Origin of the sequence: Pseudoselenomonas ruminantium, from assembly GCF_900113715.1 — a bacterium.
GTDB lineage: Bacteria > Bacillota > Negativicutes > Selenomonadales > Selenomonadaceae > Selenomonas_A > Selenomonas_A caprae.
This window is the reverse complement of sequence record NZ_FOQK01000010.1, coordinates 57,672-109,681: the sequence shown is the minus strand read 5'-3', so window position 1 is coordinate 109,681 and position 52,010 is coordinate 57,672. Positions and strand designations below refer to the sequence as shown.

The following is a 52,010-nucleotide window of genomic DNA, read 5'->3' as shown; positions in this document are numbered from 1 at the left end:
AGCGGAGAAAAAGTGCACCCGCCCCCACCCAAGCTGAGCTCTTTCAATTTTATTTTAAGCACGCACTCACAGGCAAACTGCAATTTTATAGCAGCTGCCGCATTTTTTGCAGGCTTTGCCGATGGAGTTTGCTGATGGCTTGGCGGGTGACGTGGAGGCGGGCGGCGATGGTGGTTTGGGGCAGGCCGTAGAGGTAGATAAGGCAAAGGACTGCTTTTTCTTTGGCGGTCAGGCAATGGATGGCTTGCCGCAGCTGCTGGCGGCGGCATAGCTGGGCCTCGGGAATGGGGGCACTGTCCGGGAGCAAGTCCCATAGGGAGCCGTCGGCGGTGCAATCTTGATCGGGGTGCGAGGTACGTCTAAGATAGCGGCGCAGGCGGCAGAAGGCGGTGTAGAGTGCCATCTTTACGCGGTGCTGCAGGAAGGCGGCGAAGTGGACGCCGCGGGTGGCGTCGTAGGCGGCGATGGCTTCGGCGAAGGCCAGGCCTGCGATGCCCTCGGCTTCGTCCCGGAGACCTGCTGCGGCGAGGTACCGCTGGTGCGCTTCCTTGGCGAGCAGGGCGTGGTAATAGTGGTAGAGCTGGTGGCTGGCCGCAGCATCGTGGCGGGCGGCGCGGGCGATCAGCGCATCTTCGGCTGCTTTATCCAGCTGGTTGTATGGACTCATGTTCCATCACTCCTTTCATGGCCTATTGTAGCGGGAGGCCAGCTGTCAATCGAATGATGATTTGCCGGTAAAAGGATGAAAAAATGTTGTTTTTTGACGGTTCGTGCTATAATATGGCATGAACAAGGGGGCGTTTTGTATGCGATTGGAAGAAATCATCAACCGTCATAGGAATGAGCTGAATGACACGGACATGGCCATCTGGAAGTATATCCTCCAGCACCGGGCTGAGGCGCGTCATATCTCGATCCACGAGCTGGCCCGCGCCTGTGCCGTATCGAGCACGACGATTGTCCGCTTTGCGCAGAAGCTCGGCTTTGATGGCTTTGGTGAGCTCAAGGCCGTCATGAAAATGGAGGAACCGGCCAAGGCGTTTTATCGTGAGGATGTCCTCAAGGATCTGCAGGGCTTCTACTCGCAGACGGCGGCCAAGGTATTCAAGCGCAACTTCGACAGTGCGAGCCGCCTGATGCACGAGGCGAACCGCGTCTTTGCCTTTGCCTCCGGCTATGTGCAGAACAATGTCGTGCAGGAGCTGAAGCGGCTGTTCTTCTACGACAATGTATTGATCTATGAGATCAACGGCCACGAGGAGTTCCGTTCCATCGCGCGGACGCTGACGAAGGACGATCTCTTCGTCTTCGTGTCGCTGTCGGGAGAGACGCCGCAGGTCGTGGAGTTTGCACGGCAGCTGCAGCTTTTGGATGTGCCGTTCATTTCCATCACGAAGCTGCATGACAATACGCTGGCGAGCCTGTCGACCGTCAATCTCTACGTGTCGCCAGCACGCTTCCAGCTCTATAACCAGGACGATGAGCATACGGCCTTCCAGTCGATGATGCCGTATTTCATGCTCGTGGAGGTTTGGTATGTCAAATACCGCATGTATATCAATCGTCAGACTGGCCAGTAAGTGTACCAAAGTACGCCGGATGTACCATGGTACGCCTTGACGACAAAGTGCCGAAAGCCCGCGGACCTATTGCGTTCGCGGGCTTTTTTGCGTATGCTTTAAGTACAAGATATCTTACAGAGAACAGCGGCAGGATGCCAACGGGATCTGAATGGGAACCGCATTTATTGGTGTATGTATTGATGTGACAAGACGTTCGTAGGAGAACTGGAGGGAATGAAAAATGACACTAAGCAAAGATCGTGTCATGCAGGGAATGCAGCGGTTTGGCGGTGCGATGTACACGCCAGTCGTATTGTTTGCATTCTTTGGTCTCACGGTAGCATTGGCCATCATTTGCAAGAATGAAGGCATTCTCGGTGCTCTGGCAGCGAAGGGTACGCTGTGGTATGATTTCTGGTTTGTCGTGGAACAGGGAGCCTGGACGGTATTTTCCCAGATGCCGATCCTGTTCGCCATCGCGGTGCCAATCGGCTTTGCCAAGAAGGAGCCGGCACGGTGCGCGATGGAAGCCTTCGTCATCTACATGGTATTCAACTATTTCATCTCGGGATTCCTGACGCTTGACGGTGCATTCTTCGGCGTCGACTACAGCCAGAACGCTGGGGCAGGCACAGGGCTGGCGATGATCGCCAACATCAAGACCCTCGACATGGGCATGCTCGGTGCTATCTTCATCGCCTGTGTGACGGCCTGGCTGCACAACCGCTTCTACGATACGGATATCCCTGAGTGGCTCGGCATCTTCAAGGGCCCGGCCTTCGTCGTAGCTGTCGGCTTTGCCGTTATGATCCCGCTGGCCTTCCTCTTCTGCCTGATCTGGCCGGCTATCCAGCATGGCATCATGAATTTCCAGGGCTTCCTCAAGACCAGCGGTCTGCTGGGGGTCTGGGCCTATACGTTCTCGGAGCGCATCCTGCTGCCGGCAGGCCTGCACCACTTCATCTATCTGCCGTTCATCTTCGGCCCGGCCGTCTGTGATGGCGGTATCCAGGCATACTGGCTGCAGCATATCAACGACTTTGCGACGAGCGCGCAGAGCCTCAAGGACATGTTCCCGGAGGGCGGCTTCGCCCTGCATGGCAGCTCGAAGGTCTTTGGCCTGCCGGGCGCAGCACTGGCTATCTACATGTGCGCGAAACCGGAGAAGAAAAAGAAGACGGCAGCTCTGCTGATTCCGGCTACGCTGACCGCTGTGATCTGCGGCATCACCGAGCCGCTGGAGTTCACGTTCCTGTTCGTAGCGCCGCTTCTGTATCTCGTTCATTCCATTTTGGCCGCAACGCTGTCGGCTACGCTCTATTTCTTCGGCCTGGCCGGTAACTTCGGCGGCGGCCTCATCGACTGCTTCGTGCAGAACTGGATTCCGCTGTTCTCGTACCATTCGGGCACGTACATCATGCAGATCGTCATCGGTCTCTGCTTTACGGCCATCTATTTCTTCACGTTCCGTTTCATGATCCTGAAGTTCGACTATGCAACGCCGGGCCGCACGGCTGACGACGTTGAGGATAAGCTGTTCTCGAAAGACGAGTACAAAGCCAAGAAAAGAAATGGAAGACATGGGCCTTGCAGGCAATGCTATGGCCATCAAGGCGAAAGTATTCCTGGACTGCCTGGGCGGCCCGGAGAACATCAAAGAGGTCACGAACTGTGCAACGCGCCTGCGTGTCACGGTTGGCGATCCCGATAAAGTAAAACCGGTATCGAAATTCACGAAGGCGGGTGCCTATGGCCTCGTCAAGAACGGTCATGCTGTGCAGGTAATCGTCGGCCTTTCCGTACCGCAGGTGCGCGGCTACTTCGATGCGCTGCTGAAGGGCGAATCCATCGCACCGGGTGAGGGGGAGGATACCTCTGCCAAGACGGCTGCTGCTGTGGATCTTTCCATGAAACTCGATGCCTGCATTTCAGGACAGCTCATCGATATGTCCGAAGTCAAGGACGATATGTTCTCGCAGAAGATGATGGGCGATGGCGTAGCTATCGAGCCGACGGGCGATACGGTCGTAGCACCGGCCGATGCTGAGGTCACGATGGTCATGGAAGAGAGCCTGCATGCTATCGGCTTGCGCTTTGCCAATGGTGCAGAGCTTTTGATCCATATCGGCATCGATACGGTCAAGCTCAATGGCCGTGGCTTCCAGTTGCTGACGACGCAGGGGGCGCATGTCAAGCAGGGCGAGCCGCTTATCCGCTTCGACCCGCAGGTCATCCGTGATGCCGGCTATCAGACGACGGTCATCATGGCAGTGACGAACTCGGCAGATTATCCGCAGATGAAGAAGAAGCCGGACCAGACGGTTGCGGCAAGTGAAACCCCGGTTCTGACATTCTGACCGGCAACGACCCATAAAGGAAAGATTTATCATGAAAGATTTGCAATGGTGGCAGAAGACCGTCGTCTACCAGGTCTATCCCAAAAGCTTTCTCGATACGACTGGCAGCGGCCAGGGCGATATCCCTGGCATCACGCGGAAACTCGACTACCTGAAGACACTCGGCGTCGGTGCCATCTGGCTCACGCCGGTCTATTCCTCGCCGATGGTGGACAACGGCTATGACATCGCCGACTATACGGCCATCGACCCGTCGTATGGCACGATGGCCGATATGGAGGAGCTTATCGCTGCGGCGAAGAAACGCGATATCCGCATTGTCATGGACTTGGTCTATAACCACACGTCGGACAAGCATGCGTGGTTTATCGAGTCGAAGTCCAGCCGTGACAACAGCAAGGCCGACTGGTATATCTGGCGCGATGCCAAGCCGGATGGCTCTGCACCGACCAACTGGCGCTCCATTTTTGGCGGCAGTGCCTGGACCTGGTGCGAGGAGCGGCAGCAGTACTATCTGCATACCTTCGCTGCAGCCCAGCCGGATCTCAACTGGGAAAATCCTGCGGTCCGGCAGGCCCTCTATGCGGCCGCCAACTTCTGGCTCGACAAGGGCGTAGGCGGCTTCCGCATCGATGCCATCGTCTACATCAAGAAGCCGGCGGTTTTCGCCGACGGCGAGCCGGACAGCAGTGACGGCATGGTCAATGTGCATTCGATGATTGCCAATACGCCGGGAATCCTCGATTTCCTGCAGGAATTCCGCCGTGAGGTGTTTGACGGGCACGATATCTTCACCGTCGCTGAGGCCAATGGCGTCGGCCCGGAGGAGCTCAAGGACTGGGTCGGAGAGCAAGGGGCATTTGATATGCTCTTCGAGTTCAGCCATGTGAACCTGGAATTCCCTGATGGCGAGATCTGGTGCCGCGGTACGGGCTGGAAGCCGGAGCTCATTCCTGAGCTCAAGCGGAGCCTCACGGCCAGCCAGCTGGCCACCGCGGAGAACGGCTGGTATCCGGTCTTCTTCGAGAATCACGACCAGCTCCGCTGCGTGCGCCATTTCTTCCCCGATGACGCTGATCCGCAGGTCACGGCCAAAGCCATCGCGACGCTGCTGTTCACCCTGCGGGGTACGCCGTTCATCTACGAGGGCCAGGAGCTGGGCATGGACAATGTGGCCTGGGGCTCGATTGCAGATTATGATGATATTTCTTCCCAGGGGCAGTATGAACTGGCATTGGCCGAGGGCCGCAGCGAAAGCGATGCGCTGCGCCTGGTCCACCGGTACAGCCGTGACAATGCACGCACGCCGATGCAGTGGACGCGCGGCCGTCAGGCCGGCTTCACGGAGGGGCAGCCCTGGCTGCCTGTCCATGAAGACTATGCGCGCTGCTGCGTCGAAAGCGAGGCCGAAGACGAAGACTCGGTGCTGTCCTTCTACCGCCGGATCAGCCGTCTGCGCCGTGAGGGCGCTGCGGCGCAGGTGTTGCAGCAGGGCAGCTATGAGGAAGTCCTGACGGAGCGGGAAGATGTCTATGCCTTCCGCCGCCGCTGGGGCGGGCAGGAAGTGCTTACCGTGGTGAACTTCACTGGCAAGGAGACAGTCTATGCGGCAGAACTGCCAGAGGAAGCACGGGTGATCATAGAAACACAGCCGGACAGCAAGAGAGGCAAGCTGCGTCCTTATGAGGCAGTCTGCTATCTGGGCCGTACGGCACGAAAGGAGGGGCAGGGCCAATGAAGATTGCTGCCAGTGATTACGACGGAACCTTATTCCGCAATGAAGAGATTTCGCGGGCGGATGCCGAGGGCGTTCGCCGCTGGCGGGCAGCCGGCAACAAGTTTGGTGTAGTCACGGGGCGTGACTACGGCATGCTGGCGCCGCAGCTTAAATACTACGGCATCGAGTCGGACTATGCAGTCTGCAACAATGGCGGTCTCATCTGCCGTGCCGATGGCACGCCGCTCTGGCAGGGGGATATCCCGCTGCCGGTGCTGGCGGAGATGGTAAAGGACCCCGGCGTCTGCCGTTCGTTCCATTTCGCCTTTTCGGCTGCGGATACGACCTATCTATATCATGAGCGTGAAGGCTCCTGGATTTCGCGGGAGGCGAAGCAGTGGGATTTTGCCATCGTGGAAATCACGGAGGACGATATCCTGAGCCTGCCGCAGATCCACCAGTTCTCGCTGGGCTACCCTGAGGCCGGCGAGGCGCTGGAGGTCAGCAAGAAGCTCAATGCGCGCTTTGGTGATGTGGTGCATGCCTATCCCAACCGCTGCAGCGTCGATGTCACACCGAAGGGCATCAGCAAGGAGCAGGGCATCCGCAAACTCATCGATCTGATGGGCTGGGCGGAGCCGGAGGTCTTCTCCATCGGCGATGAGATCAACGACCTGCCGATGATTGAAGCGTTCAATGGTTTTACTGTGGATACGGCGCGCGAGGCCATCCAGGCCAAGGCACGTAAGGTCTATCAAGGCGTCGGCATGATGCTTGAGGCCAACCTCTGAATTCGTTTCCCCTGAGGAGGGAGCTTCCCCGGCTCCCTATACCCTCATATTCCTACATATGAACATATGAAGAGGCTTTACCCCAAAGCCTCTTCCCCTTAATCGATAATTGTGTGAAAATTCAAGAACTGCAGAATATACTGCGGAATAATGCAATGTGATGCGAAAGGAAGTTTTTGGACAATGAAACTCAACAAGAATACTGCAGCAATCCTCGCCGGCATGATGATGAGCACAGCTTTTGGCGGCACGGCACTAGCCGCGACAGCTGACAGCTTCACGGATGTGCCGAAGGATCATTGGGCCTATGAAGCTTTGGACTATCTGGCAAAAGATGGCATCATCGAGGGCATGGGCGACAATACCTTCCAAGGCGGACGGACGATGACGCGCTATGAGATGGCGGCGATTGTGGCCAAGGCCATGCAGAAATCCGGTGGATCGGTTGCTGACAAGGCTGTTCTTGAAAAACTTGAGGCCGAGTACGGCGGCGAGCTGGCGACGCTCCGCAAGCAGGTCGAGAAAAACACGGCCCAGATCGAGAAAAACAAACAGGCTATTGAGCGCGTCAACCTGCACGGCTTTGTGCGGACGCAGTATGATTACGATAAGGATACGACGAATGAAAAAATAGATCATGCCAATAACCGGTTTTATTTGAATCTCTATGGCGACTTCAAGGTCAATGACAATTGGACGGCGAAGTTCCAGAGCGAGACAAATCGCCGCTACAACGATGGACATCGCCGGGGCGAGACTGGTTTTAGCAATTATAGCGAGAAAACATGGTCGGGGCATGATGGCAACATCCAGCGCATTTGGGCGGATGGCTGGTTCCCGAAATCGCAGCTGTGGGTCAGCGTCGGCAGGACGTGGCGCGGATTGGGCGGCCAGAATATCCTGTTCGGCAATGAGTCCGATGGCATCCAGTTCGGCCTGCCGATTCCGGGGACAAAGCTGACGGCCAGCGGTTTCTGGATGGCTTCGACCTGGAGCGGGAACAAAGAAAGCTTGTACGGCGTCGGGACTTGGGGCCCTGTTGGCCATTGTGCAGGCATCAATCTTGCTTTTGCTAAGAGCAACAAGAGCAAGGGCGATGTCTATAGCAGCGGGCAGATCAATGGGTATAAGATCCATACGGATGCAGGAACGGGCATATCGACCATTGATCCGGTATATGCAGAGAACGACCAGCATGTGGAACGCAGCTATGGGTATGTCCTCAGTGGCTATGTCGATGCCGCTAAGGATCTCCGCTTCCTGGCAGATTATGTAAAGACGAATGCAGATTTCCAGAACAACAGCCTGGGACTGCGGCTTAATTACCGCAATACCGATTTGAATAAACCGGGCAGCTATCAGGTTTATGGCCGTTACATCAAATACGGCGCGAATGGCCAGCTCGCTGGTGATGATGAATGGGGCTCGACGCCGTCGGCAACGAAGGGCTGGATTCTTGGCGTCAAATATATCCCTGCGAAAAATATTGAGTGGGAGACGCTGTATTCGCGGCAGAAACGTGGCTATGACCAGGCCTGGGCATATAACAGGACGTTATTCCGCACGCAGGTAGACTACCATTTCTAAGCCGCTGGATGGAAGAGCAGGCTCTTTCCGTTCCCTGCAGGGCGGGGAGAGCTTTTATGGAGGGATTCGATGAATCGCAAACATTTTTTGCGGCAGGCCATAGGCATGTCTTTGACGCTTAGCTTGTTGGCCTCGCCCTGTGTTATGCCGCCAGAGTTGCTGCCGGCCAGCGGCTTGGCGGTGGCACAGGCTGCTGAGATACAGCAGCCTGCCAGCCAGCGGGTCGTTGTGCTGGTCGGTGATTTGCAAACGGTGGGCGGTGCCGCTGCGAAGTGGGCACCGTCGGATATGGCGACGAAGATGACGCCGCTGGGCCACGATTTTTATGCGCTGACCATCAAGGACATGCCGGCGGGCACCTATAACTACAAGGTCGCAATCAACGGCAGCTGGGCCGAGAACTATGGCTTGAATGGCATCGCGGACGGTGCCAATGTCTCCTTGACCCTTGAGAAGCCCGGGACGGTCACCTTCTACTATAACGATAAGACGCATCGCATCGCTGACAGCCAGAACTACAAGATGCTGGCGGAAAACGAGCTGCCGGTGATTTCCGGGATTGCGGACGCAGGCGGCACGATGCATGACCTGATGCTGGCGGGCCTTTATCAGATGGAAGCCAAGGTCGCAGCTGGCGACTACACGGTCAAGGTCGCTCAGGCCGGCCAGTCACCGGTCACGCAGACCATCCGTATCGAAAAGCCTGCATGGGTCACGTTCTACTACGATGCGGCGAAAAAGCGCATCATCGCCGATGATGGCAGCATTCGCGCAGATAAAGTCTCCCATGACAGCTGGAACAAGGAGGAGCGCGGCCCCTGGGGCGCGGTGGAAGAAGGGACGCCCGTGACGCTTAAACTCCGCACGGGAGCCGGTGATGTGTCTGGGGTGAAGATCATGGTCACCAAGGCCGCGATGACGGCCAAGGGTGGCGATGAGTACAACCCGGACTACGAGGCGGGGCAAACGGCCTATTATCCCATGCAGAAAATCGGTACCAAGGATGGACAGGATATCTGGCAGGGCAGCTTTACGCCGCAGAGCTATGGCATCTATGGCTACAAATTCGTGCTCAACGATACGAAAGAGTATGGCGATGATACCAAGACGGGCGGTACGGGGGAGCTGAAGCTGGCTGGGACGAAATACTTCCAGGTAACGGCCTATAAGAAGGGCTTTGAGACGCCGGCCTGGGCCAAGGAAGCCGTCTGCTACCAGATCTTCCCCGACCGCTTCTTCGATGGGGATCCGTCCATCGACAACGCGCGCACGACGGCCCGTGGCAGCCAGCCCGTGCAGCATCGCGCCTGGACGGACCTGCCAGCCAATTCCGGGGCCGGGGCGGCCGATGGTGATGCGTGGGATTGCAACGATTTCTTTGGCGGCGACATTGCCGGCATCACCAAGAAGCTCGATTATCTCAAGGGGCTGGGCATCACGGCCATCTATCTGAATCCTGTCTATGCTGCTTCGTCGAATCATCGCTATGATGCGCGCGACTATAACGCCATCGATCCGTTGCTCGGCGATTTCAAGGCCCTGCAGACGCTGACGGCCGAGATGAAGAAGCGCGGCATGCATCTCATCATGGATGGTGTCTACAATCATGTGGGCGATGACTCGGTATACTTTGACCGCTATGGCAAGTATCCGACCGTCGGCGCTTATGAGTATTGGAGCCGCATCTATGACCTGCAGAATACGCAGGGGCTGACGCTGGCAGCGGCCAAGGCCGAAGCCAGGAAGCAGCTGGAGGCTGAGGGGCAGGTATTCTCGCCCTACCATTGGGAGGATTGGTTCGATATCCGCAACGTCAAGGGACGTGACGAGATGGGCGCGAAGTACGACTACCATTGCTGGCAGGGCTTCTCGAGTCTCGCACCGTTCCGCGACAAGGACTATCCGGGCTACGATGCGAAGACGCCTGCCCACACGGACCTGGGGGACTATCTGCTCTATGGCCGCGCAGGCGACAAGGGTGTCATGATCAAGTGGTTCGACTACGGCCTGTCGGGCTGGCGGCTCGATGTGGCCAAGGAAGTACCGCCGGGGTTCTGGGCCAAGACGCGTGATGCGGTCAAAGCGGTAAAGACGCAGACTGGCGATACACCGCTGCTCCTGGCCGAGATCTGGCAGGATGGCTCGCAGTTCTTCCTGGGGGATACGATGGATTCAGTCATGAACTATAAGCTGTCCGATGCCATCGGCCAGTTCGTGATGGGCGGCAAGGCGCAGGACGCCGATGACGTGCTCACGCAGCTGCGGCAGAACTATCCGCAGGAGGCCCTTTACAACCTGATGAATATCGTCGATTCGCACGATACGGCACGGGCCATCTATCTCTATGGAAATGGCAAGGACAATGTGCTCCAGCCGACGCGGCGCGATTTTGACTATGCGCTGGGCAAGGCGCGGCTCAAGATGGCGGCGGCTTTCGAGCTCGGCTATCCGGGCATGCCGACCATTTACTACGGCGATGAAGCCGGAAGTTTCGGCTCCAAAGACCCCGATTGCCGTCGTACGTTCCCGTGGGGCAAAGAGGATAAGGACTTGCAGGCCTTCTATAAGAAAGCCATTGCAGCCCGCAACAACAACAAGAACGTCTTTGCCCTCGGCGGCCTTGCAACCCTTGCCGCCAAGGACAACATCTATGCGTATCAGCGCACGGCCGTCGATGGCTCGGGCAAGATTGGTGTCGTAGCACTGAACAATGGCAAAGCCCAGCAAGTGACCTTCAAAGTGGCAGCCCCAGAGGGTACGGTGCTCAAAGACCAGCTTTCCGGTCTGCAGGCAACCGTCAAAAAGGGGGAACTGTCCTTCCGGCTCGGCGAGAATCAGGCGGTCATGCTGGTCAGTTGAATAAAACGAATATTTTCTTTGCGAAATTTGTATAATGGCGTTATAATGGACATAGTAAAAGGCTACCGGTGACGGTCAGCCCTACAGAGTTAACAACGAGTAAGAATCGCCGCCTTCTGATTGGACGTCTTCAGGCGGCTTTTCTTATGACTTTATGGTTAGTACAAGCGCCAGAACTAGAATCAGTATCAGATAAAAGTCATATCTACTCATGGTTCAGCGCCCCTTCCCAGGGCCATAGATTTACCGCCACCGTTCGGTAGCCATGACGAGAGTATACTATAAGTGTTATTGGAATAGCAATAACCTCATATGTTGCTGTATACATGATTTATAGATAGAAGTCTGCGAGAAAAATCGCAGACTTCTATTTTTTTCGGTGGGCTTATGATACAATAAAAGTTAGTATGTAAGAAAGGTGGAGGGTAAGCATGAAAATTACCATCGGCAGTGATCACGGCGCTGTCCAGCTCAAAGAAGAAGTCAAGATGGTCCTCAAGGAATACGGCGACATTGAGGTGACAGATGTCGGTACCTTCGGCACGGAGTCGGTCGACTATCCCGATATCGCCGAGAAGATTTGCGCGGATGTCGTCTCGGGAAAATCCGACCGTGGCATTGCGCTTTGCGGTACGGGCATCGGCATCAGCATTGCCTGCAACAAGGTCAAGGGAATCCGCTGCGCACTTTGCAGCGATGTCTACTCGGCTAAGATGTCGCGTCAGCACAACAATGCCAATGTGCTCGCGATGGGTGGCCGCGTCACGGGCTTTGGTCCGGCTGGCGAGATCGTCCGCGCCTGGGTTGAGACGGAGTTCGAGGGCGGCCGTCATGAGCGCCGCGTGAACAAGATCATGGCCCTGGAGCAGAACTGACTGCTGTCTATTCCCAATAAAATATAAGCAAGTGTCCGCATTCATCTGTCTTTTTTAGGAGGTTCTCCCTATGAGTCTTATGGAAACACTGAAGAAATCCGATCCGGAAATCGCCGCCCAGCTCGATAATGAGCTGAGACGCCAGCGCACGAAGCTCGAGCTTATCGCTTCGGAAAATATCGTGAGCAAGGCGGTGCTTGAGGCCCAGGGCAGCGTGCTGACCAACAAGTACGCCGAAGGCTACCCGGGCAAGCGCTACTATGGCGGCTGCGAATTCGTGGATGAGGTGGAGACACTGGCCATCGAGCGGGCCAAGAAGCTCTTTGGTGCGGAGTATGCCAACGTGCAGCCGCACTCGGGCGCACAGGCCAATATGGCGGTGTTCTTTGCCCTGCTGCAGCCGGGCGATACGGTCATGGGCATGAACCTCACGGATGGCGGACATCTGACCCATGGCAGCCCGGTCAACATGTCGGGCAAGTACTTCAACATCGTGCCGTACGGTGTTACGAAGGAGACGGAGACGATCGACTATGATGCGCTTGAGAAGCAGGCGGAGGAGTGCCAGCCGAAGCTCATCGTCGCCGGTGCATCGGCCTATGCGCGTGTCATCGACTTCCCGCGCCTGTCTGAGATCGCGAAGAAAGTCGGCGCCTATCTGATGGTCGACATCGCGCACATCGCCGGCCTGGTCGCTGCCGGGGAGCATCCGAGCCCGATCCCGTATGCCGATGTCGTCACGACGACGACCCATAAGACGCTGCGCGGCCCGCGTGGCGGCATGATCCTTTGCCGTGATGCGGAGTTCGGCAAGCAGTTCAACAAGGCCGTATTCCCTGGCATCCAGGGCGGCCCGCTTATGCACGTCATCGCTGCCAAGGCCGTCGCGCTGGGCGAGGCTCTGCGTCCGGAGTTTAAGGAGTACGCCAAGCAGCTCAAGAAGAATGCCAAGGCACTTGCTGATACGCTGTCTGCTGACGGTTTCCGCATCGTCTCGGGCGGCACGGACAACCATCTGATGCTGGTCGATCTGACGAGCAAGGGCATCACGGGTAAGGAAGCCCAGTTCGTCCTCGACGAGGTCAATATCACGGCCAATCGCAACACGATTCCGTTCGAGCCGTTGTCACCGTTTGTCACGAGCGGTATCCGCCTCGGCTCTCCGGCACTTACGACGCGCGGATTCAAGGAAGAGGATATGGTAGAAGTAGGGAATATCATAGCCATGGTCCTTAGCGATCCGCAGAACGAAGACGTCAAGGCAGCAGCCCGCAAGCGTGTAGCTGCTCTTTGCGAAAAATATCCGCTTTATGAATAAGAGAAACTGAAGGAGAAGAAAGAAAATGTCTGAAGATATGAAAGTAACCGTAATCGATCATCCGCTGATCCAGCACAAGCTCACGCTGATGCGCCAGAAGGATACGGGCACGAAGGACTTCCGTGAGCTCCTAGAGGAGATCGCGATGCTCATGGCCTATGAGATTACGCGTGATTTCCCGCTCAAGGAAATCGAGATCGAGACGCCGGTCACGAAATGCAAGGCCAAGGTGCTGGCTGGCAAGAAAGTCGGTGTCGTACCTATCCTGCGCGCTGGCCTCGGCATGCTCAACGGCGTTGTCAACATGATTCCGGCTGCCCGCGTCGGCCATGTCGGCATGTACCGTGACCCGAAGACGCTCAAGCCGGTCGAGTACTACTGCAAGCTGCCTAATGATGTCGCTGAGCGCACGCTGATCGTTGTCGATCCGATGCTTGCCACGGGCGGCAGTGCGGCTGCAGCGCTCTCGCTGCTCAAGGAGAAGGGTGCGAAATCCATGATCCTCATGTGCCTTGTCGCAGCGCCGGAAGGCATCAAGGTCATCAACGAAGAGCATCCGGATGTACCGCTTTACGTAGCGGCTATCGATGAGAAGCTCAACGAGAAGGGCTACATCGTCCCGGGCCTCGGCGACGCCGGCGACCGTATCTTCGGCACGCTGTAAGAGAGCGCTGCGCGCCACCTTTCCTAAGGGGGAAGGTTTTTATCAGGAGATTAAAGGAGTAAGTATTTTGAGTAATTTAGAAGTAGGTATTGTCGGCCTGCCAAATGTCGGCAAGAGCACTTTGTTCAATGCAATCACGAAGGCTGGTGCTGAGGCAGCTAACTTCCCGTTCTGCACGATTGAGCCGAATGTCGGCGTCGTCGCAGTGCCGGATGAGCGCCTCAAGGTGCTGCATGAGATGTACGATTCCAAGAAGACGACGCCGGCTTCGGTGCGCTTCGTCGATATCGCGGGGCTTGTCAAGGGGGCTTCGAAAGGCGAGGGCCTGGGCAACAAGTTCCTCGAGCATATCCGTCAGGTCGATGCAGTCGCGCATGTCGTACGCTGCTTCGATGACCAGAACATCACGCATGTCGAGGGCGGCATCGATCCGCTGCGCGATATCGACATCATCCAGACCGAGCTTTGCCTCGCGGATCTCGAGGTCGTCGAGAAGCGCATCATGAAGGTGGCCAAGCTCGCGAAATCCGGTGCCAAAGAAGCCCGCGTGGAGGATGAAATCCTGCGCCGTATCAAGGAGGCTCTGGATGAAGCCAAACCGGCCCGCCAGGTTGACTTGAGTGCAGACGACCTTGAGGTCATCAAGGATATGAACCTCATCACGCTGAAGCCGACGCTCTATGTCACGAACGTAGCCGAGGATGAAGTCGCTACGGCCTTTGACGAGAATGCCTATGTGCAGAAGGTCAAGGAATTCGCTGCGCAGGAAGGGGCAGAGGTCGTTGCCATCTCGGCCAAAGTCGAGTCGGAAATCGCTGAGCTCGACGAGGAAGAAGCCAAGGCGTTCCTCGAGGATCTCGGCGAGACCGAAAGCGGTCTTGACCGTCTGATCAAGGCAGCCTTTGACCTTCTGGGGCTCCAGACGTTCCTGACGGCTGGCCCGGACGAGTGCCGTGCCTGGACGATTGTCAAAGGGACGACAGCACCGAAGGCTGCGGGCAAGATCCATACGGATTTCGAGCGTGGCTTTATCCGTGCCGAAATCGTCAACTATGATGACCTTGTCGCCAATGGCAGTGTCGCAGCTGCACGCGAAAAAGGACAGGTCCGCGTCGAAGGCAAGGACTACGTTATGCAGGATGGCGATGTCGTAAACTTCCGCTTTAACGTATAAGTACATACTGATAGAAAAACGCCCGTATGATTGCGTATCATGCGGGCGTTTTGTGGTTTGTCTTGATGTTGCCTGAAAATAGAAAAGAGCTGTGGTTAGTCACGCCACAGCTCGATGTTCAGTGGAATTCTCTCCAATTCCTTAGCTTAAGTTAAGTATATCATGATCTCCAGTTTCTTGCTATCTGTACTGGCCAGTGTAATCGGCTGTTACTTGGTCAGATGGATCGACAGATGGTAATCCGCAACAGGATAGATCCAATTTGCGGTATGGAATAGTCAGCCTGCTGCATGGCCGTCGCGAAAGCGGCGGTCTTTTATTTTGCCCGGATATTTACGAAGACATCGTAGAGGGCGACGCCGGGGGCACCGGTGCTCAGCGTGCCGAGGTCGGTGGCGCGGCCGCCGTTGAGCGCGTTTAGCCTGCCTTGGCGGCTGCTGCCCTGATAGCTCAGCAGGACGTCAGGGGGCAGGTGCTCGTCATAGTGGATGGTAGCGGTAACCTTACCGTACTCGTTCCAGAGAATGACCGGCTGTCCTTCAGATAGGCGGCGTTTTTGGGCAGCGGCGGGATGGATATAGACGCGGGGGTATTCGGGCAATTCGTGCAGCTGCGTGTGGATTTGCCCGTTGATGTTCTGCTGGGCGTGCGGGGTGATGAAGTGGAAGGGATAGGCTGGTGTCGGCAGGAGCAGCTCGATGTTTTCGGGCAGATCGCAGCAGTGGAACTTGCCATCATCTGTCGCAAAGTGGCCGCCTTCCCAGGCAATGGATGATGCGCGCACCTTGATGGCACCTTCGCATAAGTCGCGCCAGCCGTTGATGCCAAGCTGCTCGCAGACAGCTGGCGTGAACTCGGCATCGAGGAACTCTTCATCGGTCTGTCCGGCGGGGAAATCGCTGGTGCCAGGCGCAAGCTCGTTTAGGCGGCGCGTCAGCAGACGTGCGATCTCGAGGTCGCTTTTCGTCTCGCCGCGCGGGGCGATGGCGGGTTCGTTGACGCCGAGCCAGTGCTGGAAATAGCCGGTATAGACGTCGAGACTCTCAAATTCCGTGGTGACGGGCAAAACGATATCCGCCATCTCGGCGGTCTGGGTCAGGAACTTATCAGCGACGACGACGAGCTCGAGATCCTGCCAGCAGGCCCGCAGCTTATGCGGGGCGACGTCCTGGCCGATTAGATTGCGGCAGGCCACCCATAAAAGGCGGACCGGCGGCTCTTGCAGGGAGCTTAGCCGCTGGGCGAACTGGTTGATGTTGATATAGCGGGTGTCTTTCCGTGCATGCTTGGTAGCGTAAGGGAAGTCGACGCCTTCGCGGTCGGCAAAGTTGACGCCGCCGCCGGCGATGCCGATATTGCCCGTCAGCATAGAGAGGGCGTCGATGAGCCGGATCGTAAGGCCGCCCTGGATGTGACGCTGCATGCCAAAACCGCACCAGATATGCATGGGATTGTGTGTGGCGATAAGGTCTGTCAGCATTTCGATGGTCGCTTCGTCCTGATCGATGGCTGCATAGAGAGCCTTGGCATCAAGGCGGCGAATCTTTCGTAGCAGCGAAGCAGCGCCTAGGATGCGCGGGTCGTCAGCCTTTAGTGCGCCGCGGGCGGCAAGCTTTTTCAGCAGCAGCAGCACCAGGGCGGCGTCGCTGCCCGGGCGCGTTTGGATATAGTAGTCAGCTTTACGGGCCGTCTCCGTATAGACGGGATCGATGACGACAATCTTGGCCCCGTGATCCCGGGCGGTGTAGAGGGCTGGCAGCGAGTGGATGGAGGTCCAGGCTGGATTCACGCCCCAAAGGATGATGAGCTGCGAGTGGATGAGCTCGTGCATGGCAGACGTGACATTGCCGCCGAAGTCGAGCTTTTGGGCATCGATGCCGGAGGAAAAGCAAGGCGTGCCAGTTGTCTGCGTCGTTGGCCCGAGGCTGTTGAACATGCCCTCACAGGCATAGTGGAGCAGGCCGAAATTGCCGGAATACTTATTGAGGCACAAAGGCAGCGTGGAGCCGTAGCGTTCCTTGAGTTCAAGGATCTTGTGAGCGATGATGTCGATGGCGGTATCCCAGCTGATGCGCTGCCAGCGTCCTGTGCCGCGCCCTGCCTGGTGCAGCGGGAACAGCAGCCGCTGCGGGTGGTCGACGGTGCCGAGTATCCGGCTGGCCTTGGAGCAGAGCTGGGAAAAGGCGGGATCGGTGCTGCCATCGCCGGTCAGCTTCTCGATGCGGCCGCCCCGCGTGTAGGCGAGCATCGGGCAGGAGTCGTAGCAGTTGCGGGGGCAGGTATGGTGCGTGACCTGATAGCCGTCCTCGTTATGCATGGGGGTCACATCCTTTCGCTTCGGTGGAGAGGGTCAGGGCTTCATGCGGGCAGTTGCCCGTGCAGACCGTGCAGGCCGTGCAGCGCAGCGGGGAAAACTGGACTTTCTTGCCGCTGGCACTAGAGGCGTCCTCCGTGATGGTGATGGCCTTTTCGGGGCATAGCATCGCGCAGAGCCCGCAGAAATTGCAGTTGCCGCTGACCGTCAAGGCGGGGAAAAGATTACAGCTCTCAGCCTGCTGTTTTTCAAGCCAGATGACCGGATCGAAGGCATAGAGGCGCTCGGTCTGTGCGGCGGTGAAGTCAGCGACGCCCTGGGCGGTAGCCGATAGCAGCGAGCGGAAGAAGGAGCGGCGGGCGACTTTAGGCTTTGACGGGGCCGCTTCGCGGACATGGACGAGGCGGATGGACGCTTTGCCCGCCTTTTCCAGCGCCTGATTGCAGGCGGCGATTTCCTGATCGAGCCATTGGCTGACGGCAGGGTTGCAGCCGGCGCAGCGCGACGTGTCGATGGCGAGGGGGCGGCGGCTGGCAAGAGCCCAGAGCAGCTGACGGGTAAGTGCGCCCAGGCATTGCATGCCGTGTGCACTCACTTGGGCACACATGAGTACCTGCGGCTCAAGCGCAGTCGTCTGGCTGAGACAGCTGTCGTAATCGACGCAGCTTTGCACGGCACCTGTGGGGCAGACCGCCGTGCAGAGGCCGCAGTCATCGCAGCGGTCCGCATCGACGGTGCGATTCTTGATGGCCTGCTGCGGGCAGGCAGTCTCGCAGCGGTGGCAGCTTACGTTGGTATAGTGGAACAGGCACCGGTTCAGATCGATTTCGCGTTTGGCCATATTTCGAAACACCTTTCTTTTCGTACGATTCGAATCTGTGGTATAATTGTATGATGTAATTATACCATAGTTTGAAATTTCGCCAAAACATAGAAGAACTTGGCGGGGAGTGTAAGGAGGGGCGTCATGCGGCCGCATCAACTAGGATTCCAGGTGGACTTATCGCGCTGTGTCGGCTGCCGTGCCTGTGAGCTTGCCTGTCAGTACGAGCATCCCGGTACACCAGGAGGGTTCCGTCATCTCGAGCCGCTGCGGGCTGAGGTGCGGGTTCAGGGATTGCTGTCAATGGCCTGCAATCACTGTGCGGCACCGGAGTGTATGCGGGTGTGTCCGGAGCATTGCTATGAAAAGCTGCGCAATGGCGTTGTGCAGCATCATAGTGAGAAATGCGTCGGCTGTGGCCGCTGCGTTGGGGCCTGCCCGTTTGGGGCGCCGCAAATCAGTCCGCGCACGCAGCGGGCGGAAAAGTGTGATTTCTGTATGGATAGGCAGGCGGCAGGCCAGCTGCCTGCCTGCGTCGAGGCTTGTCCTGTAAATGCGCTGCGACTGATTGAGATGGATGAGGATGAAGAAGCAGATGCGAATCTGCTTGGCTCTCCCTTGCTTCGGTATACCCAGCCATCCATCCGCTTTATCGCGGCACGGCAGCCGAGGTGTTTCTGGCGTAAGGAGGCCGGTGGTCATGAACCAAAAGATGAATAAGGAAGACCTTTGGCAGCAGACGACCTTGCAAGGGAAATTGCGGCTGGCCGCTGAAGTGACGGGGCTGGCCCTTGCGGTCATCAATCAGTCCGGCGAGCTGGTGCGGCGGACGGCTGATTTTGCCGAGGGCGAGCTGTCGCTGCTGCGCAATCGCCGTCAGGCCCTGCTGCAGCAGGATATGACGCCCTTTGTGGGGCTGCATCTGCGGCCGCTCGGTTACGGGACGCTGGCGCTGGGATGGCTCGTGGCGGCACTCGGTGATGAGGAGCTGACGCCGGAGCGGGAGGAGATGCTCAAGGAGCTGTCCTGCCAGCTTTCGTTCCTGCTCTGGCATGAGGAGGAGATGCGGCAGGAGACGCGGCGCCATCGGGAGCAGTTCCTCTACGATGTGTTCTATCATAACTTCGAATCATCGGAGGAAGTCATCTGTGTCGGCAAGCTCTGGAATATGGATCTTGACCGGCCGCATTATGTGGTGGTGGCCGAATTCGACCAGCCGCTTTTAGGCGGGCGGTCGCAGCAGTGGCAGGATGATCTTGAGCGCGGTTGGCAGCGCACCTTGCTCAGCCGTTTTACGCAGCCAATCACGATGCAGCTCAACAGCCAGGTCGTTCTGCTGCTGCCTGAGCAGGAGAACGCTGGCAGCCGGCAGGCTGGCATACGGGAGCAGATGCAGGCACTTTACGCCAGGTACGTAAGGCGCAGCCGCAGCTGCCAGCTTTCTCACTGGGTATCGGCCGGGTCTATCCGGCCGTAGCGGACATCTGCCGCAGTTTGCAGGAGGCTCGGCAGGCGGTGAGCCTCGGCAGATTCCATCATCCGGAAAATGGTATTACCTGCTATGAGGATTTGGGCGTCTTGAAGCTGCTTTCGCATATCCGCATCGAAGAACTGGATGATTTCGTGCAGGAAACGCTCGGACCGCTCGTGGCCTATGACGATGCCAACAAGACGGATTACCTGCGCACGCTCGAAATCTATTTTCAGGAAAACGAATCCCTGCCAAAGGCCGCTGAGCGCATGTTCATCCATGCGAATACCTTGCGCAACCGCTTGAAGAAGATACAGGATGTGCTCGGTGTCGATCTTAACCGGGCTGACCGGCGTGTGCGCTTTTATGTGGCCTGCCAGGCCCTGCGCATCATTCAGCATCCGTAGCAGGTGTGAAAAGCTCCTGTGTAAAATCCTATAAGTATTGCAGGAAAAGTTTGGATAAGTTCACAGCATATTGCTGCCTGTTTTTTATTATAATAGAAAAATGGAACTTAATGAGTATGATAAAATTTACTTATGAGAGCGTGGAATGGATATGTATGAGCATGAATCTAGGGATAGGCTACTGAAGAAAGCAGAAATCTATCGGGAATTATCGGAATACTATTCCGGCGTGCTGTATTCTGGCAAATCGGCAGTCCGGCATATCGGCAAGCTGCTGGCTATCCGGCTGGCAGTGCCGGGGATTGTCGCGGGTACAGCGGATGATTACAACCGGCTGTTTATCGCGCCACATACGCGGCTGGCACCGCCGCTGGCGGATGTCTATTGTGAGGAGCGGCCGCTGGCGATGCGGCTCGAGAGCCTGCGGGCACGGCAGATCTGTGAGGAAGCAGGTCTGGATATGCTGCAGCAGGAAGAGTCTGGTGACCACTTGCACTATGCTTTGGCGTATATGAGCTGCCTTCTTGAGGCCTTGGGCCGCCGGCATCTCGATATGCAGCTGGCAGACCGCCTTTGGGATGCGTACCAGCTGTTCCTGCGGGACCATCTGCTGAGCTGGGTGTTCGAGCATCTCGACGATGTCCGCCGCCGCAGTGAGTCGGTGTTCTGCCAGAGCGTGGCTGCAGCTGCCTGCTCTTTCCTGCAGACCGAGCAGGAAGCCATGTATTTTGAAGTACGCGAAGCTTGAATAGGAAAATAGAACAGCCCGCTGACCATGCAGTCAGCGGGCTGTTTGTGTATGCGATATGATTGAAATGTGATAATTTATATGTTATCGTATTTTTTAGCTTCTACTCCGTATTCGCGTGTTTTACGATGGCGCGCACCATTTTTTCGAATTTGGGGCGCGGCAGCATGACGAGATGGCCGCAGCCCTGGCATTTGAGCCGGAAATCCATGCCGACGCGCAGGATTTCCCATTCGCTGCTGCCGCAGGGATGCGGTTTTTTCATGCGGACGATATCGCCGAGTTTGTATTGTTGCTTTTCCATTGTTTGTCCCCCTTGTGAGGTAATAGTCTATGAAAGTTGCTGTACTGCAGATGGAGGTCGCGTTTGGCGCGCCTGAAAAGAATATCGCGAATTTCTACCGGCTGACTGAGCAGGCTATGACGCAGCGTCCCGATGTTCTGCTGCTGCCGGAGCTTTGGCGGCTCGGCTTCTATCCGCAGCCCATCCTCGACTATGCCGATGCGGATGGCGCGCAGACGCGGCGGGCGCTTGCCGAGCTTTCGGCGCGGTATCAGGTCAACATCGTTGGCGGGACGGTGGCCAATGCCATTGGCCGGCAGGTATTCAATACCTGCTACGTTTTTGACCGCACAGGCCGGCTGACGACGACCTATCATAAGACGCATCTCTTCACGCCCAGTGGCGAGAAAGAGGACTTCCAGCCTGGCGATAGTGTCGTGACCTTTACGCTCGATGGCGTCAAATGCGGGCTGGCGGTCTGCTACGATATCCGTTTTCCCGAGCTTGCCCGCCGTCTGGCGCTGGAGGGCGTGGCTGTTTTATTCGTACCAGCCGCTTGGCCGCTTTCGCGGCTCATCCATTGGCAGACTTTGATCAGGGCCCGCGCTATCGAAAATCAGATTTTCGTCGTCGCCTGCAACGAATCCGGCATAGGAGCCGATAATCTGCAGCTGGCAGGCCACTCCGCCATCATCGACCCCTGGGGCGAGATCCTCGCGCAGGCCGGTGAGCAGGAAACCATCCTGCATAGCACGCTGCGGCTGGCTGTGCGCCAGCAAATCAAGGAAAACATGGATGTCTTCGCCGATCGGCGCGAACGGCTCTACACGCCGAAGGTACCTATATCATAGCATAGTGGGGACATAGCGGAAAGCACGCTGTTTTATAAATGTGTAATTTCTTTTCTTGCTATATGGATATACCCGATTGGATAGGGCAGGCAGATTTTTGAAATCACACATATGAGCCGCAGTGCCTGAGCAGGTAAGCAGCGTCGGAATGTTGGAACCGGCGCTGCTTTTTCGTTGATGCAGTGGGGCGTCTTTTCTTATAGTTGACTTAGAAAACTATCTAATCAAATCATAACGAAAGAATAATGGTTCGTTAATTGTAATTGACTTGGTCAAGTATTATACTGAAAGTGTCCTAAGGGAAAGGGGCACGGATAGATGAGCACTGAGGAAACAAGGAAACTCATGAGCTCCGCCGTACTTCCCGCAGGACGGGAGATTACATTTCTTTTCGGTTACGAAATGGAGGAGATTATCATGAAAAAGACTATTGTTTCGGCTCTGACTACGGCACTGGTTGTCGGCGCTGCTTCGACTACTTTTGCTGCTACGAACCCGTTCTCGGATGTCCCGGCTGACCATTGGGCATATGATGCTGTATCCCAGCTGGCTGCGGACGGCGTCATCGAAGGCTACGGCGACGATACCTTCAAGGGCGACAAGAACATCACGCGTTATGAGATGGCACAGATGGTTGCCAAGGCCATGGCAAAGAACACGTCCGGTGCTGACAAAGCGCTGGTGGACAAGCTCGCCGCTGAGTTTGCCGATGAGCTCAATCAGCTCGGTGTCCGCGTCTCGAACCTTGAGCGCAACGCTGACAAAGTGAAATGGAACGGCGAGGCCCGCTACACCTACACGAACACGAAGGTGGATGACGATGGCGATGCAAAGAATGAATTGCTGTTCCGCCTTGAGCCGACGGCTGAGGTCAACAACAACTGGCACGTCAAAGCTCGTCTCGACGCGAAGCTCAATGCCAGCGAGGATGGCGAGAACGATATCAGCCTCAAGCGTGCTTGGGCCCAGGGTGACTACGATAACTTCAGCATCAAAGCTGGTAAGCTGCCGATGCAGGTGGATGGCGATTCCATCCTCGATAGCCAGATGACTGGTGCGGCGCTGACGGCTGGCAAGGATGTCAAGTTCACGGTACAGGGCGGCCGCTGGGATCTCAGCGATAACAATGGCGTCAACAGCAGCATCGTAGCTGGTGCAGCCGCAGCTGGCGAGCAGAAAGCTTCGGTCGGCGGTGTCGGCCTGCAGTACGACAAGGGCAACCTGTCGGCAGGTGCAGCTTACCACCGCATCGGCAGCGACGCGTTCCGCGGTGCGGATGGTTATGGCGACCATGATACGGCGAATATCTGGAGCGTCAACGGCAAGTACCACTTCAACGACAATGTCGCACTCGGCGGCATGTATGCCCAGAATACGCAGGCCGACAACTACAAGAAAGCTGGCTCGGTCGAGCTCGATTACAAGGGGGCCAAAGCCGAGAACCCGGGTTCCTGGGGTGCCTATGTCGCCTATCGCCATCTCGGCCAGAACGTAGCTCTGGCACCGACTTATGATGGTGCTTGGGCAGGCACGAAAGGCTGGGAGATCGGCACGAACTATGCCGTAGCGAAAAATACCGTCGCCAGCCTCAAGTATTTCAACGGCAAGACGATTGCCGGCGATAACGATGCTTCGAAGGTCTTTGGCCGCGTCCAGTTCCTTTTCTGACATGTTTCTAATAAAAAAATAATCTGAAAACAAAGCCTCGCGCAAAAAATGCCGCGAGGCTTTGTTTTATGCGGGTCGGTGGAATTTTCGCTATACGCAGAAAACTGAAAAGCGCATGGAATTGAGATTATTTTTCGCTTAGAATACTTGCGCTTAAAAACCATTTATGATAAGATAAGCACTGTTTGAGGGTACATCAAAGGAGCAGAGTGAGGAAACATGGACACTCATGAGATTCCTCTGATGGCGAATTGAACAAAAAATTCTATTTTACAGAAGGAGGAGTTTCTCATGAAGAAGACTCTCGTATCCGCTCTGACGACCGCTCTGGTTGTTGGCGCAGCTAGCACGACGTTTGCTGCTGCAAATCCGTTCTCCGATGTTCCGGCTGACCACTGGGCATATGATGCTGTTGCTCAGCTCGCTGCTGACGGTGTAATCGACGGTTATGGCGATGGCACGTACAAAGGCGACCGCAACATCACGCGTTATGAGATGGCTCAGATGGTAGCTAAAGCTATGGCTAAGAGCACGTCCGGCGCTGACAAAGCTCTCGTTGACAAACTCGCTGCTGAGTTCGCTGATGAGCTGAACAACCTCGGTGTTCGTGTTGCTAAACTCGAGCGCAATGCTGACATGGTAAAATGGAACGGCAAAGCTGAGTACACGATTTCCCGTTACAACGCTGGCAAAGCTGGCGATGAGCGCACGAACAACCTGACGTTCCGTCTCGAGCCGTCCGCTGAAGTTAACAATCACTGGCATGTAAATGCTCGTCTCGATGCTAATGTTAACCTCGCAAAGGATGAGGTTGAGGACGAAGGTTCGGTTAAACTCAAACGTGCATGGGCACAGGGCGACTACACGAACTTCACGGTAAAACTCGGTAAGTTCAGCTCCTACGATGATGACAGCATCTTTGATACGACGCATACTGGTGTTGAGGTTTCCTTCGGTAAGGAAGTTAAGGGCACGATTGGTTATGCTCGTTTAGATTCCGATAAGTTCACGAAATGGGCTACCGCTCCCGCCTACGGCGCACCGGCAAATTATGCCGACACCACGGCTGATCACCTGTATGCTGGCGTTGATTACGCAAAAGATAAGCTGAGCCTTGGTGCAAGCTATCACAACATTAAGGTTAAGGATATCGAGACTCCGGCTCGTTTCAGCGACAGCAATGGCATTTGGATGCTGAAAGCTGGCTACCAGTTCACGCCGAACGTCAATGTAAAAGGCTTCTATGCTCAGGGCAAAGAGGACTTCGTTGGCTCCCTTGAAAAGCAGAAAAAAGCTGGTGGCATTGAAGTCAACTACAAAGGCGCTCAGGCTGAGAACAAAGGCTCCTGGGGTGCTTGGGTTGCATACCGTCACCTCGGCAAAAATGCAGTTCCGTTCGGTACTTGGGATGTAACGCGCGTTGGCGAGAAAGACTTCGAGATCGGTGCTAACTACACGGTCTTCAAGAACGTCATCCTGACGGGTCGCTATGGCTTCGGTAAGGACCTCGCTACGGATGAGCGTACGTCCAACGCTTTCGGTCGCGTTGAGTTCCTGTTCTAATCTGACGGTTAGCAGAAGTTTACAAGCGAAAACAAAAGACCTCCGCAATTGCGGAGGTCTTTTTTGGTTGGAAAAAATTAAAAACAGGATAAAATTTCCTGGAAAATGTTGCGAAACTGAAAATTGTATGATAGGATAACCCTAAGTTCAGGACGAAACGATGGAAAAGCTGAGGAAACACGGACACTCATGCAGGATTCCTCGTCTAGGACTGAATGAAAATTCAATTCTATCTTACAGAAGGAGGAGTTTCTCATGAAGAAGACTCTCGTATCCGCTCTGACGACCGCTTTGGTTGTCGGCGCAGCCAGCACGACGTTTGCTGCTGCAAATCCGTTCTCCGATGTTCCGGCTGACCACTGGGCATATGATGCTGTTGCTCAGCTCGCTGCTGACGGTGTAATCGACGGCTATGGCGATGGCACGTACAGAGGCGACCGCAACATCACGCGTTATGAGATGGCTCAGATGGTAGCTAAGGCTATGGCTAAGAACCCGTCTGGCGCTGACAAGGCTCTCGTCGACAAACTCGCTGCTGAGTTCGCTGATGAGCTCAACAACCTCGGTGTCCGCGTTGCCAACCTCGAGCGCAACGCTGACATGGTAAAATGGAACGGCGAGGCTCGTTACACGATTTCCCGTTATAATCAGGAAGGCCGTGCTAACGATGACCACAAGAATGACCTGCTGCTCCGTCTTGAGCCGTCGGCTGAGGTCAACAACCATTGGCATGTAAAGGCACGTATCGATGCTAAGCTCAACATGGCAAAAGATGCACCGGACAGAGAAAACGACGATAAGCTCAGTATCAAACGCGTATGGGCACAGGGCGATTATGACAGATTCCAGGTGAAAATCGGTAAATTCGGTTCGCTGGACAATGACAATCTCTTCGATGTAAACCATACGGGTGTTGAGGTTACCTACGGCAAAGAGCTCAAAGGTACGCTTGGCTACGCACGTCTCAATCAGGGGGATTTGGCTAAACACCTTTATGTTGGTGCCAACTATGCAAAAAACAAGCTGAGCGCTGGTGCTAGCTATCATCGTTTCGATGAGGTAAATGGTGATGGTGATGGCCATGTATGGATTGTCAAAGCTGGATATAAGTTCCTGCCGACGCTGAATGCCAAGGCGTTCTATGCAAAATCCAACTCTGATGATCAGAACAAGTCTGCTGGTCTTGAGATAAACTATAAGGGTGCAAAAGCTGAAAACAAAGGCTCTTGGGGCGCTTGGGTTGCATACCGCCATATTGGCCGTGGAACTGCACCAAACCCGACTTGGGATGTAACGCGTGCTGGTGAGAAGGATTATGAGATCGGCGCTAACTACACGCTGTTCAAGAATGTCGTCCTTTCGGGCCGTTATGGCTTCGGTAAGACGATCGCTGGCGACCACAAGACGTCCAACGCGTTTGCTCGTGTACAGTTCTTCTTCTAATCAGAGAACTAAAAGCTTATATTGCGGATAAAAGCGGCCTGCTGGCTCGGAAGAGCCGGCAGGCTGCTTTTTGTAGATTTCATCTATATGTTTTGCTAGAATATAATAAGGAAAGAGGGGAGGATACTACGAATGTGGAATAAGAAATTCGCTGCTCTAATTGGCGGTATTGTTGTATTGGCAGTTGTGGGCGGGATCAGCTTCAGCAGTGGTTGGGATAAGAGCAACCAGAAAGCTGGCAATATAGTTAGCGAGAAGACGCTGGATGAAAAAGTGGATGCCATCGTGGACAAGATGACCTATAAGGAAAAACTGGGGCAGATGGTCATGATTGGCATCCATGGTACAGAGCTTAGCGATGATGCTGCCTATATGCTGAGCCAGTATCATATCGGCAATGTCATCTTGTTTGACCGCAATCTGCAGTCCCGCGAGCAGACTGCAAAGCTCACGGCTGACCTGCAGCGCTCGGCCAAAGAGAATGCGCATCAGCCAGTGCCGCTATTTATCGCTATCGATGAAGAGGGCGGACGGGTTGTCCGCGGGAGAAACTTCATCGAGCCGCCACCGTCCCAGCAGGAACTGGGAAATGCTGGCGAGACGACGGCTGTCGAGGCCTGGGCAAGAAAAACGGGAGCGGCGCTTAAAGATTTAGGCATCAATGTCAATTTTGCGCCCGTAGCGGATATTGGCTCGCAGGATACACGCTCCTATAGCAATGATCCCGATGCTGTCGTGAAATTCGTTAAAGCAGCGGCGCAGGGGTACGAGTCCTCGCGGGAAATCTATGCGCTCAAGCATTTCCCAGGCATCGGCCGCGGCACGGTCGACTCGCATAAGGATATTTCAAGCATCGATGTGACAGAAGATACGCTGTTTAAGTCCGACCTCAAGCCCTTCCAGGCGCTGATCGATGAGAAGGCCGACCAGGATTTCTTTATCTTGGTCTCACATCTGAAATATCCGCAGCTCGATAAGGAGAATGCAGCCAGCCAGTCCCATGCCATCGTGACCGGGCTTTTGCGTAAAAAGATGGGGTATAACGGTCTTATCATTACCGACGACCTCGAGATGGGAGCGGTAGCGAAATACGGCAGCTACCGCGATATCGGGGTCAAAGCCGTCAAAGCTGGCGTGGATATCGTCATGATGTGCCATGAGTATCCGCATGAAACCGACGTCTACCTCGGCCTGCTCGCAGCCTATGAGAATGGCGAATTGGATAAAGATCAGATTGATGCTTCTGTGCGGCGTATTGTCAAAGCAAAGCTGCGCAACGGCATTCCATACTGATAGAAGGAGTTTGAAAGGATAGCAAGAAAAAGGAGGAATGACCTATGGCAAGATTCTGTACAGCATGTGGAACGCAAGTGAAGGAAGGAACGAAATTCTGTTCGAAGTGCGGGGCTCCGTTGGCTGAGCCGGCTTCTGGGCAGCCACAGGATGCGCGGCCAGATAATGGCTATGGCAATTCAATGAACGGCGATATGAATAGTGCTCCCGGCTACAACCAGCAGCTTCAGCAGGGATGGTTCAAACGCAATTTCTGGACGACAGAAGGGCGCTTGAACCGTTGGGCATATTTTACGACCAGCCTCAAGCTTGGACTGATAACCCTCGTGGTATTGCTGATCTTAGCTGTAATCGGCGTCTTCATTGGAGGGGAAGACGGGGCTGTGGTGCTTGCTGGTTTAGGCTCGATTCCCTTTGTCGTAGCATCGTACTTTGTTTCTGCCCGCCGTTTGCATGATCTGGATAAGACTGGCTGGCTGTCATTGATTTTCCTCATTCCTTATGTCAATGTTCCTTGGGGAATATATTTGCTGTTTGCGAAAGGGACTGAGGGGCCGAATCAGTACGGCCCAGATCCTTTGCAGCAGCTGAACAATCGCTGATAAATCCGAAAACTAACGAGCCCCGCATTGGCGCAAAGCCATGCGGGCTCTTTTGCTGTGCGTCCGGGTGCACGCTGATTTATTACTTGCTTTCTTTCATTTCTTTTTTTTATAAGAAAGAGAAAGAAAGAGAAAGGAGCGGATTGTGGCCAATCGGGAAAAGAAGACCGTGATTGCCGTGGAAGTGGCTATTGGTTCTGCCCGGCCATACTATATTAAGGATAAAGGCTTAAAACCAAATGGAGTTTATGTACGTCGTGGGACTTCGTCGCAGCCGTTAAGTGAAGACGGTATCCGGGATATGATTGTAGAGTCCTATGGTAAATCTTATGAAACATGCCGCAGTCTTAACCAGGAGCTTACATTTGAGGTTTTTCAGAAAGAAATGGCTATACGGGACATGGAATGTGGAGCTGTGCAGATGCGTACCTTGCGTATGATTGGGGAGGACGGTCTTTATACCAATCTTGCGCTATTGATGTCTGACCAATGTGAGCATACGTTGAAAGTCGCTGTGTTCCAAGGAAGAGACGATGTCGTATTTCGTAATCATCAAGAGTTTAGAGGCTCGTTGCTGTCGCAGTTGGAAGATGGGTATGCTTTTCTGGATAAAAATATAGCTGTTAAGTCAACGATTGATAGTTTGCGGTGTAATGATAAGAGAGATTATCCTATGGCGGCAATCAGAGAAGCGTTACTCAACGCTATCATTCATCGTGATTATAGCTTCAATGGTAGTACACTGGTGAATATCTATGATGACAGAATTGAATTCTTGTCCTTAGGGGGACTCGTAACAGGGCTGTCTATGAAGGCCGTATTGATGGGCGTTTCCCAGTCACGTAATGCATGTTTGGCAAATGTTTTTTATAGGCTGAAACTGGTTGGTACAGGGATAAAACGTATCAAGGCATTATACAAAAATAGTGAGAAGCAGCCTGTTTTTGAATCAGCACAAGGGGCATTTAAGACCACGCTGTTTAATCTTAATATCGATGAGCAATCAGAAAAAGTGATATCCTATCAACCAGAGACCGAAAAAGAAATTGTAATGGGGCTTGTGAAAAGACAAGGCAGCATTACCCGTAAGGATGTGGAGGCAGCATTGTCAGTAGGAACTACCAAAGCATATTCAATATTAGCGAAGATGTGTGATGAAGGGGCCCTGATTATGCAGAAGGCAGGCAATAGAACGCAGTACATTCGCGCTTAATGCGGAGAGGAGATTACAAGAGCTTTTAGGTTAAAATTGGTAAGTTCGGCAACTAGGTTGCTGATGATGTAGTATTCGATGCCCCCGTTCTCTGGTGCTGAGGTATCTTTCGACTCGAAATTATACTTGTAAGATTGTTTTTGTGCTAATGATGAAAAGAACATGGATATAAAATGTATTAACTGGGGAGGCAGGTTGAATCTTGGGGATAGAAAATGTTGATAAAAATGGTGGCGTAATCCAGTATATAAAAATAATAGAGGCGCTGAGAAGCGATGATAAAATAAAAGTATATCGCGGCGAAACAAGCGATCATGGAGATACTGCATGCCAACCCAATATATTTCGCGACGGATATATAGATAATGACGAAAAGATTGAGAAAAGCATTCTAGATGAAATGACGGCAAATCATTTAGTGGAAGGCGATTCATATTTAGAAAAAGCTATTAATGCACAACATGGAGGCTTTCCTAGTAGATTATTAGATGTGTCATACAATTCATTAGTAGCTTTGTTTTTTGCAACAACACCGTTTTACAATAAGGAAATTACTTCCTCGGATGATAAGGCTGGATATGTGTATGTTTTTTCGCTGAATGAGATGTTTTGTCCAGTTGGAAATGGAATACAAGAAAACTACAAAGCATTGATATCTGACAAATATAAGTGGTTTTCTAAAACAACTCTGTTTAATAGAAATTTTAAATTAATTGATCACATTAAGACAAATCCAAGAATAATTGCGCAACAAGGTGCATTTATTCTTTTTCAAGGTGTAGATGCTCGGAGAATACCGGGGAATTTGTATACTAAAATTAAAGTGAAAAAAGAAGCAAAGCCACAGATTAGAAAGCAGCTTAAGGATTTGTTCAATATTCATATGGGTACTATTTATCCTGAGGGGGATAATTTAGTAGATGAAATAATTAGTAAAAGGAAGGTGGCCAATAATATGTCATTTTGTTTAAAGAATGAGATTATGATAACAATGAGATCATTAAAAAATGATATAGATCGGTTGTTGTGCATGTTTTTATCTAATAAAGAGGATCATATTGTAAAAGAATTCGAACATATACTTTATTGGTATAAGATGGGGATCTTACAATTGGGAAGTGGTGATAATGATACAGAAAAGAAACTCATAAAGAATTTTATACAGAATTATAATTTGTGTATTGATGGTTCTATAGCTAAGCTTGAGAGAATAAAAAAGAATGTATTTGTCAATAAAGAAGAATTGATAATAAATGAGGAGGCGTTGCTTGCACTTTTAAATAAAGACTCTGGAGATATAGTTATAACTTCGGATGATCTAAATATAGGAGATTCTAAAAATATCATATTCTATGAACCTTTCAAGATTCACAAGAGAAGTAGTGAAATGCCTAGTGGGGAATATAAAATTGAAGATTTTGTAAAAATAACTGCGATGTATTTGCTTCAAGAACCAGGATCAGCAAGGTCATCAAAAGGGAAATACTTAAAAAACGACTTGTATTGGAATCGATTGAAGTTAAGCGATAGTGAAAAGATTGATATTTGACGGGGTTACACCGGATGACGGTATTTTAGTTGCAACAAAGCATCCGGATTCCGTAAAAATTTTAATTCAAAATGTAAATACAATGAAAGATGCAAATGGGAACAATTATCATCTCGAGACAAAAACGTGGTTTGAGTTAGGATTGGATGTAGACTAAGCACGATAAGGAGTATTGGAGATGAAAAAAAATATTATTCGTCTGCCATGGCAATATTTGCCGGTCGACGATGGCGGAGTTTGTGATGAAGGATATGGTGGTAAAGGCTGGGCTTACGGGGGAGATTCTCGTGGAGTCGAAGGCCTGCCGCACGGATGAGATTGGCAGTGACATGCATCCGGGGACGAAGCGGGTGCTGCGCGCATAGCGTGCAGCTTACACCGCGACACTATCATGGCTGGCCTTATCATTTTCCCGGCCTGTTTTGCCTATGGCGTCGACCCGGCCAGCGGCCCGAATCTCTTATTCATCTCGCTGCCGAACGTGTTCAATGCGATGCCGCTTGGCCGCCTTTGGGGCACGATGTTCTTCTTGTTCATGACGTTTGCCTCGATGTCGACGGTCATTGCGGTATTCGAGAACCTCATCGTCTGTTTCTTCGAGCTGTTGCATAAGGATCGCCGGACAATCATCCGCTGGGGTATACCGGTTATCATCCTACTGTCGCTGCCATGCGTGCTCGAATTCAACGTCTGGAGCGGATTCCAGCCGCTAGGGCCGGGCTCGGGATAACTTCATCAAGGAGGCCAATACCGGCAAGGGTATGGCCTTCCCGACCTGCGTGCGGTTCTATGTCACGTGGATCTTGCCGCTTATCGTACTCGTTATTTTTGTCAACGGGTATTATGCGCTGTTCTTCAGCAAATAAAGGTAAAGGAAACGCCGGGCCGAAACCATTTAATTTGTGGTTTCGGCCCGGCGTTTTGTGTTATAATATTCGTGGTGCTATCACACAGGAAGCGGTTAGCCCTCTGCGGAGGGACTGTGACCCTCCGATGACATAGAGTCCCCTTGGGGAAATATGCAAGAGGAGGGATGTCGTATGACAATAGAGTCAATGTTAGCTGTAACAGGCTATACGATTGCCGTCTTTAGTTTTGGCTATATGATTGGTAAAGACTTGAACACACGAAAATAACCGCCCCATGTCTGGAAAACTAGGCGGTTAATTCGTACATTATATGTTCGGGCTGACTGTTCCCGTGTATAGCATCTTTTCTATACTCATTATACCAAGATGTTTTTTTTTCGTCAATGAAGAACAATATTAATCGAGGGATAAAGCAATGAAGCGTAATAAATGGATAAAGAGCCTGGCTATGGGGCTTATATCGCTGGGGGTGGCCGTCACTGTAGGCTGTGGCCAGGGGGCGAATAAGGCTGCTGAGAAGCCGCAGACGCTTGATGACAAGGTTGATGCTATTGTCGCCAATATGAGCTATAAGGAAAAGCTCGGGCAGATGGTGATGATAGGCATTCATGGCACGGAACTCACTGATGATGCCAACTACATGCTGAGCCAGTATCATATCGGCAATATCATCCTGTTTGACCGCAACCTGCAGACGGCTGAGCAGACGGTCAAGCTTACCGCTGACCTGCAGCAGGCGGCAAGCGATGCGGGGCAGCTTGTGCCGCTTTTTATCGGCATTGATGAAGAGGGTGGCCCTGTTTCGCGGGGTAAGGGCTTTATCGAGCCACCGCCGTCGCAGCGGGTGCTGGGAGCGGCGCAGGACACCGTGGCCGCCGAGTCCTGGGCACGCAAGACTGGTGAGCAGCTGCGAAAGCTGGGCATCAATGTGAACTTCGCGCCGGTGGCTGACCTTGGCGCGGCAAGTGAGCGTTCCTATGGGGCTGACCCTGAGCAGGCAACGAAGATGCTCAAGGCTGCAACACAGGGCTATGAGGAGTCCCATGTCATCTACGCGCTCAAACATTTTCCCGGTATCGGCCGCGGGACAGTCGACTCGCATCAAGATGTTTCGGCCATCGACATCAGCAGGGAAGAGCTCCGTAATACGGACCTCAAGCCATTCCAGGCCATTATCGATCGAGATACCGACGATGACTTTTTCGTACTCGTCTCACATCTGAAGTATCCGCAGCTTGATGCGAAGAACTCGGCCAGCCAGTCGCGCGCCATCATCACAGACCTGCTGCGTGGTGAGATGGGCTATCAAGGCCTTATCATCACGGATGACCTTGAGATGGGGGCGGTGGCTAAGCACGGCAGCTTCCGGCAGCTCGGCGTCAATGCCGTCAAGGCTGGCGCCGATATGGTCATGATCTGCCATGAGTATGAGCATGAGACCGAAATCTACCTAGGCCTGCTCGAAGCATATGAAAACGGCGAGCTGGACAAGGGCCAGATCGATGCGTCAGTAAAACGCATCGTCAAGGCTAAGCTGCTACATCAGAATTAAGGATAATATATGGGTGAAAGCAGGTGGATAAAGTGACTTTAGAAAATAAACTGGGCCTTACCGATGCGATAGAGCTTGCCCATGCCGAAGAGCGTTTGACTAAGAAGCGGGCATTGGAACTATATGACAAGAAAATACTTGACCAGTATGAGGTCGGTACCTTTGCTGGTTTACAGCAAATCCATGGTTATCTTTTCCAGGATGTCTACGAATTTGCTGGTAAGATGCGAACGGTAAACATCGCCAAGGGGAATTTTCGCTTTGCCCCGGTTTTGTATCTGGATGAAGCCTTGAAAAGCATCGACAAGATGCCACAGGATACGTTCGAGGCCATTGTTGAGAAATATGTCGAGATGAATGTCGCGCACCCCTTCCGCGAAGGCAACGGACGCAGTACGCGCATCTGGCTCGATAATATCCTGCGACGGGAAATCGGCCGGGTCATTGACTGGAGTATGGTCGATAAGGAAGATTACCTGCTGGCCATGGAACGAAGCCCTGTGCGGGATAAAGAAATAAAATCCCTGCTGAAAGAAGCCCTGACTGATAAGATAGACGATCGGCAGGTATATATGAAGGGTATCGATGCCTCCTACCGGTATGAGGGATATAGTACATATCGGACAGAGGATATATAATTCAAAAACCTGTGGTTGGGAAATTGGCATAAAAGGCATAATAAAACCAGCAGGATATTTTCTATGTTGCTATGCCAAACATGTGTCGAGTATCTTCTTTTATAAAACTGTATATATTGTTGAGGCTTTATGTAATATTGGAGGTGTTTTAATGCTTGATGAAAAAGAATGTTTTTTTAAGGTTGCGGAATCTTTAAAAAAATATAGAAGAGCAGAATTGAAAAACGAAGATGGAAAGAGTGTATTAGATGATATGTATGTTGATTTATTGGAAGGAGATTTAGTATTAAATAAGTGTTTGCTTGATAATACAACTTATTTGATTGGAAGAAAGGGGACTGGAAAATCTACAATTTTCCTTAAATTAGAGGAGGAATACAGGAAAAGAAAAGGATATTTTCCTTGTTACATAGATGCAAAAACAATTTTTGAATCTTCAAAATCACAATCGATAGGGATGGATGATGTTATTTTACAGCCTATGGATAAAACGACTGTTGATAAGTATCTTGTTGCAAGAGAATTTATTGGTGAAGTTTTATCTAGAATATATGTTGAGATTGATAATCAGCGAAAAACAGTTTTTCAAAAAATAAAAAATTCAATAATAGGGGATAAGAATGAAAAGCTAAAAAATGAGATTGATAATTTAAAAAGAAGTATAAAGGAAAACAAAGAGATAAGAGAAATAACGCTTCCAGGGATTATACAGGTAAAAAAACGGTTGAGAAATCAAATGGAGAAACTCAAAAAAAGGAGGGGAATATAGGCGTTAATGCTGATGTATGTTCATTGCCAAAAGTTGCAGCAAAAGCAGCAGTTATGGATGAGTGGATGTGTGAAAATACTAACAATATTGAAAAGGAATTATCAGAAAATTTACTAAGGGTGTTCGAGGTCAAAAAAGTAATAGAGTCTCTACAAAATATACTAAATAATATTGGGATATCACATTTAGTAATAATGCTTGATGATGTTTCAGAGATAGATGATAGCGCGTTAAAAATGTTTATTGATACGATAGTAGCACCACTGAATAATTGGTCAAATGAATTTATTAAGTTTAAAATAGCATTTTATCCCAATAGAGTGTATAACGGAAAGATAGATCCTGGAAAAATTGATATAATTAATTTGGATTTTTATAATTTGTATTCGGAGTTTGATGTGAATAAAATGGAGGAAAATGCTGCGGGGTTTACAAAACGATTGCTTGATAATAGGTTTAAGTATTACAATATAGATTTGTTAGACTTTATAGATGATAAAATGTCTGCGAATGAAGTGTATTCATTATTTTTTAAAACGTCTATGAATGTTCCGAGAATTATTGGGTATCTTTTGTCATATTTGCATCAAAGCAATGTGATATATGATAAAAAAATAGGTAAGTTAGATATCGAGAATGCAGCGATGAAGTATTATGAAAAAAATATAGAGGCTTTTTTTGATGCTAGTACATATTGTCTTTTATCATTGGAAGAAAAAAGAGATGTTGAACAATTGAATAAATTAAAAAATGCAATCGTAGAAAAAGCGAAGGGGATAAAAAGGCAAATTTTAAGTGGGGAATTATCAGGTGAATATAGTAAGATGTTTCCGTGTTCGAGTCATTTTCATGTTTTGCAAGAAGAAGGTAAATATCTAGCGTCGTTAGAGTTGAACCATTTTATTTCAAAATATGAAGAATTGTCTAATAAAGATGGAAAAAAAGTAAATGTTTATTGTTTGAATTATGGGCTTGCGAAAAAGAATAACATAATCTGGGGAAAACCTAGTGGTGGCGAATATAGTAAGTATTTTGTAGGTAGACCTTTTAATTATAGCAGCTTGATATTAAATCAATTACGAGAATTAAAGAAAATACATTGTACTAATGAACAGTGTGGACGAATCTTTTCAGAACAGGATTTGACAGGGCTGGAATTTACTAAATTTAAATGCCCGAACTGTAATGGCAAGGTTATTATTGAGACAATAATAGATGATGAATTCTTGGACGATGAAGATAATATTGGACAGTTGAGAAAATTGACCGTGAACGAATTAAAGATAGTGATAGAATTAAATGATAAGAACGATTATGTTTTTGCGAAGGATTTGGCAGGCGAGGTTGATATGAGCCCACAATCAATAGGCTGGGTGGCGAAGAAGTTGGCTAATGATCATATTGTGGAAAGAAAGAAAAAAGGTCAGCTGTATGGATATATATTAACTGATTATGGACGCAGTTATTGCAAAAAAAGAATGTCATGATTAAGAAAATGTAAATCGAGTATATGCTGGTTTTAATAGTGTAAATTTAAGTGTATAAGTTAACGGTAATCAAAAACTACGCATTTATTGGGGGCAGTTTCTACAGAATGACGTTAAGGACGAATTTGGTCCTAGGATAGAGGCTATGCTACAAGGTTAAATGGATGTATCTAGGATACACCTCTAATGACCATGGCAGAAGAAATACCAACAATTGCCGCAATAGTCATATTGATAAGAATGTACAAAGCGACTTTAGCGAAGTCTCGGTTAGTCTCCCCTGTGACAAGGATGGGGCCCTTGAGCCACAGGTCGTTCTATTTATTCATATTGGTAGACTATTTTTTGCCTTTATTCGGCATGAATATGAAACGAAAGACTGTGTCGTCTATGTAATTCTTTGCTATGATTTTGATGGAATAAAAGAGGTTTTAGGTTTGTAGATTAGTGGTACTAAAAGAAAGCGTAATAGGATGCAGAGATTTGACGAAATCAAGGTTTGGGTGCAGAAAATGTGGCGTTCATCAGCATGGATGATGTTTTTTGATTGGAAAAATCATCTTGGATTCGTGGGCGCATGGGGAAATTGGAAGCATGTGGAACAGATTTTTTCACAATCATTTTATGTTAATTGATTTGCATATTTTCACTAAAGTAAGCATAATATCCTCGTAGGAAATATCCGTGGCGTAGGTGTATTTTTTCTGATAGGATTTCCAGAGATGTCTCAGATTATCATCTTGCTGTATTTTTGTGAGTATCTGGGGAGCATTTTCGATAAGATTTTCGGTGTTTCGCTTGGCACAGGTGGCTATGAATGCGGATTTTAGTGTGGCAGTGTCAATCTTGTCATGGTAAATCCTGGAGAGTTCGTATAGGTCATAGAAGTCTCTCATCCGCGTGTTCAGCAGGCCACGGGATAGAACGGTTTGAATTTTTTCGGATAGCAAGGTTTCCAGGTTATATGACCATAGCAGAATAGAGCGGTCTTCTATAAGTAGTTTGTACTGATGGTATATTTCGCGTGGCGTGATAATATCGCCGGTGGAGATGTCTATTTTCATGGGAACGGGCATATTGCCGAGAAATGCGTTCAGTGTAATACGGATGCCGGGATAATCCATTTCATCCATTATTTGGCTTAGTTGTTTTATTTGGAATTTCACATCGTCTTGCAAGTCAATGGCGCATATTTCCCTGACAATCCGGTGGATGTCTTCATCGGACAAATTCAGATTCTTTATGGTGGTGTCGATGTCCATGGTGGAGCGCAGGGCCACGCCAATAAGGGATGTTACAAGTATGCCGCCTTTGATAATGAAGTTGTCTCGGTATTTTGAGGCAGATATCCTTTCCAAGAAACGTTCCATCATGTACAGGCGCATGAGAGTACGGGCATCTGCATGATGTTGGGTGGCAAGGTTTTTTAGGCGGCCTTTTAGTTGGGCTGGGCTGAGTTTCATTACAAAAGCATCTCCATAAATTGTCGTATTAATTTTTCTACGCGAAAGAGGGGGGCATAAGTCATTAGCTTGTTAAAGTCTTTATCGGGGTGGCGGGTGTAGTTTTTTAAGGCTGTATGGAAGTCTTGAATTTCAAAATTGCTTCGGTTACGTACAAGGTCGCAAATGGTTCGTTCTAGGTCATAGATGGGAATCATATGTCCGAAAGAATTTTTATATTCGGTTCGGCCTATGTTAAGTAATTCCTTTTTTACGGTGAAGACTTTTATTCTGGATGCTTTGAGCTTTTGAGTATTATAGCCGGAATAGATGGTTATGGTTTGTTCCATAGGTTCACGGTCGATGAGGTCATAGTAGAAAAGTGCCTCATCATGGGAGAAAACGGCCTGTGGACACCTCTGGTGCAAGATGAAGGCACTATCTTCCCAGGCCTCGGGGGCGAGATATACTCCTTGTGCGACTTTCTTAAAGTGGTTATCTGCAACAAAGCGGTAGAAGTTGTCTTTTTTTATGCCGCTACGGAGAGCTTTTTTGGTCAGCAGGAGACCGGAGCCATCAATAAAACGTGCAATTGTTTTCATATCATCACCAACTTTCATGCTTATATCATATACTAAATAAGCACGAAAGTCGATGGGCTTGTCGTTAGACGATGGTCATAAAAAACGCCGGACGGAATCCACTGGATTGTGGTTTCCGTCCGGCGTTTTGTTATGGTTTCTGTCACTGTCGTGGCTTAGAATGCCGGGACGACGGCGCCTTTGTATTTATCGTTGATGAAGGCTTTGACTTCCGGGCTCTGGAGGGCCTTGATGAGGGCCTGGATTTCCGGGCGGTCTTTGTCGCCTTCACGTACGGCAAGGATGTTGACGTACGGGGAGGTGCTGTCCTCCATGATCAGCGCGTCTTTGGTCGGGACGAGGTTTACCTGCATCGCGTAGTTCGTGTTGATGACGGCAGCGTCAACATCTTCGAGCGTACGCGGAACCTGGGCAGCCTCGACTTCCTGGAATTTGAAGTTATGCGTGTTCTCAGCGATATCCTGGACCGTAGCCTTTTCACCGACGCCGTCCTTGAGCTTCAGGAGGCCTGCCTTCTGGAGCAGCAGCAGGGCGCGGCCGCCGTTGGTCGGGTCGTTCGGGATGGCGATGGAGGCACCGTCTTTGAGCTCCTTGAGGTCTTTGACCTTCTTGGAGTAGATGCCCATCGGCTCGATATGGATGCCAGCGGCGTTCACGAGCTTGACTTCCTTATGCTCTTCCATGAAGTTCTTGAGATACGGCTCGTGCTGGAAGAAGTTGGCGTCAAGTTCCTTGTCGTTGAGGGCCAGGTTCGGCTGGACGTAGTCGTTGAACTCGACGATATCGAGCTTGATGCCGTCCTTTTCCAAGAGCGGTTTGACGACCTCGAGAATCTCGGCATGCGGGACGGCCGTAGCGCCGACTTTTAGCGTCTTCATGCCCGAGGAGTTCTGGGCGACAGCGTCCGTCCCCGAGCTCGTGCTATTGCTGCCGCCGCAGCCGGCAAAGGCCAGCGCTGCGACCATGAGCGCACCGATGAGTGATACGATTTTCTTCATAAATAATTCCCCCTTTTATTTCTTATCCAGCTTGCGGGCAAGTGTGTTGCCGATGAATTGGACAAGCTGGACGAGTACGATGAGAATGACGACCGTGGCAATCATGACTTCCGGACGGAAGCGCTGGTAGCCGTAGCGGATGGCGAGGTCACCAAGACCGCCGCCGCCGATGGCACCGGCCATGGCCGATTCGCCGACGAGGCTGATGATGACGGTCGTAAGCTGGGCGGTGATGCTGGCCAGCGACTCTGGCAGCAGGACCTTCCAGATGATCTGGAACGGCGTGGCGCCCATGGACTGCGCGGCTTCGATGAGGCCGTAGGGAACCTCTTTGAGGGAGGTCTCGACCTGGCGCCCGATGAACGGGATCGAGGCGATGACGAGTGGTACCATGGCCGCTGTCGTGCCGATCGCGCTGCCGACGATGGCGCGCGTCAGCGGGATGATGGCGACCATCAGGATGATGAAAGGAATCGAGCGGATGGCGTTGACAATCGAGCCGAGCACGCGGTTGAACGCCGGTGCGGCCAGGATCTGTCCCTTGCCCGTCGTATGCAGCAGCACGCCGAGCGGCACGCCGATGACAGAGGCGATGACCATCGAGACGGCGACCATATAGACTGTCTCGCCCAGGGCCTTAGACAGCAGTGGTATCATGTCTGCGGACATAGCCAATCACCTCCTCCTTGAGTTCCTTGGTGCGCAGGTATTCCAGCGCTGCCTGTACGCGCTCGTGCGGGCCGGTAAGCCCCACGATCATGCGGCCGAAAGGCGTGGCACGGATCTGGTCGAGATTGCCGAAGAGCATGGTCGTCTCGACGTCGGGAAATTTCCTTATCATGCCGGCCAGCACCGGATCGTCGGCGCTCTCGCCGATGAAGGTCAGCCGTACCAAAAGATAGGCATCCTCGATGGGCTCAGCCGAAATCCTGCCGCCGCGGAAAGCCGCTGGCAGGTCATTGGAGAGCAGCACGCTGATGAATTCCTTCGTGATCGGCTGCTGCGGGTTCGTGAAGATGTCGATGACTGAGCCTTGCTCGGCGATGACGCCCTGGTCGATGACTGCGACCTTGTCGCAGATGTCCTTGATGACCTGCATCTCATGCGTGATGACCACGACGGTCAGCTGCAGCTTGCGGTTGATAGCGCGGATGAGCTCGAGGATGGCCTTGGTCGTCTGCGGGTCAAGGGCACTCGTGGCCTCGTCGCAGAGCAGTACCTTCGGTTCGCTGGCGAGCGCGCGGGCGATGCCGACGCGCTGCTTCTGGCCGCCAGAGAGCTGCGACGGATACTGGCTGGCCTTAGCCTCAAGCCCCACGAGTTTCAACAGCGGCTCGACCTTCTGGCGGATTTTATTCGCTGGCATCCCCGAAAGCTTCAGCGGAAAGGCGATATTCTCGTAGACCGTTGCCGACGAGAGCAGGTTGAAATGCTGGAAAATCATGCCGATGTCCTTGCGGGTCTTTCGCAGCTCGGCCGCATCCATTGCCGTAAGCTCCTTGCCGTCGACGAATACCTGCCCGGCCGTCGGCCGCTCGAGCATGTTGATACAGCGCACGAGCGTCGATTTGCCCGCGCCGGATAGGCCGATGATGCCGAAAATCTCACCGCGCGCAATCTCAAGGTCGATGCCTTTGAGCGCTGCGACCGGCCCGGCGGGGCTGTCATAAGTCTTCTCTATATGAGAGAGCTTAATCATAAGCGTCTTCCTCCCAATTCCTAGTATTATTATATGTTTTACATAATAACGCATAGTTGACAGATTGTCAATCACAAAGTGTACTGTCTTGACAACATATGCACTGCCACAACACATTATACCACGAAGCGCTGCCTGGCATAAAAGTATTTTTTGTTGGCAGGAAATAGCGGGAGGCTTAACGAAATCTCAAGGTACACAATGTGTAAGGACTAGGTGAAGCAATAATAGGGGGGAAAGCTATGGACAAACAATATAGTACAAATACGGCAACAGGCAATGTGCGTACCGTCAAGACGGAAATACTGATGTATGTATTTCCGGTGGTCGTTATCGGGCTTGTCTTGATGGCAGGCATCATATTCAAATACGTTGGGCAGACGTTTGAGGAACAGCTTACGACGACGGCCCTGCGCAATGCGCAGGAAGTATCGGATGGTGTCTCAAGCTGGCTCGATGCGCGGATGCTCGAGACGCAGACAGCCGCCAGCAATCCATCGGCCAAGCGGCTCAAGGAGTCGCCGGAGGGCATGAACGAGAACAACAAGTATCGTCTCGCCCTGATGAACAAGATTTATCCGGGCGTCTACGACAGCGTCAGCTGGGGTCCGTTCGATGGCTCGGGGGTGCTCTATGGCGAGACGAAAAATGGCTTCAAGGAAATGCACAATGCCGATAAGGCCTGGTACAAGGAAACCATGACGGGCGCGAAGGATTCATTCATGGCGTCGCCGGTCATCTCGCAGGCCACGGGTAAGATTATCGTCAACTCGATCGCACTGGCCAAGGACGAGAATGGGCAGAACGTCGGCATGGTGCTCGCGGCTATCTATGTCGATGCCGTCATGGAAAAAGTCAGCAGCTTCAAGCTGGGCTCGGATGGCTATAGCCTACTCATCTCCAAAGAGGGCACCTACATCGTCAATCCCGATGAGAGCGCTATCATGAAGAAGAAAATCGCAGACGAAGATGACCCGGGCCTGCGGTCGCTTGGCGAAAAAATGCTCTCAGGGCAGGCTGGCGTCTATAAGTTTACCAATAAAGACGGCAAGGATATGATTGCCTTCTACACCCCCATCAAGGCTACGGGCTGGGGCATGGCAACGATTGCCTATCAGGATGAGCTCTTTGCCCCGGTCGGCAATGTCCTCAAAATCATGACGGGCATCAGTATCCTGCTGATTTTGCTGATTTCGCTGGGCATCTATGCGACGGTCAACCGCGCCATGCGGCCGCTTGCCGTCATGATGGCAGAGATGCAGCTGCTCGCCGATGGCGACTTCCGCAACCGTCCGACCCGTATCACCGTGAGCAACGAGCTCGGGCAGCTGGCCGCTGCCGTCCGCACGATGCGGCAGGCAGTCCGCGGCGTGCTTGACCGCGTGAGCTGCTCCTCGGAAAGTCTCTCGGCATCGGCTGAGGAGCTCAATGCGACAACGGCGCAATCGGCACAGGCCTCGAATCAGGTCGCAGACTCGATTGTCCGCGTTGCGCAGGGGACGAGCGAGCAGCTCGATGCGGTACGCTCGACGAGCGGCGCCATCGAGACACTGAATGAAACCATCCAGCACGTTGCTGGCCAGGCGGATCAGGCCGCATCACATGGCCGTGAAGCTGCCGATGTTGCCCGCACAGGCGGCAAGACGCTCGAGCAGGCCATCGGCCAGATCAAGCGCATCGAGCAGAGCACGAACGAGTCGACTAAGGTCGTCACGGCCCTCGGTGAGCGCTCGGCAGAAATCGGGCAGATTGTCGATACCATCTCGTCCATCTCCGAGCAGACGAACCTTTTGGCACTCAATGCTGCCATCGAGGCAGCCCGTGCAGGCGAGCATGGCCGTGGCTTTGCCGTCGTTGCCGATGAGGTCAGGAAGCTCGCGGAGTCCTCGCAGGCAGCTGCACAGCAGATTGCCGCGCTTATCCAGCAGACGCGGCAGGATACCGAAAATGCCGTCGCCGGTATGCAGGCGGGCAGCGAGGAAGTCCGTGTCGGCACGCAGAACATCATCAGCATGGGCGAGAGCTTCCGCCGCATCATCGAGATTGTCGAGGCGGTATCGGATCAGGTGCAGGATATCTCGTCTGCAATCTCTGGCATGGCCGGCAGCGGCGAGGAAATCGTCGAACATATCCGCACCATCGGCGAGGCCAGCCGCACAGCTGCTGAGGAAGCCGAGACGGTATCGGCAGCCACCGAGGAGCAGAGTGCCAGCGTCCAGGAAATCTCCAACGCCAGCGAAAGCCTCGCCAAGATGGCCGAAGAGCTGCAGCAGGAGATTGCGAAATTCAAACTGTAAGCCTTCGCTGTTATCGAATGCGGCGTAAAACCCCTAGCTTCAGATATGGGGATATAAGCCGCGTCCGCTGAATTTGCGTAAGTAATTGAAGGTGGGCAATCGGATATTGAGACAGGAATTTCCATGGTTGACTACAAAATTGCCAAGTCTATGGACAAACAGCTATTTCTGCTCTACCGTTGGTGGCGCACCGCTTAACATTGTGAAGCGGTATATCGAGAATCAAAAAACATTGCAAAGGAAGTGAGAAAATGGAAAAATACACAATGGGTTTCAAGTCCAGGATATACCCCAATCATACCCAACAGGAGCTAATCAATCGTACCTTGGGCTGTTGTCGATTTGTGTTCAACCATTTTCTGGCTATCCGCAGGGACGAGTGGACTGCAAATCATAAGTCTGTAAACTATAATCAAACCAGTGCTATGCTGACGGATTTGAAAAGATACGAAGAATACAGCTGGCTGAAACAGGTGGACAGCATGGCGTTGCAGGAGTCCCTGAAAAATCTCGATACAGCATACCAGAATTTCTTCGAGCACCAGTCAAGATACCCCCGCTTCAAGTCCAAGCACAACCATAGCCAATCCTACCGCACCAGGAATCAGAGCAATGGCATCCGTATCTTAGGGAATCGAATTAAGCTGCCTAAAATCGGAGCTGTGAAAATCAAGCAGAGCCGAGAATTTGACGGGCGAATCCTTAATGCTACGGTCAGCCGTACTGCTTCTGGTAAATACTTTGTGTCTATATGCGTAGAATTGGACAGGGAAACTTTGCTTAAGACCAATGATGGCGGGCAAATAGGTATTGATGTAGGCTTGAAGGAATTCTATTCGGACAGCAACGGGAATACTGTTGCCAACCCTAGAATTCTACGGTGTTTGACAAGAAAGCTCGTGCGAGAACAAAGACGGCTTTCCAGAAAAATGCCAAGATCTGTCAATCGTAGCAAGGCTCGTATCCGTGTTGCCAAAGTCCATGAGCGTATATCCAATATCCGCAAAGACTTTCTGCACAAAACTTCTACAACGTTGGTTAGAAAGAATAAAACCATAGCCATAGAACATCTGCAAATCAAAAACATGATGAGGAATCACAAACTGGCTCGTGCTATATCAGACGTAAGCTGGTCTGAGTTCTTCCGTCAGCTTGAGTACAAAGCAGAATTACATGGATCTGAAGTCCTGAAGGTAGATACGTTCTACCCGTCCAGCCAAACTTGCTCTGAGTGCGGCTACCAGAACACGGAAACTAAAAATCTCGGTGTCAGAGAGTGGACTTGCCCTGAATGTGGCTCGCATCATGACCGAGATACCAACGCTGCAATAAACATACTGCGAAGGGCAATAGAACAAAAACAAGTTGCTTAACATAAATCAGTACCGTGGGGCACACGGGAATTCACGCTTGGGGAGAATGTGTAAGTCAGTCTGGCTACGGTCAGACTGCAGTGTTCAGCGAACCAAGAATCCCCTGGATTTATCCATGGGGAGTGTCAACTTGACAGAAAGCGGCTGACGTGCTATTATCAAGGTAACGAATGAGAAACAAATGATGCGAAAACCCCGTTAATCAGCTTAGGACCTGATTAACGGGGTTTTCTACGTTTTTGGTTAATCCTAGTGCGTCAACCACCACTCAAATAACTTGAGCAGCACACCGACGATTAACGGAGCAACGATGAGCTCAACGAATTTTTTGAGAAACAAATGATACACCTCCTTTCATTGGAGGCTATATATAGAATAACATATATTGAATGGAATGAAAAGAATGTTTGTTTGGGTATCTTGGTTTTAAAATTAATAGTTGACAACTTTACACTATGGTGCTATTGTTATATGCGTAAGATGTAAACAAGAAAACACATATAACAAACAGTTGATGACGAGAAAGAGTATGCTCGCGGTGAGACGCATAGCGAGCCGGGTATGGTGAAAGCCGGTAGTACAGCGGGAGCAGAAAATCATCTCCGAGACATGGCGCTGAACGGCGGCCCTGCGGGCTGTCAGTAAGCGGCCACGGCAGCACCCCGTTACAGGTGCCGCGTATGATGGTACGTTGATTGCATGCTTTGCATAGACAGGATTGCACGGATACTGCCAGAGTACGTTGTAGAGCGCCATGGCCGCAAGGCTATGGAATCTGGGTGGTAACGCGGATATATCGTCCGTCCCTTTATAGGGACGGACATTTTTTATTTTAGGAGGTATTATCATGGAAAACATCGATTTCGCCAGTCTCAAGCGCAGGCGTGACCTGCGCATCGTCCTGCCGGTATTTTTGGTCTCCATCATCGCCTGCATCGACCGCGTCAATGTGGCCTATGCCAAGCTCACGATGACGCAGGATCTGCCGTGGATCACGCCGGAGGTCTTCGGTGCGGGCGCCGGCATCTTCTTCGTCGGCTATCTGATTTTCGAGATCCCAGGCTCGCTCGTCGCGGCGAAATTCTCTGCGACCAAGTGGATTGCCCGCATCATGTTCACTTGGGGCCTCGTTTGCGTGGCGATGGCCTTTATGACGACGCAGTTCCATTTCTACCTCTGCCGCTTCCTCTTGGGCGCATCGGAGGCAAGCCTTTATCCCGTCATCTACTCGGTGCTCTTCCCGCGCTGGTTCACGGCTGGCGAGCGCTCCCGCGCCACGAGCCTGATGCTCACGAGCCTCTTGCTCAGCAACATCATCGGCGCGCCGCTGGCGGGCGTTCTCTTGGAGACGTCGTTCTTCGGCATGCATGGCTGGCAGGAGCTCTTCATCCTGGAGGCCGTACCGGCGCTTGCCTTTGCGGTATTCTTCTTCTTTGGTGTCAAGGATCGTCCCGACCAGGTCAGCTGGCTGTCGGCCGCGGAGAAAAAATATCTTACGGAAAACTTCAACGCGGAACAGGCCCGCATGCAGGGCCGCAAGAAGTACACGGTGCTCAAAGCCTTCAAAGATCCGAAGGTGCTCAAGCTCTGCCTGATTTACTTCCTCTGGGTTGTCGGCTTCTGGGGCTTCTACTTCTGGATGCCGACCGTGCTCAAAGAGCTCTCGGGCCTTTCGACCTCGCTCTTGGGCGGTGCTATCGCCATCCCGATGACTGCCGCGCTCGTCGTGCAGGTCATCCTCGGCCATACCTCCACGCGCACGGGCGATAAAGTCTGGCATGTGGCGGGCGCACTCTTCGTCGGTGCTGTCGGCCTTGCCTGCTCGCCGCATGCAGGCAGCCTCGGCATGGCGCTCTTCCTCGTCTGCCTCTCAGCCATCGGCATCCATGCCGCCATGGGCATCTGGTGGACAATCCCGACCACGTTCCTCACAGGCCCTGCGGCCGCAGCCTCTGTCGCGCTCATCAACAGCTGCGGCAACATCGGCGGCTGGGTCGGCCCGAATATGATGGCCTGGGTCAAGACAACGACCGGCAGCTTCGACCTCGGCTACTACATCATGGGCGCCTTCATGCTGCTCTCCGGCCTGCTCGTCCTCACCATCAAATATAAACTCAATGGCGAGGTAAAAGATGACGTTGATCCGGCAGCGGAAGTCACGGCAGAGACGGTCAATGCCTAACGGGGTAAATTCATGTAAACGAAAAGCCGTCCACTGATGTGAACGGCTTTTCCCCTCCGTGGCTGGCCTTTGCCCGAGGGGATTACTGATTGCTGTACTATTTCATCAGCAAGGTGAATAGATAGTTGGCAGCTAGTCCTGCAAGTAAGGAAAGCAGGAAGTCACGCAACAGGTTTAGGTTATTCATCGCCAAACCTCCCTTCCGCTGAGAGGTGCACAGCGAAATAATTATAGCATTTTTCTGCTTGGTGTGCTACAATTACAGTAGGTTTAGGATGTTCATTGCTGACAGCGTCGCGGGTTGGCCGCCTGCGTCGCGGGAGTCCGCTGGTGGACAAAGAGAGGGAGCCATTCCAAAGGGATGGCTCTTTTTGTATGTACGTTTAGGGCACGGTTTTCCGTGCTTTTTTTATAATCTGGTTGCTTTTTGCCCCGCTTCCTCTATGTACTATAAGTGAAAGGAGCTCCTCAAACCATCATTTATATAGAAAGGAAGTAATCTCTATGGCAAAACGTGAAAACACCACGAGTAAACTCATCCTCAAGGTCATCACCGGGCAGACGATGGCTGGCAAAGACAAATACGCCCAGCGCGTATTCCGCAACCTGAATCCGGCCATCGGCGACGAGCAGGCCTATGAGCTCGGCGCAAAGCTTGGCCGCCTGCAGGAGTACACCGTCGCCGCTGTCGTCCGTCAGGATGCCAGTGACCTCATCGCCGAGTAACCATCGTCTGGAAAGGAGACCTACCCATGAAAGCAACGCTTAAAATCGTCATGAACCTCGAAAACGGCAAAACCAGCACCATCACGGTAGCGCATCCGCGTGAAGACGTCGCCGCAGCCGACATCAACGCCTTCATCGACGCAGCTGTCGCCAGCAAGGCCTTCCTCGTCGATGGCTCGCCTGTCATCGGCGTAAAGAAAGCCTATCTCCAGTCGGTCGATGACACGAGCATCATCGCCTGATGGGGCCGGCCATGGAACAGACCGTCCTGACGGCCATATCCGCCGTCGGCTTTCCCATCGTCGTGACCTTCTACCTGCTGACCCGCTTCCAGCGCTCGATGGATCGCTTCACCGAGCAGCTGGGCGAGCTGGTAAAAGAACTGCAGCGGCGTGGCTGAAAGACTCCCTTGCAAATACTGCCAAAAGCATCCTGCCTTTGGCAGTATTTTTTTTATGCCAAGCAACATCGCTGCCTGACAGAATCCAGCAGAGGAAGCTGCGCAAATACACAACGACAAAACAATACATCCATATACGCGAATCGGTACGACGATACCTGAGACTACACCCAGACTACAAAGAGAATGCCACAAAAAGCCTTCCCTTTTGGGGAAGGTGCCCCGAAGGGGCGGATGAGGTCATACTGTACACGATCTCTTCTATCGGACATCTTCTCCAAGGGAAGGCTTTTTATACGCATGTTCATGCGTAAATAACGAACAACTTTGCGTACTGGAAAAAATTAAAGCCAAACAAGATAAAAATTATAAAATACACTTGAATTTACCGTGCAAAAGAGATATAATGTGCTCGTGAACACAATACAAAAGGAGATGAAACACGGCAAATAAATAAAACAGAAAGAAGGATAAAAATGAACGGGAAAATGACTCAACAAGAACTACGCCAAACCGTACCAGATGCCAGAGACATCGACGCCCTCATACCCTGCACAGACAAAAACGGCGGCGAAAGTACCTGCATCCTCCTGGCAAGCGGCAAGACCCGCCTGTACCGCAGTGCTATCCAGACCATCGCCCGCATCTACGCAGCCCGCGAGGACAAAGAATTCGGGCGGGTGGGGCGCAGCTGCGCCTGTCTGCTCGGCCGGTCGCATGGCACCATCTATCCCATCTCGCTTGATCTCACGCTGGTCGGGCTCAAGATGCGCAGCAAAGGCTATAGCTCCCATCACTCGACGCGGGCCTACGTGAACATCGCCCATCCGCTCCTCGTCCGCAAGGCGGGCGCGTGGCCGTATGGCCTCATCGTATTCGGCTCGGGCAGCCAGCTGGCTACGCTCTGGCATGTCCGCACCGTCAGCCAGAAACTCGACCAGGCCCGCTATATCTACCTGCGGCACTTTACCACTGCTAGGCAGCGGCTGGCCCGCGCTGAGCGTACCCTGCCGGCCATCCTCAGAGAAGATAACAGCACAGCATATGCAGCACAGGAGGAAAACTGAAATGGACATGATTCTTGCAAATCTCACCCGTCATGGCAAAGAACTCGGCGTATCCGCCGCAGTCATCCGCAAACTCTACGAGCGCTATGGCTCCTTCAACGTCGACCGCGCCCTCACACTGCTCTGGTACGAGACGCGGACGCGCACCATCCTGCACCCTTCGGGCTGGCTTTGCCATGCCATCGAGCACCACTACCGCACGCGCAACATCCCGCATACGGGACGGCAGCAGCGGCGGGAAAGTAATGCAAAATACACGGGGAAAGAAGGCGCACATCATGATAGAAACTGACCCGAAACTTGTGCGCATCCACCATCTCGACCTGCTCGAATACTTCTCCGACTCGGAGGAACGGCTCATCAGCCAGCTCGACTGGCTGCTCGACCGCACTGGCAACGTCCGCGAAGGCCGCTACTGGGTATACTACAGCACCAGCCGCTGGGCAAGCGAGCTGCACCTGTCCCCCTCCACCGTCCAGCGCACCATCGCCCATCTCATCCGGATCGGCGTCCTGATCAGCCGCAACTACAACCACCACGCCTACGACCGCACCCGCTGGCTCACGATCAACTACGACCGCCTCGGCGAAATGGGCATCCGTGCCCGGCACTTCTGCGAAAACGACCGCGCCCGCAAAGCCCATATCCTCGTCGAACAATGGGAAGAGGAGCAGGAAAAACAAAACGTCGCCCCGAGACACTACGGCAAAGACTCGTTCTTCTACCAGCTGCCGAAGGAAGTACAGGCGATGATGCTGGCGCACTGAAAATATGTTCATACTGAGGTGCTAACATAAAAAGACCTGTTTATCGGCAGGCCTTTTTATGTTGCAAAATTGACATTGATTAATACTGGATATATACTAACATTAAGTGTGTAAAATACACTAAATATCGTATTATAAACAATAGAAAGGAGTCATCCTTGACGCAGTATGAAATCTGTGTCGTACCGTTCACTTAGTAAATCGTAAAGGAGTTTGTCAGATAAATGGACGATAAGATGAAAGATGATGAAATAGAGATCGATCTGGGACGATTGTTCCAGATTCTTGTAGATCGCAAGAAAATTGTGGCAGAAATCGTTGGTGTGTGTACAGCTGCTGCGATAGGTATTGCTTTTATTATACCGCCAACCTTTGAGTCTGATACATTGGTACAGACACAGAGTGCCAACAAGGTGGATTTGTCTGGTGCATCGACGGCAATGGCAGCATTGGGAATGGGAGGTGCCGCTGCATCACCTACCAATAATTATATGGAAATGATGAAGTCACGAGCAGTACTGATGCCTATCATTGATCAGCTTGAAGATATTCCTGCGGAAGAAAAAGAGAAAATGACCGCTGAGAAATTTGCCAAGAAAAATCTGAATCTGGAAAATGTCAAAGGCACGAATCTCATCAAAGTCACAGCCAAAGGCCGTACTCCGGAAGAGGCACAGATGATTGCGTCGGGGGTGGTGGATAACTTCCTCAAGATGATGACCGAGATGAATCAGGACAGTCAGTCCTATATGGTCAAATTCCTCAATGAGCGCATTGAGACGGCTGAGAAGGAAGCGGATGAGGCTGCATCGAAGTTGGCGGCATTCCAGAAGGAACACAAGCTTTATAAACCGGATGATCAAGCTAAGGCCGCTATTGAGCAACTGGCGGCCTTTGATAAGGCGATCAGTGATATGCAGGTACAACAGAAATCTGCGCAGGCACAGTACGATGTAGCGACGCAGAAACTCGGCGAACAAAAAGCGGGCGCATTTAACTATCGCATCAATGACAACAGTACAGTCCAAAGTATCCGCTCACAGATTGTAGCTAAAGAAGTGGAGCTTGTAGGTCTTCATCAGAAATACACAGACAACCATCCGACTGTTGCAGCAGCACAACAGCAGCTGAACCAACTCAATCAGGCATTGGCTAATGAGGTAAGCGCGGTAGTTAACTCCAATGCGGCCAGCATGAACAGCGCTCAGATGGAGCTTGTGAAGAATCAAGCATTGGCACAGGCACAGGCAAGCGCGGCTAGTGCTAGTGAGGCAGCTATTAAAGAGAAAAAAGCCGAGAAGGAAAAAGAAATCGGCCAGCTGCCTGATGCAATGGTTAGCTATCTCCAGCTGGAGAGCGATGCCAAGATAAAAAAACAAATCTATACGACGCTTGTCCAGAATTGTGAGCAGAACAAACTGCAGGAAGCAATGCAGAGCATGGATATCCAGATAATTGATGCTGCCGACTTGCCCGTTGAGAAAAGTGCACCGAGACGGTCGTTGATTGCGTTAGGTGGGATGGTTATGGGGATTTTTATTAGTTTGTTTTATGCTTTTGAGATTTATCGAAAAGAAAGAAAAAATTCGATGGTGTAATTTTATATAGACGGAGTGGAGGAAATAAATGTGAAGAGGCGTGTATTGATATATGCACATTACTATGCTCCTGACGTGGCATCTACAGGGCAAATCCTTCAGGATATAGCAGAAGGTATGCTGGATGATTTCGAAGTTACGGTTATATGTGTTGTTCCGTCTTATACAGGAGTAATTCACGAGAAATATAAAAAGAGAAAATATTTTTTTGAAAAATTGAATGGTGTTAATGTCGTTCGAGTGAGAGTGCCTGAATTTTCTAAGGAAAATAAGTTAAGTCGCATAAAAAATATTTTGACTTATTTTTATTTAGGAGTATTAGCGACTCGCAAAATAGGTGAACAAGATGTTGTGTTTTCTATATCGCAACCGCCAATATTAGGCGGTATACTTGGCCTTTTTGGAAGCTGGT

Annotated in this window: 46 protein-coding genes, 3 pseudogenes and 1 other annotated feature (1 of these 50 only partly in view); of the genes and pseudogenes, 40 read left to right on the top strand and 9 right to left on the bottom strand. The window is 52.0% G+C overall.

The features are described from left to right. Positions 1-85 precede the first annotated feature (85 nt). On the bottom strand, positions 86-667 hold the full coding sequence (locus BM181_RS15750) for a sigma-70 family RNA polymerase sigma factor (protein WP_075443309.1): 582 nt from the start codon (positions 665-667) through the stop codon (positions 86-88). A 139-nt stretch (positions 668-806) separates the two neighbouring features. On the opposite strand from BM181_RS15750, the gene BM181_RS06990 reads away from it, so the two are divergent. From BM181_RS06990 to ychF, 10 genes and pseudogenes are all read left to right on the top strand, one after another. After that, the gene (locus tag BM181_RS06990) at positions 807-1,580 is read left to right on the top strand and encodes a MurR/RpiR family transcriptional regulator (protein ID WP_075443307.1); all 774 of its coding nucleotides are present in this window, start codon (positions 807-809) and stop codon (positions 1,578-1,580) included. A 223-nt stretch (positions 1,581-1,803) separates the two neighbouring features. Beyond that, positions 1,804-3,919: pseudogene (locus BM181_RS06985) on the top strand (alpha-glucoside-specific PTS transporter subunit IIBC). A gap of 31 nt (positions 3,920-3,950) precedes the next feature. Continuing rightward, positions 3,951-5,657, top strand: coding sequence for a glycoside hydrolase family 13 protein (locus BM181_RS06980; RefSeq protein ID WP_075443305.1), 1,707 nt, complete (start codon positions 3,951-3,953; stop codon positions 5,655-5,657). Beyond that, the gene (locus BM181_RS06975) at positions 5,654-6,427 is read left to right on the top strand and encodes an HAD-IIB family hydrolase (RefSeq protein ID WP_075443303.1); all 774 of its coding nucleotides are present in this window, start codon (positions 5,654-5,656) and stop codon (positions 6,425-6,427) included. The genes BM181_RS06980 and BM181_RS06975 overlap by 4 nt, the downstream gene beginning before the upstream one ends. Before the next feature lie 183 nt (positions 6,428-6,610). Continuing rightward, positions 6,611-8,014 carry an S-layer homology domain-containing protein gene (locus tag BM181_RS06970; protein ID WP_075443301.1) on the top strand — a complete coding sequence of 468 codons (1,404 nt, stop codon included), beginning with the start codon at positions 6,611-6,613 and terminating at the stop codon, positions 8,012-8,014. 69 nt (positions 8,015-8,083) lie between these two features. Next, positions 8,084-10,873, top strand: coding sequence for an alpha-amylase family glycosyl hydrolase (locus BM181_RS06965; RefSeq protein ID WP_082336214.1), 2,790 nt, complete (start codon positions 8,084-8,086; stop codon positions 10,871-10,873). A 431-nt stretch (positions 10,874-11,304) separates the two neighbouring features. Next, positions 11,305-11,748: a ribose 5-phosphate isomerase B gene (gene rpiB / locus BM181_RS06960; RefSeq protein ID WP_075443299.1), complete on the top strand. Its 444-nt coding sequence runs from the start codon at positions 11,305-11,307 to the stop codon at positions 11,746-11,748. 70 nt (positions 11,749-11,818) lie between these two features. After that, positions 11,819-13,066 carry a serine hydroxymethyltransferase gene (gene glyA / locus BM181_RS06955; protein ID WP_075443297.1) on the top strand — a complete coding sequence of 416 codons (1,248 nt, stop codon included), beginning with the start codon at positions 11,819-11,821 and terminating at the stop codon, positions 13,064-13,066. A gap of 25 nt (positions 13,067-13,091) precedes the next feature. Next, positions 13,092-13,730 (top strand): uracil phosphoribosyltransferase, encoded by a 639-nt coding sequence (upp, locus tag BM181_RS06950; RefSeq protein WP_173433097.1) that lies wholly within the window; start codon positions 13,092-13,094, stop codon positions 13,728-13,730. A 67-nt stretch (positions 13,731-13,797) separates the two neighbouring features. After that, the gene (gene ychF / locus BM181_RS06945; RefSeq protein WP_075443295.1) at positions 13,798-14,904 is read left to right on the top strand and encodes a redox-regulated ATPase YchF; all 1,107 of its coding nucleotides are present in this window, start codon (positions 13,798-13,800) and stop codon (positions 14,902-14,904) included. A gap of 316 nt (positions 14,905-15,220) precedes the next feature. Here ychF and BM181_RS06940 read toward each other — a convergent pair whose 3' ends face one another. Both BM181_RS06940 and BM181_RS15115 read right to left on the bottom strand, forming a co-directional pair. After that, entirely contained in the window at positions 15,221-17,221 is a 2,001-nt protein-coding gene (locus BM181_RS06940) for a molybdopterin-dependent oxidoreductase (protein ID WP_075443293.1), read from the bottom strand. Further along, positions 17,214-18,059 carry an ATP-binding protein gene (locus tag BM181_RS15115; RefSeq protein WP_075443291.1) on the bottom strand — a complete coding sequence of 282 codons (846 nt, stop codon included), beginning with the start codon at positions 18,057-18,059 and terminating at the stop codon, positions 17,214-17,216. Before BM181_RS15115 ends, BM181_RS06940 begins: the two co-directional genes overlap by 8 nt. Positions 18,060-18,185: 126 nt before the next feature. Here BM181_RS15115 and BM181_RS06930 point away from each other — a divergent pair, with 126 nt between their 5' ends. The 4 genes from BM181_RS06930 (at position 18,186) to BM181_RS06915 (ending at position 20,667) form a co-directional block, all read left to right on the top strand. Beyond that, positions 18,186-18,761 carry a 4Fe-4S dicluster domain-containing protein gene (locus tag BM181_RS06930; protein ID WP_075443289.1) on the top strand — a complete coding sequence of 192 codons (576 nt, stop codon included), beginning with the start codon at positions 18,186-18,188 and terminating at the stop codon, positions 18,759-18,761. Then, entirely contained in the window at positions 18,742-19,518 is a 777-nt protein-coding gene (locus BM181_RS06925; protein ID WP_075443287.1) for a hypothetical protein, read from the top strand. Before BM181_RS06930 ends, BM181_RS06925 begins: the two co-directional genes overlap by 20 nt. Beyond that, positions 19,473-19,919 carry a PucR family transcriptional regulator gene (locus BM181_RS06920; protein WP_082336213.1) on the top strand — a complete coding sequence of 149 codons (447 nt, stop codon included), beginning with the start codon at positions 19,473-19,475 and terminating at the stop codon, positions 19,917-19,919. The genes BM181_RS06925 and BM181_RS06920 overlap by 46 nt, the downstream gene beginning before the upstream one ends. Before the next feature lie 145 nt (positions 19,920-20,064). Then, positions 20,065-20,667: a TorD/DmsD family molecular chaperone gene (locus BM181_RS06915; RefSeq protein WP_075443283.1), complete on the top strand. Its 603-nt coding sequence runs from the start codon at positions 20,065-20,067 to the stop codon at positions 20,665-20,667. 103 nt (positions 20,668-20,770) lie between these two features. On the opposite strand, the gene BM181_RS06910 is transcribed toward BM181_RS06915, so the two are convergent. Further along, on the bottom strand, positions 20,771-20,971 hold the full coding sequence (locus BM181_RS06910) for a DUF951 domain-containing protein (RefSeq protein WP_075443281.1): 201 nt from the start codon (positions 20,969-20,971) through the stop codon (positions 20,771-20,773). A gap of 29 nt (positions 20,972-21,000) precedes the next feature. Here BM181_RS06910 and BM181_RS06905 point away from each other — a divergent pair, with 29 nt between their 5' ends. The 14 genes and pseudogenes from BM181_RS06905 to BM181_RS06840 all read left to right on the top strand — a co-directional run bounded on the left by BM181_RS06905 (position 21,001) and on the right by BM181_RS06840 (position 36,447). Then, positions 21,001-21,801: a carbon-nitrogen family hydrolase gene (locus BM181_RS06905; protein ID WP_075443280.1), complete on the top strand. Its 801-nt coding sequence runs from the start codon at positions 21,001-21,003 to the stop codon at positions 21,799-21,801. Positions 21,802-22,218: 417 nt separating this feature from the next. Beyond that, the gene (locus BM181_RS06900) at positions 22,219-23,469 is read left to right on the top strand and encodes an S-layer homology domain-containing protein (protein WP_075443279.1); all 1,251 of its coding nucleotides are present in this window, start codon (positions 22,219-22,221) and stop codon (positions 23,467-23,469) included. Between the two features lie 291 nt (positions 23,470-23,760). Then, positions 23,761-25,032, top strand: a complete 1,272-nt coding sequence (locus tag BM181_RS06895) for an S-layer homology domain-containing protein (RefSeq protein ID WP_075443278.1) — start codon at positions 23,761-23,763, stop codon at positions 25,030-25,032. Between the two features lie 255 nt (positions 25,033-25,287). Continuing rightward, complete coding sequence (locus tag BM181_RS06890) at positions 25,288-26,475, top strand: S-layer homology domain-containing protein (protein ID WP_075443277.1); 1,188 nt, start codon at positions 25,288-25,290, stop codon at positions 26,473-26,475. 132 nt (positions 26,476-26,607) lie between these two features. Further along, positions 26,608-27,768, top strand: coding sequence for a glycoside hydrolase family 3 N-terminal domain-containing protein (locus BM181_RS06885; RefSeq protein WP_075443276.1), 1,161 nt, complete (start codon positions 26,608-26,610; stop codon positions 27,766-27,768). A gap of 44 nt (positions 27,769-27,812) precedes the next feature. Then, a complete protein-coding gene (locus BM181_RS06880) occupies positions 27,813-28,370 on the top strand; it encodes a DUF805 domain-containing protein (protein ID WP_075443274.1) in 558 nt (185 codons plus the stop codon). 145 nt (positions 28,371-28,515) lie between these two features. Beyond that, positions 28,516-29,583 carry an ATP-binding protein gene (locus BM181_RS06875; RefSeq protein WP_075443271.1) on the top strand — a complete coding sequence of 356 codons (1,068 nt, stop codon included), beginning with the start codon at positions 28,516-28,518 and terminating at the stop codon, positions 29,581-29,583. Between the two features lie 202 nt (positions 29,584-29,785). Continuing rightward, on the top strand, positions 29,786-31,132 hold the full coding sequence (locus BM181_RS06870) for an FRG domain-containing protein (RefSeq protein ID WP_075443269.1): 1,347 nt from the start codon (positions 29,786-29,788) through the stop codon (positions 31,130-31,132). Positions 31,133-31,320: 188 nt separating this feature from the next. Beyond that, positions 31,321-31,494 (top strand): annotated as a pseudogene (locus BM181_RS06865) (arsenate reductase/protein-tyrosine-phosphatase family protein); the annotation flags it as partial. Between the two features lie 29 nt (positions 31,495-31,523). Next, positions 31,524-31,862, top strand: a complete 339-nt coding sequence (locus BM181_RS06860) for an SLC5/6 family protein (RefSeq protein ID WP_075443265.1) — start codon at positions 31,524-31,526, stop codon at positions 31,860-31,862. Between the two features lie 554 nt (positions 31,863-32,416). Further along, positions 32,417-33,553: a glycoside hydrolase family 3 N-terminal domain-containing protein gene (locus tag BM181_RS06855; RefSeq protein ID WP_075443263.1), complete on the top strand. Its 1,137-nt coding sequence runs from the start codon at positions 32,417-32,419 to the stop codon at positions 33,551-33,553. 32 nt (positions 33,554-33,585) lie between these two features. Further along, positions 33,586-34,191 (top strand): protein adenylyltransferase Fic, encoded by a 606-nt coding sequence (fic, locus tag BM181_RS06850; protein WP_075443261.1) that lies wholly within the window; start codon positions 33,586-33,588, stop codon positions 34,189-34,191. After that, positions 34,139-34,960, top strand: a complete 822-nt coding sequence (locus BM181_RS15280) for a hypothetical protein (RefSeq protein ID WP_177207176.1) — start codon at positions 34,139-34,141, stop codon at positions 34,958-34,960. The genes fic and BM181_RS15280 overlap by 53 nt, the downstream gene beginning before the upstream one ends. Positions 34,961-34,983: 23 nt before the next feature. Further along, positions 34,984-36,447 (top strand): hypothetical protein, encoded by a 1,464-nt coding sequence (locus BM181_RS06840; RefSeq protein ID WP_075443257.1) that lies wholly within the window; start codon positions 34,984-34,986, stop codon positions 36,445-36,447. Between the two features lie 617 nt (positions 36,448-37,064). Here BM181_RS06840 and BM181_RS06830 read toward each other — a convergent pair. The 5 genes from BM181_RS06830 to BM181_RS06810 all read right to left on the bottom strand — a co-directional run bounded on the left by BM181_RS06830 (position 37,065) and on the right by BM181_RS06810 (position 41,188). Continuing rightward, positions 37,065-37,910, bottom strand: a complete 846-nt coding sequence (locus BM181_RS06830; RefSeq protein ID WP_075443253.1) for a nucleotidyl transferase AbiEii/AbiGii toxin family protein — start codon at positions 37,908-37,910, stop codon at positions 37,065-37,067. After that, positions 37,910-38,509 carry a type IV toxin-antitoxin system AbiEi family antitoxin domain-containing protein gene (locus BM181_RS06825; RefSeq protein WP_256211315.1) on the bottom strand — a complete coding sequence of 200 codons (600 nt, stop codon included), beginning with the start codon at positions 38,507-38,509 and terminating at the stop codon, positions 37,910-37,912. Before BM181_RS06825 ends, BM181_RS06830 begins: the two co-directional genes overlap by 1 nt. Before the next feature lie 137 nt (positions 38,510-38,646). Next, positions 38,647-39,489, bottom strand: a complete 843-nt coding sequence (locus BM181_RS06820) for a MetQ/NlpA family ABC transporter substrate-binding protein (RefSeq protein ID WP_075443249.1) — start codon at positions 39,487-39,489, stop codon at positions 38,647-38,649. Positions 39,490-39,504: 15 nt separating this feature from the next. Then, positions 39,505-40,158, bottom strand: a complete 654-nt coding sequence (locus BM181_RS06815; RefSeq protein ID WP_075443247.1) for a methionine ABC transporter permease — start codon at positions 40,156-40,158, stop codon at positions 39,505-39,507. Continuing rightward, on the bottom strand, positions 40,127-41,188 hold the full coding sequence (locus BM181_RS06810) for a methionine ABC transporter ATP-binding protein (protein WP_075443245.1): 1,062 nt from the start codon (positions 41,186-41,188) through the stop codon (positions 40,127-40,129). The genes BM181_RS06815 and BM181_RS06810 overlap by 32 nt, the downstream gene beginning before the upstream one ends. Before the next feature lie 242 nt (positions 41,189-41,430). On the opposite strand from BM181_RS06810, the gene BM181_RS06805 reads away from it, so the two are divergent. From BM181_RS06805 to BM181_RS06750, 12 genes and pseudogenes are all read left to right on the top strand, one after another. Then, positions 41,431-43,485, top strand: coding sequence for a methyl-accepting chemotaxis protein (locus tag BM181_RS06805; RefSeq protein ID WP_075443243.1), 2,055 nt, complete (start codon positions 41,431-41,433; stop codon positions 43,483-43,485). A gap of 97 nt (positions 43,486-43,582) precedes the next feature. Next, positions 43,583-43,732, top strand: a pseudogene (locus tag BM181_RS06800) (IS200/IS605 family transposase); the annotation flags it as partial. Between the two features lie 4 nt (positions 43,733-43,736). Then, a complete protein-coding gene (gene tnpB, locus BM181_RS06795; RefSeq protein WP_075443241.1) occupies positions 43,737-44,858 on the top strand; it encodes an IS200/IS605 family element RNA-guided endonuclease TnpB in 1,122 nt (373 codons plus the stop codon). A 505-nt stretch (positions 44,859-45,363) separates the two neighbouring features. Further along, positions 45,364-45,669 (top strand) — a binding site (T-box leader). Between the two features lie 36 nt (positions 45,670-45,705). Continuing rightward, positions 45,706-47,040, top strand: coding sequence for an MFS transporter (locus tag BM181_RS06790; protein ID WP_075443239.1), 1,335 nt, complete (start codon positions 45,706-45,708; stop codon positions 47,038-47,040). Positions 47,041-47,544: 504 nt separating this feature from the next. Then, on the top strand, positions 47,545-47,766 hold the full coding sequence (locus BM181_RS06785) for a DUF1659 domain-containing protein (protein ID WP_075443237.1): 222 nt from the start codon (positions 47,545-47,547) through the stop codon (positions 47,764-47,766). Between the two features lie 26 nt (positions 47,767-47,792). Beyond that, positions 47,793-48,008, top strand: coding sequence for a DUF2922 domain-containing protein (locus BM181_RS06780; RefSeq protein WP_075443235.1), 216 nt, complete (start codon positions 47,793-47,795; stop codon positions 48,006-48,008). A gap of 11 nt (positions 48,009-48,019) precedes the next feature. Continuing rightward, positions 48,020-48,166 (top strand): YvrJ family protein, encoded by a 147-nt coding sequence (locus tag BM181_RS06775; protein ID WP_075443319.1) that lies wholly within the window; start codon positions 48,020-48,022, stop codon positions 48,164-48,166. Positions 48,167-48,642: 476 nt separating this feature from the next. Next, positions 48,643-49,233, top strand: a complete 591-nt coding sequence (locus tag BM181_RS06770; protein WP_075443233.1) for a hypothetical protein — start codon at positions 48,643-48,645, stop codon at positions 49,231-49,233. Position 49,234: 1 nt separating this feature from the next. After that, positions 49,235-49,525, top strand: a complete 291-nt coding sequence (locus BM181_RS06765) for a hypothetical protein (RefSeq protein WP_075443231.1) — start codon at positions 49,235-49,237, stop codon at positions 49,523-49,525. Further along, positions 49,512-50,000: a hypothetical protein gene (locus BM181_RS06760; protein ID WP_075443229.1), complete on the top strand. Its 489-nt coding sequence runs from the start codon at positions 49,512-49,514 to the stop codon at positions 49,998-50,000. Before BM181_RS06765 ends, BM181_RS06760 begins: the two co-directional genes overlap by 14 nt. Before the next feature lie 224 nt (positions 50,001-50,224). After that, complete coding sequence (locus BM181_RS06755; protein WP_256211314.1) at positions 50,225-51,598, top strand: GumC family protein; 1,374 nt, start codon at positions 50,225-50,227, stop codon at positions 51,596-51,598. Between the two features lie 30 nt (positions 51,599-51,628). Then, positions 51,629-52,010: the start of a glycosyltransferase family 4 protein gene (locus BM181_RS06750; RefSeq protein ID WP_075443227.1), read on the top strand. Its footprint extends 869 nt past the window's final position; the window shows 382 of its 1,251 coding nt (coding positions 1-382); it begins with the start codon at positions 51,629-51,631; its stop codon lies beyond the right edge, outside the window.

What these genes read in the sequence shown, in the direction of transcription:
- upp (WP_173433097.1), top strand. Translation starts at nt 13,092, where the DNA reads ATGTCTGAAGATATGAAAGTAACCGTAATCGATCATCCGCTGATCCAG.
- BM181_RS06905 (WP_075443280.1), top strand. Translation starts at nt 21,001, where the DNA reads ATGAAAGTTGCTGTACTGCAGATGGAGGTCGCGTTTGGCGCGCCTGAA.
- BM181_RS06980 (WP_075443305.1), top strand. Translation starts at nt 3,951, where the DNA reads ATGAAAGATTTGCAATGGTGGCAGAAGACCGTCGTCTACCAGGTCTAT.
- BM181_RS06930 (WP_075443289.1), top strand. Translation starts at nt 18,186, where the DNA reads ATGCGGCCGCATCAACTAGGATTCCAGGTGGACTTATCGCGCTGTGTC.
- BM181_RS06990 (WP_075443307.1), top strand. Translation starts at nt 807, where the DNA reads ATGCGATTGGAAGAAATCATCAACCGTCATAGGAATGAGCTGAATGAC.
- BM181_RS06860 (WP_075443265.1), top strand. Translation starts at nt 31,524, where the DNA reads ATGGCTGGCCTTATCATTTTCCCGGCCTGTTTTGCCTATGGCGTCGAC.
- BM181_RS06755 (WP_256211314.1), top strand. Translation starts at nt 50,225, where the DNA reads ATGGACGATAAGATGAAAGATGATGAAATAGAGATCGATCTGGGACGA.
- BM181_RS06975 (WP_075443303.1), top strand. Translation starts at nt 5,654, where the DNA reads ATGAAGATTGCTGCCAGTGATTACGACGGAACCTTATTCCGCAATGAA.
- BM181_RS06965 (WP_082336214.1), top strand. Translation starts at nt 8,084, where the DNA reads ATGAATCGCAAACATTTTTTGCGGCAGGCCATAGGCATGTCTTTGACG.
- BM181_RS15280 (WP_177207176.1), top strand. Translation starts at nt 34,139, where the DNA reads ATGCCTCCTACCGGTATGAGGGATATAGTACATATCGGACAGAGGATA.
- BM181_RS06815 (WP_075443247.1), bottom strand. Translation starts at nt 40,158, where the DNA reads ATGTCCGCAGACATGATACCACTGCTGTCTAAGGCCCTGGGCGAGACA.
- tnpB (WP_075443241.1), top strand. Translation starts at nt 43,737, where the DNA reads ATGGAAAAATACACAATGGGTTTCAAGTCCAGGATATACCCCAATCAT.
- BM181_RS06760 (WP_075443229.1), top strand. Translation starts at nt 49,512, where the DNA reads ATGATAGAAACTGACCCGAAACTTGTGCGCATCCACCATCTCGACCTG.
- BM181_RS06885 (WP_075443276.1), top strand. Translation starts at nt 26,608, where the DNA reads ATGTGGAATAAGAAATTCGCTGCTCTAATTGGCGGTATTGTTGTATTG.
- BM181_RS06805 (WP_075443243.1), top strand. Translation starts at nt 41,431, where the DNA reads ATGGACAAACAATATAGTACAAATACGGCAACAGGCAATGTGCGTACC.
- BM181_RS06770 (WP_075443233.1), top strand. Translation starts at nt 48,643, where the DNA reads ATGAACGGGAAAATGACTCAACAAGAACTACGCCAAACCGTACCAGAT.
- BM181_RS06820 (WP_075443249.1), bottom strand. Translation starts at nt 39,489, where the DNA reads ATGAAGAAAATCGTATCACTCATCGGTGCGCTCATGGTCGCAGCGCTG.
- BM181_RS06790 (WP_075443239.1), top strand. Translation starts at nt 45,706, where the DNA reads ATGGAAAACATCGATTTCGCCAGTCTCAAGCGCAGGCGTGACCTGCGC.
- BM181_RS06940 (WP_075443293.1), bottom strand. Translation starts at nt 17,221, where the DNA reads ATGCATAACGAGGACGGCTATCAGGTCACGCACCATACCTGCCCCCGC.
- BM181_RS06810 (WP_075443245.1), bottom strand. Translation starts at nt 41,188, where the DNA reads ATGATTAAGCTCTCTCATATAGAGAAGACTTATGACAGCCCCGCCGGG.
- BM181_RS15750 (WP_075443309.1), bottom strand. Translation starts at nt 667, where the DNA reads ATGAGTCCATACAACCAGCTGGATAAAGCAGCCGAAGATGCGCTGATC.
- BM181_RS06970 (WP_075443301.1), top strand. Translation starts at nt 6,611, where the DNA reads ATGAAACTCAACAAGAATACTGCAGCAATCCTCGCCGGCATGATGATG.
- BM181_RS15115 (WP_075443291.1), bottom strand. Translation starts at nt 18,059, where the DNA reads ATGGCCAAACGCGAAATCGATCTGAACCGGTGCCTGTTCCACTATACC.
- BM181_RS06895 (WP_075443278.1), top strand. Translation starts at nt 23,761, where the DNA reads ATGAAGAAGACTCTCGTATCCGCTCTGACGACCGCTCTGGTTGTTGGC.
- BM181_RS06915 (WP_075443283.1), top strand. Translation starts at nt 20,065, where the DNA reads ATGGATATGTATGAGCATGAATCTAGGGATAGGCTACTGAAGAAAGCA.
- BM181_RS06890 (WP_075443277.1), top strand. Translation starts at nt 25,288, where the DNA reads ATGAAGAAGACTCTCGTATCCGCTCTGACGACCGCTTTGGTTGTCGGC.
- BM181_RS06765 (WP_075443231.1), top strand. Translation starts at nt 49,235, where the DNA reads ATGGACATGATTCTTGCAAATCTCACCCGTCATGGCAAAGAACTCGGC.
- BM181_RS06775 (WP_075443319.1), top strand. Translation starts at nt 48,020, where the DNA reads ATGGAACAGACCGTCCTGACGGCCATATCCGCCGTCGGCTTTCCCATC.
- BM181_RS06900 (WP_075443279.1), top strand. Translation starts at nt 22,219, where the DNA reads ATGAAAAAGACTATTGTTTCGGCTCTGACTACGGCACTGGTTGTCGGC.
- rpiB (WP_075443299.1), top strand. Translation starts at nt 11,305, where the DNA reads ATGAAAATTACCATCGGCAGTGATCACGGCGCTGTCCAGCTCAAAGAA.
- BM181_RS06780 (WP_075443235.1), top strand. Translation starts at nt 47,793, where the DNA reads ATGAAAGCAACGCTTAAAATCGTCATGAACCTCGAAAACGGCAAAACC.
- BM181_RS06910 (WP_075443281.1), bottom strand. Translation starts at nt 20,971, where the DNA reads ATGGAAAAGCAACAATACAAACTCGGCGATATCGTCCGCATGAAAAAA.
- BM181_RS06880 (WP_075443274.1), top strand. Translation starts at nt 27,813, where the DNA reads ATGGCAAGATTCTGTACAGCATGTGGAACGCAAGTGAAGGAAGGAACG.
- BM181_RS06855 (WP_075443263.1), top strand. Translation starts at nt 32,417, where the DNA reads ATGAAGCGTAATAAATGGATAAAGAGCCTGGCTATGGGGCTTATATCG.
- glyA (WP_075443297.1), top strand. Translation starts at nt 11,819, where the DNA reads ATGAGTCTTATGGAAACACTGAAGAAATCCGATCCGGAAATCGCCGCC.
- BM181_RS06925 (WP_075443287.1), top strand. Translation starts at nt 18,742, where the DNA reads ATGAACCAAAAGATGAATAAGGAAGACCTTTGGCAGCAGACGACCTTG.
- BM181_RS06825 (WP_256211315.1), bottom strand. Translation starts at nt 38,509, where the DNA reads ATGAAAGTTGGTGATGATATGAAAACAATTGCACGTTTTATTGATGGC.
- BM181_RS06785 (WP_075443237.1), top strand. Translation starts at nt 47,545, where the DNA reads ATGGCAAAACGTGAAAACACCACGAGTAAACTCATCCTCAAGGTCATC.
- BM181_RS06830 (WP_075443253.1), bottom strand. Translation starts at nt 37,910, where the DNA reads ATGAAACTCAGCCCAGCCCAACTAAAAGGCCGCCTAAAAAACCTTGCC.